Origin of the sequence: Stenotrophomonas sp. SMYL41, assembly GCF_036319965.1 — a bacterium.
Classification (GTDB): Bacteria; Pseudomonadota; Gammaproteobacteria; order Xanthomonadales; family Xanthomonadaceae; genus Stenotrophomonas; species Stenotrophomonas maltophilia_R.
In genome coordinates this window covers 52,505-107,938 of sequence record NZ_JAWIRX010000004.1, presented here as the reverse complement: position 1 = coordinate 107,938, position 55,434 = coordinate 52,505, and the positions used below count along the sequence as shown (strand labels likewise).

56 protein-coding genes and 4 tRNA genes (2 of these 60 only partly in view) are annotated in these 55,434 nt (G+C 66.8%); 42 read left to right on the top strand and 18 right to left on the bottom strand.

Going from position 1 to position 55,434, the window contains the following annotated elements:
• From V3B30_RS06380 to V3B30_RS06355, 6 genes are all read right to left on the bottom strand, one after another.
• On the bottom strand, window positions 1–474 hold the start of the coding sequence (locus V3B30_RS06380) for a DUF4105 domain-containing protein (protein WP_262084467.1). 768 nt of this gene lie to the left of the window's left edge; 474 of the gene's 1,242 nt are visible here — the first part of the coding sequence; its start codon is at window positions 472–474; its stop codon lies beyond the left edge, outside the window.
• Complete coding sequence (locus V3B30_RS06375; protein WP_100471821.1) at window positions 471–1,352, bottom strand: transporter associated domain-containing protein; 882 nt, start codon at window positions 1,350–1,352, stop codon at window positions 471–473. Before V3B30_RS06375 ends, V3B30_RS06380 begins: the two co-directional genes overlap by 4 nt.
• A gap of 64 nt (window positions 1,353–1,416) precedes the next feature.
• Complete coding sequence (locus tag V3B30_RS06370) at window positions 1,417–1,983, bottom strand: hypothetical protein (protein WP_262084466.1); 567 nt, start codon at window positions 1,981–1,983, stop codon at window positions 1,417–1,419.
• A 77-nt stretch (window positions 1,984–2,060) separates the two neighbouring features.
• A complete protein-coding gene (locus V3B30_RS06365; protein ID WP_262084465.1) occupies window positions 2,061–2,636 on the bottom strand; it encodes a hypothetical protein in 576 nt (191 codons plus the stop codon).
• Between the two features lie 77 nt (window positions 2,637–2,713).
• Window positions 2,714–3,199, bottom strand: coding sequence for an rRNA maturation RNase YbeY (gene ybeY / locus V3B30_RS06360; RefSeq protein ID WP_101765223.1), 486 nt, complete (start codon window positions 3,197–3,199; stop codon window positions 2,714–2,716).
• Entirely contained in the window at window positions 3,196–4,182 is a 987-nt protein-coding gene (locus V3B30_RS06355; protein ID WP_100471824.1) for a PhoH family protein, read from the bottom strand. Before V3B30_RS06355 ends, ybeY begins: the two co-directional genes overlap by 4 nt.
• A gap of 525 nt (window positions 4,183–4,707) precedes the next feature.
• Here V3B30_RS06355 and V3B30_RS06350 point away from each other — a divergent pair.
• The 3 genes from V3B30_RS06350 to V3B30_RS06340 are packed head-to-tail and all read left to right on the top strand — an operon-like array spanning window position 4,708 to window position 7,753.
• Window positions 4,708–5,664, top strand: a complete 957-nt coding sequence (locus V3B30_RS06350; protein ID WP_262084464.1) for an HlyD family efflux transporter periplasmic adaptor subunit — start codon at window positions 4,708–4,710, stop codon at window positions 5,662–5,664.
• A gap of 20 nt (window positions 5,665–5,684) precedes the next feature.
• Complete coding sequence (locus V3B30_RS06345) at window positions 5,685–6,608, top strand: ABC transporter ATP-binding protein (RefSeq protein ID WP_262084463.1); 924 nt, start codon at window positions 5,685–5,687, stop codon at window positions 6,606–6,608.
• Entirely contained in the window at window positions 6,605–7,753 is a 1,149-nt protein-coding gene (locus V3B30_RS06340; RefSeq protein WP_329809641.1) for an ABC transporter permease, read from the top strand. The genes V3B30_RS06345 and V3B30_RS06340 overlap by 4 nt, the downstream gene beginning before the upstream one ends.
• Window positions 7,754–7,816: 63 nt before the next feature.
• On the opposite strand, the gene miaB is transcribed toward V3B30_RS06340, so the two are convergent.
• A complete protein-coding gene (gene miaB, locus V3B30_RS06335) occupies window positions 7,817–9,235 on the bottom strand; it encodes a tRNA (N6-isopentenyl adenosine(37)-C2)-methylthiotransferase MiaB (RefSeq protein ID WP_049435924.1) in 1,419 nt (472 codons plus the stop codon).
• A gap of 165 nt (window positions 9,236–9,400) precedes the next feature.
• Complete coding sequence (locus V3B30_RS06330) at window positions 9,401–10,021, bottom strand: glutathione S-transferase (protein WP_049414878.1); 621 nt, start codon at window positions 10,019–10,021, stop codon at window positions 9,401–9,403.
• An 80-nt stretch (window positions 10,022–10,101) separates the two neighbouring features.
• Between V3B30_RS06330 and V3B30_RS06325 the strand changes: the two genes are divergently transcribed.
• The 7 genes from V3B30_RS06325 to V3B30_RS06295 all read left to right on the top strand — a co-directional run bounded on the left by V3B30_RS06325 (window position 10,102) and on the right by V3B30_RS06295 (window position 16,145).
• Window positions 10,102–11,070, top strand: a complete 969-nt coding sequence (locus V3B30_RS06325) for a WYL domain-containing protein (protein WP_100471828.1) — start codon at window positions 10,102–10,104, stop codon at window positions 11,068–11,070.
• Between the two features lie 46 nt (window positions 11,071–11,116).
• The gene (locus tag V3B30_RS06320; protein ID WP_262084461.1) at window positions 11,117–12,022 is read left to right on the top strand and encodes a lytic transglycosylase domain-containing protein; all 906 of its coding nucleotides are present in this window, start codon (window positions 11,117–11,119) and stop codon (window positions 12,020–12,022) included.
• A 194-nt stretch (window positions 12,023–12,216) separates the two neighbouring features.
• Window positions 12,217–12,837: a ubiquinol-cytochrome c reductase iron-sulfur subunit gene (petA, locus tag V3B30_RS06315; RefSeq protein ID WP_004151998.1), complete on the top strand. Its 621-nt coding sequence runs from the start codon at window positions 12,217–12,219 to the stop codon at window positions 12,835–12,837.
• Entirely contained in the window at window positions 12,837–14,096 is a 1,260-nt protein-coding gene (locus tag V3B30_RS06310; protein ID WP_100471830.1) for a cytochrome bc complex cytochrome b subunit, read from the top strand. Before petA ends, V3B30_RS06310 begins: the two co-directional genes overlap by 1 nt.
• Complete coding sequence (locus V3B30_RS06305; RefSeq protein WP_100471831.1) at window positions 14,089–14,838, top strand: cytochrome c1; 750 nt, start codon at window positions 14,089–14,091, stop codon at window positions 14,836–14,838. Before V3B30_RS06310 ends, V3B30_RS06305 begins: the two co-directional genes overlap by 8 nt.
• A gap of 134 nt (window positions 14,839–14,972) precedes the next feature.
• Complete coding sequence (locus tag V3B30_RS06300; protein ID WP_005408842.1) at window positions 14,973–15,608, top strand: glutathione S-transferase N-terminal domain-containing protein; 636 nt, start codon at window positions 14,973–14,975, stop codon at window positions 15,606–15,608.
• 84 nt (window positions 15,609–15,692) lie between these two features.
• Entirely contained in the window at window positions 15,693–16,145 is a 453-nt protein-coding gene (locus V3B30_RS06295; protein WP_100471832.1) for a ClpXP protease specificity-enhancing factor, read from the top strand.
• Window positions 16,146–16,232: 87 nt separating this feature from the next.
• On the opposite strand, the gene V3B30_RS06290 is transcribed toward V3B30_RS06295, so the two are convergent.
• The 4 genes from V3B30_RS06290 to V3B30_RS06275 all read right to left on the bottom strand — a co-directional run bounded on the left by V3B30_RS06290 (window position 16,233) and on the right by V3B30_RS06275 (window position 18,971).
• Complete coding sequence (locus V3B30_RS06290) at window positions 16,233–16,583, bottom strand: DUF3301 domain-containing protein (protein ID WP_005415950.1); 351 nt, start codon at window positions 16,581–16,583, stop codon at window positions 16,233–16,235.
• A gap of 67 nt (window positions 16,584–16,650) precedes the next feature.
• Window positions 16,651–17,652 (bottom strand): DUF2272 domain-containing protein, encoded by a 1,002-nt coding sequence (locus V3B30_RS06285; RefSeq protein WP_262084460.1) that lies wholly within the window; start codon window positions 17,650–17,652, stop codon window positions 16,651–16,653.
• A 201-nt stretch (window positions 17,653–17,853) separates the two neighbouring features.
• Entirely contained in the window at window positions 17,854–18,705 is an 852-nt protein-coding gene (nadC, locus tag V3B30_RS06280; protein ID WP_100471834.1) for a carboxylating nicotinate-nucleotide diphosphorylase, read from the bottom strand.
• Window positions 18,702–18,971: a Trm112 family protein gene (locus V3B30_RS06275; protein ID WP_049432560.1), complete on the bottom strand. Its 270-nt coding sequence runs from the start codon at window positions 18,969–18,971 to the stop codon at window positions 18,702–18,704. Before V3B30_RS06275 ends, nadC begins: the two co-directional genes overlap by 4 nt.
• Window positions 18,972–19,029: 58 nt before the next feature.
• On the opposite strand from V3B30_RS06275, the gene purE reads away from it, so the two are divergent.
• The 3 genes from purE to V3B30_RS06260 all read left to right on the top strand — a co-directional run bounded on the left by purE (window position 19,030) and on the right by V3B30_RS06260 (window position 21,144).
• A complete protein-coding gene (gene purE / locus V3B30_RS06270) occupies window positions 19,030–19,533 on the top strand; it encodes a 5-(carboxyamino)imidazole ribonucleotide mutase (RefSeq protein WP_100471835.1) in 504 nt (167 codons plus the stop codon).
• Window positions 19,530–20,678 carry a 5-(carboxyamino)imidazole ribonucleotide synthase gene (locus tag V3B30_RS06265; RefSeq protein WP_262084459.1) on the top strand — a complete coding sequence of 383 codons (1,149 nt, stop codon included), beginning with the start codon at window positions 19,530–19,532 and terminating at the stop codon, window positions 20,676–20,678. The genes purE and V3B30_RS06265 overlap by 4 nt, the downstream gene beginning before the upstream one ends.
• A 124-nt stretch (window positions 20,679–20,802) precedes the next feature.
• Complete coding sequence (locus tag V3B30_RS06260) at window positions 20,803–21,144, top strand: carboxymuconolactone decarboxylase family protein (protein WP_100471837.1); 342 nt, start codon at window positions 20,803–20,805, stop codon at window positions 21,142–21,144.
• Between the two features lie 76 nt (window positions 21,145–21,220).
• On the opposite strand, the gene V3B30_RS06255 is transcribed toward V3B30_RS06260, so the two are convergent.
• The gene (locus tag V3B30_RS06255) at window positions 21,221–21,799 is read right to left on the bottom strand and encodes a superoxide dismutase (RefSeq protein WP_262084458.1); all 579 of its coding nucleotides are present in this window, start codon (window positions 21,797–21,799) and stop codon (window positions 21,221–21,223) included.
• Window positions 21,800–21,920: 121 nt separating this feature from the next.
• Between V3B30_RS06255 and grxD the strand changes: the two genes are divergently transcribed.
• The 11 genes from grxD to V3B30_RS06200 all read left to right on the top strand — a co-directional run bounded on the left by grxD (window position 21,921) and on the right by V3B30_RS06200 (window position 35,289).
• Window positions 21,921–22,241 carry a Grx4 family monothiol glutaredoxin gene (gene grxD, locus V3B30_RS06250; protein ID WP_005415957.1) on the top strand — a complete coding sequence of 107 codons (321 nt, stop codon included), beginning with the start codon at window positions 21,921–21,923 and terminating at the stop codon, window positions 22,239–22,241.
• Window positions 22,238–23,014 (top strand): SDR family NAD(P)-dependent oxidoreductase, encoded by a 777-nt coding sequence (locus tag V3B30_RS06245; RefSeq protein ID WP_262084457.1) that lies wholly within the window; start codon window positions 22,238–22,240, stop codon window positions 23,012–23,014. Before grxD ends, V3B30_RS06245 begins: the two co-directional genes overlap by 4 nt.
• Window positions 23,015–23,246: 232 nt before the next feature.
• The gene (locus tag V3B30_RS06240) at window positions 23,247–26,450 is read left to right on the top strand and encodes a TonB-dependent receptor (RefSeq protein ID WP_100471839.1); all 3,204 of its coding nucleotides are present in this window, start codon (window positions 23,247–23,249) and stop codon (window positions 26,448–26,450) included.
• Window positions 26,451–26,702: 252 nt separating this feature from the next.
• Complete coding sequence (gene ppnN, locus V3B30_RS06235; RefSeq protein ID WP_100471840.1) at window positions 26,703–28,091, top strand: nucleotide 5'-monophosphate nucleosidase PpnN; 1,389 nt, start codon at window positions 26,703–26,705, stop codon at window positions 28,089–28,091.
• A 161-nt stretch (window positions 28,092–28,252) separates the two neighbouring features.
• A complete protein-coding gene (locus V3B30_RS06230) occupies window positions 28,253–28,768 on the top strand; it encodes a Tfp pilus assembly protein FimT/FimU (RefSeq protein ID WP_100471841.1) in 516 nt (171 codons plus the stop codon).
• On the top strand, window positions 28,765–29,262 hold the full coding sequence (gene pilV / locus V3B30_RS06225; protein ID WP_100471842.1) for a type IV pilus modification protein PilV: 498 nt from the start codon (window positions 28,765–28,767) through the stop codon (window positions 29,260–29,262). The genes V3B30_RS06230 and pilV overlap by 4 nt, the downstream gene beginning before the upstream one ends.
• 8 nt (window positions 29,263–29,270) lie before the next feature.
• The gene (locus tag V3B30_RS06220; RefSeq protein WP_262084456.1) at window positions 29,271–30,428 is read left to right on the top strand and encodes a PilW family protein; all 1,158 of its coding nucleotides are present in this window, start codon (window positions 29,271–29,273) and stop codon (window positions 30,426–30,428) included.
• Window positions 30,429–30,433: 5 nt separating this feature from the next.
• Window positions 30,434–30,955 carry a PilX N-terminal domain-containing pilus assembly protein gene (locus V3B30_RS06215; RefSeq protein WP_100471844.1) on the top strand — a complete coding sequence of 174 codons (522 nt, stop codon included), beginning with the start codon at window positions 30,434–30,436 and terminating at the stop codon, window positions 30,953–30,955.
• A gap of 13 nt (window positions 30,956–30,968) precedes the next feature.
• A complete protein-coding gene (locus tag V3B30_RS06210) occupies window positions 30,969–34,733 on the top strand; it encodes a PilC/PilY family type IV pilus protein (RefSeq protein ID WP_100471845.1) in 3,765 nt (1,254 codons plus the stop codon).
• A gap of 24 nt (window positions 34,734–34,757) precedes the next feature.
• Entirely contained in the window at window positions 34,758–35,165 is a 408-nt protein-coding gene (locus tag V3B30_RS06205; protein ID WP_005415966.1) for a type IV pilin protein, read from the top strand.
• Window positions 35,166–35,212: 47 nt separating this feature from the next.
• A tRNA-Asn gene (locus V3B30_RS06200) sits at window positions 35,213–35,289 on the top strand.
• Between the two features lie 52 nt (window positions 35,290–35,341).
• On the opposite strand, the gene V3B30_RS06195 is transcribed toward V3B30_RS06200, so the two are convergent.
• The gene (locus tag V3B30_RS06195; protein ID WP_238381540.1) at window positions 35,342–35,836 is read right to left on the bottom strand and encodes a GspH/FimT family pseudopilin; all 495 of its coding nucleotides are present in this window, start codon (window positions 35,834–35,836) and stop codon (window positions 35,342–35,344) included.
• Between the two features lie 179 nt (window positions 35,837–36,015).
• Between V3B30_RS06195 and uvrB the strand changes: the two genes are divergently transcribed.
• The 3 genes from uvrB to V3B30_RS06180 all read left to right on the top strand — a co-directional run bounded on the left by uvrB (window position 36,016) and on the right by V3B30_RS06180 (window position 38,394).
• Window positions 36,016–38,040 (top strand): excinuclease ABC subunit UvrB, encoded by a 2,025-nt coding sequence (uvrB, locus tag V3B30_RS06190; RefSeq protein WP_100471847.1) that lies wholly within the window; start codon window positions 36,016–36,018, stop codon window positions 38,038–38,040.
• A 106-nt stretch (window positions 38,041–38,146) separates the two neighbouring features.
• Window positions 38,147–38,221: transfer RNA gene (locus V3B30_RS06185), tRNA-Val, on the top strand.
• A gap of 98 nt (window positions 38,222–38,319) precedes the next feature.
• A tRNA-Val gene (locus V3B30_RS06180) sits at window positions 38,320–38,394 on the top strand.
• A gap of 128 nt (window positions 38,395–38,522) precedes the next feature.
• Here the strand turns inward: V3B30_RS06180 and V3B30_RS06175 are convergent.
• Entirely contained in the window at window positions 38,523–38,825 is a 303-nt protein-coding gene (locus V3B30_RS06175; protein WP_262084455.1) for a hypothetical protein, read from the bottom strand.
• A gap of 182 nt (window positions 38,826–39,007) precedes the next feature.
• On the opposite strand from V3B30_RS06175, the gene V3B30_RS06170 reads away from it, so the two are divergent.
• Window positions 39,008–39,148 carry a hypothetical protein gene (locus tag V3B30_RS06170; protein ID WP_202908117.1) on the top strand — a complete coding sequence of 47 codons (141 nt, stop codon included), beginning with the start codon at window positions 39,008–39,010 and terminating at the stop codon, window positions 39,146–39,148.
• A gap of 101 nt (window positions 39,149–39,249) precedes the next feature.
• Here V3B30_RS06170 and V3B30_RS06165 read toward each other — a convergent pair whose 3' ends face one another.
• Together V3B30_RS06165 and V3B30_RS06160 are read right to left on the bottom strand one after the other, a co-directional pair.
• Window positions 39,250–39,534 (bottom strand): hypothetical protein, encoded by a 285-nt coding sequence (locus V3B30_RS06165; protein ID WP_100471849.1) that lies wholly within the window; start codon window positions 39,532–39,534, stop codon window positions 39,250–39,252.
• Between the two features lie 29 nt (window positions 39,535–39,563).
• Window positions 39,564–40,331, bottom strand: a complete 768-nt coding sequence (locus tag V3B30_RS06160; RefSeq protein ID WP_262084454.1) for a MipA/OmpV family protein — start codon at window positions 40,329–40,331, stop codon at window positions 39,564–39,566.
• A gap of 145 nt (window positions 40,332–40,476) precedes the next feature.
• Between V3B30_RS06160 and V3B30_RS06155 the strand changes: the two genes are divergently transcribed.
• The 13 genes from V3B30_RS06155 (at window position 40,477) to V3B30_RS06095 (ending at window position 54,268) form a co-directional block, all read left to right on the top strand.
• Entirely contained in the window at window positions 40,477–41,148 is a 672-nt protein-coding gene (locus V3B30_RS06155; RefSeq protein ID WP_262084453.1) for a response regulator transcription factor, read from the top strand.
• Window position 41,149: 1 nt separating this feature from the next.
• Window positions 41,150–42,493, top strand: coding sequence for a HAMP domain-containing sensor histidine kinase (locus tag V3B30_RS06150; RefSeq protein ID WP_100471852.1), 1,344 nt, complete (start codon window positions 41,150–41,152; stop codon window positions 42,491–42,493).
• Between the two features lie 59 nt (window positions 42,494–42,552).
• Window positions 42,553–44,952, top strand: a complete 2,400-nt coding sequence (locus V3B30_RS06145; RefSeq protein ID WP_262084452.1) for a DNA internalization-related competence protein ComEC/Rec2 — start codon at window positions 42,553–42,555, stop codon at window positions 44,950–44,952.
• Window positions 44,953–44,955: 3 nt separating this feature from the next.
• Window positions 44,956–45,618, top strand: a complete 663-nt coding sequence (locus V3B30_RS06140) for a MotA/TolQ/ExbB proton channel family protein (protein ID WP_100471854.1) — start codon at window positions 44,956–44,958, stop codon at window positions 45,616–45,618.
• A 3-nt stretch (window positions 45,619–45,621) separates the two neighbouring features.
• On the top strand, window positions 45,622–46,044 hold the full coding sequence (locus V3B30_RS06135; protein ID WP_100471855.1) for a biopolymer transporter ExbD: 423 nt from the start codon (window positions 45,622–45,624) through the stop codon (window positions 46,042–46,044).
• Entirely contained in the window at window positions 46,041–47,789 is a 1,749-nt protein-coding gene (msbA, locus tag V3B30_RS06130) for a lipid A export permease/ATP-binding protein MsbA (protein ID WP_100471856.1), read from the top strand. The genes V3B30_RS06135 and msbA overlap by 4 nt, the downstream gene beginning before the upstream one ends.
• Window positions 47,789–48,808, top strand: a complete 1,020-nt coding sequence (lpxK, locus tag V3B30_RS06125; protein WP_262084451.1) for a tetraacyldisaccharide 4'-kinase — start codon at window positions 47,789–47,791, stop codon at window positions 48,806–48,808. Before msbA ends, lpxK begins: the two co-directional genes overlap by 1 nt.
• Before the next feature lie 75 nt (window positions 48,809–48,883).
• Window positions 48,884–49,657, top strand: a complete 774-nt coding sequence (gene kdsB / locus V3B30_RS06120) for a 3-deoxy-manno-octulosonate cytidylyltransferase (RefSeq protein WP_262084450.1) — start codon at window positions 48,884–48,886, stop codon at window positions 49,655–49,657.
• Window positions 49,654–50,142, top strand: coding sequence for a low molecular weight protein-tyrosine-phosphatase (locus V3B30_RS06115; protein ID WP_262084449.1), 489 nt, complete (start codon window positions 49,654–49,656; stop codon window positions 50,140–50,142). The genes kdsB and V3B30_RS06115 overlap by 4 nt, the downstream gene beginning before the upstream one ends.
• The gene (locus V3B30_RS06110) at window positions 50,139–51,551 is read left to right on the top strand and encodes a hypothetical protein (RefSeq protein WP_100471860.1); all 1,413 of its coding nucleotides are present in this window, start codon (window positions 50,139–50,141) and stop codon (window positions 51,549–51,551) included. Before V3B30_RS06115 ends, V3B30_RS06110 begins: the two co-directional genes overlap by 4 nt.
• Complete coding sequence (gene uvrC / locus V3B30_RS06105; RefSeq protein ID WP_100471861.1) at window positions 51,548–53,392, top strand: excinuclease ABC subunit UvrC; 1,845 nt, start codon at window positions 51,548–51,550, stop codon at window positions 53,390–53,392. The genes V3B30_RS06110 and uvrC overlap by 4 nt, the downstream gene beginning before the upstream one ends.
• Window positions 53,393–53,410: 18 nt before the next feature.
• Window positions 53,411–54,037, top strand: a complete 627-nt coding sequence (pgsA, locus tag V3B30_RS06100) for a CDP-diacylglycerol--glycerol-3-phosphate 3-phosphatidyltransferase (protein ID WP_012510614.1) — start codon at window positions 53,411–53,413, stop codon at window positions 54,035–54,037.
• Between the two features lie 155 nt (window positions 54,038–54,192).
• Window positions 54,193–54,268: transfer RNA gene (locus tag V3B30_RS06095), tRNA-Gly, on the top strand.
• A 149-nt stretch (window positions 54,269–54,417) separates the two neighbouring features.
• Here V3B30_RS06095 and V3B30_RS06090 read toward each other — a convergent pair.
• Window positions 54,418–54,867, bottom strand: coding sequence for a hypothetical protein (locus tag V3B30_RS06090; RefSeq protein ID WP_164089515.1), 450 nt, complete (start codon window positions 54,865–54,867; stop codon window positions 54,418–54,420).
• Window positions 54,868–55,230: 363 nt separating this feature from the next.
• Here V3B30_RS06090 and V3B30_RS06085 point away from each other — a divergent pair, with 363 nt between their 5' ends.
• Window positions 55,231–55,434 carry the 5' portion of an NAD(P)/FAD-dependent oxidoreductase gene (locus V3B30_RS06085; RefSeq protein ID WP_262084448.1) on the top strand. 903 nt of this gene lie beyond the right edge of the window, so only the first 204 of its 1,107 coding nucleotides appear in the window; the start codon lies at window positions 55,231–55,233; the stop codon falls past the right edge of the window.

The following is a 55,434-nucleotide window of genomic DNA, read 5'->3' as shown; positions in this document are numbered from 1 at the left end:
AGTGTAGTAGTCGTAGTGGTAGCGCGCGTTTTCCGGCTTGGCCCGCTCCGCCAGGTCGGCGGCCAGCGCGCGCGCCTGGTCCGGGCGCAGGTCCAGCCACTGCACGCTGGCGCCGCGGCCGGTCTCGTCGTAGTACGACAGGTCCTGCTGCAGCGGCAGCGCCACCAGGTAATACATCATGTCGCCGCGTGCGAAGCGGCTGATGAAATCGTCCTCGGACGGATCGAAGTAGCCGAAATTGTACGAGGTCGCCTCGCCGCTGACCGGATCAAGGACCACGATGGCGTCATGGCCGAAGCGCTCGAAGAACACCGTGCCCGGCTGCATGGTCACCACGCCGATGCGCGGAGCAGGGGCCTCGGCGCTGGCAGCAGGCGCAGCTGCCACCGGCTGCGCGAATGCGGCCAGTGGCAGGGCCATGGCCAGCACGCACAGTGCCAGCCACACCGCCAGGATCAGACCGCGGCGCTTCAAGTGTCGTCCTGCGCGTCCGGCGGCAGCACGGTCACGTGGAAGGCCTGCACCCGGCGCGCATCCGCGCGGGCCACGCGGAACATGAAGCGGTCCAGCGCCAGCTCGTCACCGACTTCCGGTAGGTGGCCCACGGCCTCGGTGACCAGGCCACCGATGGTGTCGTAGTCCTCGTCGGAGAAGGTGGCGCCGAAGCGTTCGTTGAAATCGCCGATCGGGGTCAGCGCGTCGACCACGTACTGGCCGTCGGACTGGATGGCGATCTGCGCCGACGGATCCTCGGCCTCGTCATGCTCGTCGTCGATCTCGCCGACGATCTGTTCCAGCACGTCCTCGATGGTGACCAGGCCGGCGACACCGCCGTACTCGTCGACCACGATGGCCATGTGGTTGCGCGACAGGCGGAACTCCTTCAACAGCACGTTGAGCTTCTTCGCCTCCGGAATCAGCACCGCCGGGCGCAGCAGCTCGCGCACGTTGGCCGGACCGTTGTCGGCGACCACGCCGCGCAGCAGGTCCTTGGCCAGCAGGATGCCAAGGATGTCGTCCTTGTTCTCGCCGTGCACCGGGAAGCGCGAATGGCCGGATTCGACCACCTGCTTCATCAGTTCCAGGAAGGGCGCTTCGACCGGCAGCGAGACCATCTGCGAGCGCGAGATCATCACGTCGCCCACGGTCAGCTCGGCCACCGAAATGGCGCCTTCCATCATCTTCAGGGTATCGGCGGCGATCAGGCCCTCTTCCTGCGCGGTGTGCAGGACAGCGACCAGCTCGTCGCGGGTGTGGGGTTCGCCGGAGAAAGCGGAGGTCAGGCGTTCAAGCCAGCCGCGCTTCTTTTCACTGTGCTCCGCAGGGGAGCTACTACTGTCGTCTTCTGACATCTCTGGAAAAAAGGCACCCGGCAGGCCGGGCGTTGGCCCCAGTCTAGCAGGATGTAGCGGCCTGTCAGTGACCGTCGCTGCCGGGTCCGGTAATCGGCGGCGGCACCAGTTCAGGCCGGGCGGGCGCTTCTTCCTCGGGCAGGTCCAGGCTGTAGGTGCAGCCGGCCAGGGTCTTGCCGGGGTGGGAGGCCACGGTGGAGACGCTGAGGATGATCGACTCGATCTGGGCCTCGCCGCTCTTGGGGTCGGTCACGTCGCGGCTGACCAGCTCGCGGCCGGCCATGAACTTGCCATCCTGGTCGTAGCCGGTCTCCAGCCCCAGCCGCTTGGCCAGCGGGCGCGGGTCGGCCTGGTCGAGGATCGCCATGACGCTGGACCCGGCCACGGCGACCCGCTCGGTGCGGGCGCCGAACACGCTGATCGGCTGGGCCAGCCGGTACTCGCTCATGAACTGGTTGCCCTGCGGCAGGGGCTGCAGGCCCTGGGCGACGGCCTTCAATGGGTCGGCCAGCAGCGGCGCCAGTGCAGCGTGGTCGGCTACGCCCTGGCGGCATTCGATCAGGGCCGGCAGGTCCAGGGCGGCGGCCGGGGCGGACGCGGCGAGCAGCAGGGGCAGGGCAATACGCAGCACGGGCACAGGATCCGCAACGGAAGGCAGGCCGGTGATCGTACCGGTCCCGGTCAGCCATCGCGAGCGCCTCCATGCCGTCAGCGGGATTGCAGGTGCGATCCCGCTGGGTGCCAGCGCAGCCTGACCGGGTAGCCCAGTTGCGCCTGCAGGTGGTCGCGCACGGCAGCTGCTGTTGCGCGTGCGCCTGCGGTATCCCAGAGTTCCAGCTCCAGTTCACCGGTCATGACGTCCAGGCCATAGCCGATCAGCTCGGGCAGCTGTGGCACGAACCAGCAATGCTGGGCATGAAGGCGATGCTGCATCTCGGCCTCCGTCAGCGCAGCGCCGGTGATGTAGCGCACGCCTTGCGGGCCATCCGCCCCTGGATGTGTCTCATCGGCCGCGGGTTCTGGGCCAGTCAATCGAACGACGACGTTCCAACCCGCCGCGTTGTCCACCCAGATTCCGGCGAGGCGTGCCGCGTGGCGCGCTTTCAAACGTTCCATCAATGCGTGCTGCTGCGCCTCGGCGACCGGCTGGCGCGCCGTCTGTTGACTGACGTCAAAGAAGGCCTGCACCTCGGCGACCTTGGCGGCAATGTCGGCGACGCTGTCGCTGGCCGGGAACGGCGACGGTCGTTCCCGCTCGGGGTCGATGCCCGGGGCGGTAGTCACCTGCAAGAGAGCGGCGATGAGTGCGGGCAGCAGCGCGATGGGGTCGTCCTCCGTGAAGAACCCGGTGTGCGTGGGCCTCAGCGCTCCCCGGCGTAGGGATCGGCGATGCCGAGCTCGGCCAGGATCTCGCGCTCCAGCTGTTCCATCGCGTCGGCTTCCTTGTCGTCCTCGTGGTCCCAGCCGAGCAGGTGCAGCACGCCGTGCACGGTCAGGTGCGCGTAGTGCGCGTTGAGCGCCTTGCCCTGTTCATTGGCCTCGCGGGCCACCACCGGTGCGCAGATCACCAGGTCGCCCAGTAGCGGAAACTTCACGCCCTTGGGCAGGCCTTCGGGCACTTCGGCCGGGAAGCTGAGCACGTTGGTGGCGTAGTCCTTGCCGCGGTAATGGCGGTTCAGCGACTGCCCTTCCTTGGCATCGACCACGCGGATGGCCAGGTCGGCCTCGCGGATGCGGCCTTTCAGCGCCGCGGCCACCCATTTGCGGAAACTCACCGCCGCCGGCAGGCCGGTGCGCGGCAGGGCATAACTGACGGCGACGTCCAGTCGCACGGGACCACGGGTCATGGAGTTGCTCCAGGTTGGATCTGATGCAGGTCGCGGCGATCGTAGGCGCTGACGATGCGCGCCACCAGCGGATGACGCACCACGTCGCGGGATTCGAAGAAGGTGAAGCTGACGCCCTCGACCTCGCGCAGCACGTCGATGGCATCGCGCAGGCCGGACTTCACGTGCTTGGGCAGGTCGGTCTGGGTCAGGTCACCGGTGACCACTGCGGTGGAGCCGTAGCCGAGGCGGGTCAGGAACATCTTCATCTGCTCGATGGTGGTGTTCTGTGCTTCGTCCAGGATCACGAAGGCATCGTTGAGCGTGCGGCCACGCATGTAGGCCAGCGGTGCGATCTCGATGACGTTCTTTTCCAGCAGCTTGACCACCTTCTCCACGCCCATCATCTCGTACAGGGCGTCGTACAGCGGTCGCAGGTAGGGATCGACCTTCTGGCTCAGGTCACCGGGCAGGAAGCCCAGCTTCTCGCCGGCTTCCACCGCCGGGCGCACCAGGATCAGGCGCTGCACCCGCGATTCGTTCAGGGCTTCGACCGCGCTGGCCACGGCCAGGAAGGTCTTGCCGGTACCGGCCGGGCCGATGCCGAAGTTGATGTCATGGGTGGCGATCTGGTGCAGGTAGCGGCCCTGGTTGGCACCGCGGCCGCGTACCGTGCCGCGCTTGACCTTGATCGCCACGTCCTGCGCTTCGTAGGAGCGCTCGGCGATCTGCTCGACATTGGCCTGCGCCAGGCGCAGGTGGATGGCGTGGTTGTCGAAGGTGGTCTCGCCGGCTTCGGCGTAGAGCGCCTCGACCAGCTTCTGCGCTTCCACGATGGCCTCGCTGGGGCCGCTGATGCGGAACACGAAGCCACGGTTGGCGATCTCCACGCCGAGCTTCAGCTCGATCTGGCGCAGGTGGCCATCGAAAGGGCCGCACAGGTTGGCCAGCCGCTCGTTGTCTTCCGGCGACAGGGTGAAGTCTCGGTGATCGATGCTTTTCATTGCTCGGGGTGGGGCGGAAGCCTTCCACCGCAGTGTATTCAGGGAGGACAAGGGTAGCGCGCGCACGGGGCGCACGGCCAGCAGGAGGTCGATGCGGGCTTTTCCACACCCGGTGTGGACGGGGGCTGCGGAAACCTGTGGATAGGCCTCTGCGATGCTTGTGCCACAAGCCTCATGAGAGGGTGGTGAAAAAACCGTCACGGCCGCAATGGGGGTGGCACCTGCAGGACGGACGCACCGGGGGAAGGGGCACTTCGCAGCGCTTCGTCGGAAGCTTCGCCGGGCACGTCGGTGTTCTTCGTGATGGCAGCGCAGGTTCCGCTGCCAGGCGTGCAACACGATCCTGCGTCGCCGGTTTTCCACACCGGTTGTGGAATGATGCCGAATCAACCTGTGGACAGGTGGCGCGGAGCCTTGCAGCCCAAGGCCCGCCAGGCCGTGGTGAATAAACCGCCAGGGCTGATCGGAATCATTGAGGGTGCACGCGGTGCATGGCACCGTGGCGCCGTCGCAGGAGGGGATGGCATGGGCATCAGCAACGGGATGCGTGGAATCGGACTGGCAGGCATCGGCCTGCTGGCGGGGTGTGAGCCGTCAACGCCGACTGCGCTGGGCACGCTGGAGTGGGACCGGATCACGGTGCCAGCACCAGCGGCCGAGGTGATCGCTGCGGTGGAGGTGCGCGAGGGCCAGCCGGTCAAGGCCGGCGCTGTATTGATGCAGCTCGACCCGGCGCGCGGCAACGCGCAGTTTGCTGCTGCGCAGGCCGACACGGTGCGTGCGCAGGCGCAACTGGAAGAACTGAAGATTGGCCCGCGCGAGGAACAGATTGCGCAGGCCCAGGCCCAGCTGGCCGCGCTTCGCGCCCAGGCCGTCGAAGCCAGCGCCTACTATCGCCGGGTGCAGCCGCTGGCACGCCAGCAGCTGGTGGCCGCCGCCGAACTGGACCGTGCACGGGCGGCTGCCGGCAATGCCGAGGCCAGCGTGCGTGCCGCCGAGCAGGCCTGGCTGGAACTGGTGCACGGCAGCCGCGCGCAGGACATCGCCCAGGGCCAGGCGGCCGCCGATGCCGCACGGGCGCAGCAGGTGGTGCAGGGGGTGAACCTGCAGAAGCTGCAGCTGCGTGCACCGCGCGATGGCGTGGTCGATGCCTTGCCGTACCGGCAAGGTGACCAGGCGCCGATCGGGGCGCCGCTGGCAGTGATGCTGGTTGGCGAGCGCCCCTATGCGCGCGTTTACCTGCCGCAGCCACTGCGCCTGCAGGTCAAGGTCGGGCAGGCTGCGCAGATACGGCTGGAAGGCGGCAACACCGTGCTGAAGGGGCACGTGCGTTCGATCCGCAGCGAACCTTCATTCACGCCGTACTACGCACTGACCGGTGATGACGTCGAACGGCTGAGCTACCTGGCCGAGATCGAAGTGGACGCGGTCGCCGACATGCGGACGCTTCCGGCCGGGCTGCCGGTGCAGGTGCGCTTCTGAACACTGGCGCGGACATCGCGGTGCATGCGCAGGGCCTGACGCGCCGCTTCGGCGAACTGCTGGCCGTGGACAACGTCGACCTGACCGTGCCGCGCGGGCAGGTGTACGGTTTTCTGGGCCCGAACGGGTCCGGCAAGTCGACCACCATCCGCATGCTGTGCGGCCTGCTGGAACCCAGCGCCGGGCAGATCGAGGTGCTGGGCCTGGCCGTGCCCGAGCAGGCAGAGGCATTGCGCCGACGCATCGGCTACATGACCCAGCGCTTCTCGTTGTATGAAGATCTGTCGGTGCGCGAGAACCTGGAGTTCCTCGCTGCCATCCAGGATCTGCCGCGCGCGCAGGCTCGGCGTCGGATCGACGAACTGCTGCAGCAGTACCGTCTGCTGGACCGGCAGCCGCAGCTGGCCGGAACCCTCAGTGGTGGGCAGAAGCAACGCCTGGCCCTGGCCGGCGCCGTGGTGCATTCGCCCGAACTGCTGTTCCTGGATGAACCGACCAGCGCGGTCGATCCCGAATCGCGCCGCGATTTCTGGGAGGCCCTGTTCGAGCTGGCCGACGCCGGAACCACGGTGCTGGTGTCGACCCACTACATGGACGAGGCCGAGCGCTGCCACCGGCTGGCGATCCTGGATCGTGGCGCGCTGGTGGCCGATGGCACGCCGGCTGAACTGTGCGCACGATTGGAAGGGCGCACGCTGCAGGTCACCGCGTCGCAGCCGCGGCTGGCAAGCCGCGCGCTGGCCGAGCTGCCCGGGGTGCTGAGCGTGGCGCAGATCGGTACCCATCTGCGCGTGCTGTGCAATGAGGGGGCGGCGGATGTCGCAGTGCTGGGCCGTGCGCTGTCCAGCGCTGACCCGCAGGCCCGTATCGAGACAATGGCACCGAACCTGGAAGATGTCTTCGTCGCTGCTACCCGCGGCCGCGGCCGGGAGCCGGCGGCATGAACCTGCGCCGGCTCTGGGCGATCATGCTCAAGGAGCTGCGGCAGCTGCGCCGCGACCGCATCACGCTGGCGATGATCGTCGGCATTCCGGTGATGCAGCTGCTGCTGTTCGGCTACGCGATCAATCTCAACCTGCGCCATCTCGACGCCGGTATCGCCGACCAGGCCAACAGTGCGGCGTCACGTGCGCTGGTGCAGGACATGGTGGCCACCGGCGTGATCACGCCGCGCAGCCAGGCCTACACGCCGGCCCAGCTGATGCAGGCGCTGCGCCGTGGCGAGATCAGTGTCGGCATCGTGGTGCCGGCCGACTTCGAGCGTCGCCGCTTCGACGGTCGCGAGGCGGTGCAGGTGCTGGTCGATGGCAGCGATACCGTGGTGCAGAGCGCGGCGATCCAGCTGGCACAGGTGCCGCTGGATACGCGTCCGGCCAGCAACATGCGTCCGCTGCGCGAAGGCAGCATCGCCAGTGGTCCGGTCAGCGTGACCAGCTTCTACAACCCGCAACGGCGCTCGGCGGTGAACATCGTGCCGGGCCTGATCGGGGTGATCCTGACCATGACCCTGGTGATGTTCACCGCGGTAGCGGTGGTGCGCGAACGCGAGCGCGGCAACATGGAGCTGCTGATCGCCACACCGGTGTCGCGCAGCGAACTGATGGTCGGCAAGGTGCTGCCCTATGCGGCCATCGGTCTGCTGCAGACCACGCTGGTACTGGTGCTGGGCACCTGGCTGTTCCAGGTGCCGATCCGCGGCAGCCTGCTGGACATCTACCTGGCCGCGGTACTGCTGGTGCTGGCCAACCTGGCGCTGGGCCTGCTGATCTCCACCCGCGCGCGCTCGCAGTTCCAGGCCATGCAGATGACGCTGTTCCTGTTCCTGCCGTCGATCCTGCTGTCGGGCTTCATGTTCCCGTTCGCGGGCATGCCGAGGCCGGTGCAGTGGCTGGCCGAGGTGCTGCCGCTGACCCACTTCCTGCGCCTGGTGCGCGGCATCATGCTGCGCGGCGCCTCGCTGTGGGAGCTGTGGCCGGATGCGCTGGCGCTGCTGGCCTTCATCGTGGTGATGATCCCCCGGGCACTCCTGGGTTTCCCCAAACGCCTGGATTCGACACGCCCGACCACCGGCCGGCATCCACCCCGGTAGGTGCCGACCGTTGGTCGGCACATCTCTCTCCCCTGGTGGGTGCCGGCCGCTGGCCGGCACACCTTATTCCGCCACCACGCGCGCGCGCAGCGAATTGGTCAGCGCTTCGGTGATCACCACATCCACGAACTGGCCGATCAACCGAGCCGGCGCCGGGAAGTTCACCGAACGCATGTTCTCGGTCTTGCCGGTCAGCTCGTTCGGGTTCTTGCGCGAAGGGCCTTCCACCAGCACGGTCTGCACGGTGCCGACCATCTTCTCGGAGATGCTGGCGGCGTGCGCATTGATGCGCTCCTGCAGGCGCGACAGTCGCGCGTGCTTCTCGGCGTCGCTGATCGTGTCTTCCAGGTCCGCGGCCGGCGTACCCGGGCGACGCGAATAGATGAAGGAGAAGCTGTGGTCGAAGCCGATGTCTTCGATCAGCTTCATGGTCTTCTCGAAATCGGCATCGGTCTCGCCGGGGAAGCCGACGATGAAGTCCGAGCTGATCGAGATGTCCGGGCGCACCGCGCGCAGCTTGCGGATCTTCGACTTGAATTCCAGCGCGGTGTAGCCGCGCTTCATCGCCGACAGCACGCGGTCACTGCCGGCCTGTACCGGCAGGTGCAGGAAATTGGCCAGCTGCGGCACGTCGCGGAACGCGTCGATCAGCGAATCGCTGAACTCCAGCGGGTGCGAGGTGGTGAAGCGGATGCGGCCGACGCCATCGATCTCGGCGATGGTGCGGATCAGCAGGCCGAGGTCGGCAAACTCGCCGTCGCCATACGGGCCGCGATACGCGTTGACGTTCTGGCCGAGCAGGTTGATCTCGCGCACGCCCTGCGCGGCCAGCTGCGCTACTTCCACCACCACGTCCTCGAACGGGCGGCTGACTTCGGTACCGCGGGTGTAGGGCACCACGCAGAACGAGCAGTATTTGGAACAGCCTTCCATGATCGACACGAAGGCCGATGCACCTTCGGCACGCGGCTCGGGCAGGCGGTCGAACTTCTCGATCTCGGGGAAGCTGATGTCCACCTGCGGCCGCTTCTGCTCGCGACGTGCACGGATCAGCTCCGGCAGGCGATGCAGGGTCTGCGGGCCGAACACCAGGTCGACGAACGGCGCGCGCTTGATGATCGCTTCGCCTTCCTGCGAGGCGACGCAGCCGCCCACGCCGATGATGACCTCGCGGCCCTTGTTCTTCAGGCCCTTCCACACGCCCAACTGGCTGAACACCTTCTCCTGCGCCTTCTCGCGGATGGAGCAGGTGTTGACCAGGATGACGTCGGCGTCGTCCGGGCTGTCGGTCAGTTCCAGGCCATCGCTGGCGGCAAGCACGTCGGCCATCTTGGCCGAGTCGTACTCGTTCATCTGGCAACCGTGGGTCTTGATGTACAGCTTGCCTTTCACCTGGTCGGGCTTGCGCGGACCAGCGGGCAGGGCAACGAGCGGGGTACCGCCCGGCGTGGCGGGCGGAAAGACGTCTGGCGTCCCGGTCATGGCGCTTAATCCATTCGGGTGGCGGGAAAGCGGGCAATTCTACCCGCATCCCGCGCCAGCCGCCCGGTAGCGCCGGGCCGTGCTCGGCGGAACGCCAACGGGGCCGGGCGGTGCGCTCGCGGGGCATGGCCCCGCGCTACCGATATCCCGCGCCACCCGCCGCCATTACGCCGCCGCCAGCTCCGCATCGATCTGCCGCGACCGGTCGAAGGCGGTCATCGCGCTCATCCGGGCGATGTAGTCGGCCGTTGCCGGCGCCGGCTGCACCAGGCCAAAGGCGGTGGTCCAGGCCAGCGCATTGCCCCAGAGAACGTCGGCGGCGCTCATCGTCTCGCCGAGCAGGTAGGGGCCCTGCGCCAGCTGGGCCTCGACCACCTGCAGCACGGTCTCCGCATCGTTGTAAGGCGACATCAGGCGCGGCGGTGGCTCGCGGTGCATCGCCTTGTCGATCATCGCCGGCTCGAAACAGGCACCGTAGAAGGCCATCCAGCGCAGGTAGGGGCCGCGCAGGGCGTCGCCGATCGGCGGCGCCAGCCCGGCTTCCGGGTACAGGTCGGCCAGGTACAGGTAGATCGCCACCTGCTCGGTCACCAGCGCGCCGTTGTGGACGATGGCCGGCACCTTGCCCATCGGGTTGATGGCCAGGTAGGCCGGGGCCAGGTTGGCGCCGGCCTTCAGGTCCAACACCTGCATGCGGTAATCCGCACCCAGCGCCTCGAGCAGGGCCACCGCGCCGCTCGAGCGCGAACGGGCGGCGTGGTACAGGGTGATCTGGCGTGAGGTCATGGCATTGCTCCTTGCGGTGGGTGGTGAACTGGAGGCCATCCTGAGGCAGTATTGCGGACGACTTCTGTCCTCGATCCTTCATGCGCCATACCGCCCATCGACTGCTGCGCCTGATTGCCCTGCTGCAGGCCCGCCGCCAGTGGTCCGGGGCCGAGCTCGCCGAGCGGATGGGCGTGGACCGGCGCAGCATCCGCCGCGACATCGAGCGCCTGCGCGAGCTGGGCTATCCGGTGCAGGCCTCGTCCGGGGTAGGGGGCGGTTACCAGCTGGGGGCAGGGGCACCGGTGCTGCCGATGCTGCTGGACGAGGAGGAGGCAACCACCCTGGCCATCGCCCTGCGCGCGGCCTCGGCCACCGTCGCCGGCATCGACGACACCGCGCGCGGCCTGTTGTCCAAGCTCGACCCGCTGGTGCCCAGCCGTCGCCGCCAGCAGGCCGGCGAGGTGCACGCAGCGACGGCCACTTTGTCCGACCTTCCGTCCACCGACGCACGCCTGCTCGGACGGCTGGCCCAGCACTGCCGGCAGGCGTCACGGCTGGCCTTCGAATACCGCAGTGCGCAGGACGCGGTGACCCAGCGCGAGGTCGAGGCGCAGCACCTGGTCAATTACGGGCGGCGCTGGTACCTGCTGGCCTGGGACCTGGGCCGGCAGGACTGGCGTACCCTGCGCGTGGACCGGATGGGCGCGGTGCGCGAATGCGCCGAGCCGGGCATGCACCGCCGTACGCCCGCACCACCGGACGTCATGGTGCGGCAGGCGGTCAGCCAGGCCCCGTTCGCGCTGCAGGCCATCGTCCGCCTGGCCGGCAGCCACGCCGAGCTGGAAGGCCGCATCCCGCCCTGGTGCGGTGTGCTCGAGGCCGACGGGCCCGCCCATTGCCTGCTGCGCATGGGCGCCGAGAGCCGCGGCATGATGCTGGCGCAGATCCTCAGCCTGGACCGGGTGCCAGTGGCGTTGTGGACCACGCCGCCGGGCCTGCGCGATGAACTGGCACAGCGCCTGGCCGGATTGGGGCAGCTGCTGGCTGTGCCGCCGGTCACAGGCTGAGCCGCGTCGCTTGGCAAGCCCCGGCGAAGCTGGGACACTCGCCGGCATGAAGGGGATACTGGGGACAACGGCGATCATCATCGCTGCGCTGACCGCTGCGCCGGCCAGCGCGGGCACCCTGTTCAAGTGCCAGGGCGCCGACGGCGTCACCAGCTACGTCAGCAAGCGCGTGGCCGGGGCCCGCTGCAGCGCCATCAGCTACAGCCGCGACCTCCGCCCGGCACCGCGCCCGGTGGTGGCCGCGCCGAAGCCGGCGCCGACCACCGTGGCCAGCATCGAGCGCAACCCGGTGGCGGTGGCAGCCAGCGCTGCGGCACCGGCGGTTGTGCCAGCCGCCGTACCCGCGACCCCGGTCGCCTCGCGCAGCGGGCGCATGGTCAGCGGCCAGGTCTATTCCTTCATGAAGGATGGCGTGCGCCACTACACCAGTGCGCGGCCGACCCAGGTGGCCAACCTCGGCCCGGTGCGCACCATCCGCTACAGTTTCATGGAGCGCTGCTACGCCTGCGGCGTCAACCCGCGCGTGGACTTCGGTTCGGTGCGCTTGAACACCACCGCGTTCCAGACCGAGATCACCTCGGCCGCGCGCGAGTTCGGCGTCGACGAAGCCGTGGTGCGCGCCATCATCCACGCCGAGTCGGCCTACAACCCGACCGCGCTCAGCCGCGCTGGCGCGCAGGGCCTGATGCAGCTGATGCCGCCGACCGCGGCCCGTTTCGGGGTCAGTGACTCCTACGATGCCGGGCAGAACATCCGCGGTGGCGTGCAGTATCTTGCGTGGTTGCTGAAGCGCTTCAATGGCGACCTGACCCTGGCTGCCGCCGGCTACAACGCCGGCGAAGGCGCGGTCGACCGCCACGGTGGCGTGCCACCCTACAGCGAGACGCAGTACTACGTGCGCCGGGTCGGGCAGCTGGCCGAGCGTTACCGCACCGCCCTGAGTCACCAGTAGGTGCCGACCGTTGGTCGGCACTCCTTGAACAGGTAGGCGCCGACTGTCAGGCGGCACGCATCTGAAAGAGTTGTTGCAATGCGTTGTGTGGCGCGCGACGGTTCCGCTACACTCGCCCATGATTCAATGCGGCTCTGGCCCCCACCGGATCCGCTGGCAGCCTTAAAGCTACCTAATCAATATCGGAGTGCCGGATGGCCAACGATGGGGTACACGATCCAGTCAACACCGGACGTCGGCGTTTTCTTTCTGCCACCACAGCCGTGGTGGGCGCCGTCGGCGTCGGATTCACCGCAGTTCCTTTCATCAAATCCTGGAACCCCAGTGCCCGCGCCAAGCTTGCCGGCGCACCGGTGGTGGCCGACATCAGCGCGCTGCAGGAAGGCCAACGCCTGATCGTGGAATGGCGTGGCCAGCCGATCTGGATCGTCAAGCGGTCCAAGGCGATCCTCGATGCGCTGCACGGGCTGGATGGCCGCCTCAAGGACCCCGAGTCCGGCGAGAAGGACCAGCAGCCGGACTACGTGCTGAAGCAGAACCCCGAGCTGCGCTCGATCAAGCCGGACATCTCCGTGCTGGTCGGCCTGTGCACGCACCTGGGCTGCTCACCGGAAATGGTCGCCGAGATCCGGCCCGAACCCTATGACCCGCAGTGGAAGGGCGGCTACTTCTGCCCCTGCCACAAGTCGCGCTTCGACATGTCCGGCCGCGTCTTCAAGGACGTGCCGGCGCCGATCAACCTGAAGGTGCCCGCGCACCACTACCAGGACGACAACACCATCATCATCGGTGTCGATCCGCAGGGGGCTGCCTGATGTCCAATATCCTCAGCCGTGCCGCCAGCGGCGTGGCCGACTGGGTCAATGCCCGCGCGCCGGGCCTGATGCCGGTCTACCGCAAGCACGTCACCGAGTACTACGCGCCGAAGAACTTCAACATCTGGTACTACTTCGGTTCGCTGGCGCTGCTGGTGCTGGTCAACCAGATCGTCACCGGCATCTTCCTGACGATGCACTACAAGACCAACGCCGCCGAGGCGTTCGGCTCCATCGAATACATCATGCGCGATGTGGAGTGGGGCTGGCTGATCCGCTACATGCACTCCACCGGTGCCTCGCTGTTCTTCATCGTGGTCTACCTGCACATGTTCCGCGGCCTGTTGTATGGCAGCTACCAGAAACCGCGCGAGCTTGTGTGGATCCTGGGCATGCTGATCTACCTGGTGCTGATGGCCGAAGCCTTCATGGGCTACGTGCTGCCCTGGGGCCAGATGTCGTTCTGGGGCGCCAAGGTGATCATCTCGCTGTTCGGCGCGATACCGGTGATCGGCAACGGCCTGACCGAATGGATCATGGGTGACTACCTGCCCAGTGACGCCACGCTCAACCGCTTCTTCGCGCTGCACGTCATCGCCCTGCCGCTGGTACTGCTGCTGCTGGTGGTGCTGCACCTGGGCGCGCTGCACGAAGTGGGGTCGAACAACCCGGACGGCGTGGAGATCAAGAAGGGGCCGAAGGGCAACCGCTGGTCGCCGAACGCCCCGGCCGACGGCATTCCATTCCACCCGTACTACACGCTCAAGGATGGCGTCGGCGCTGGTTTCCTGCTGATCATCGCCGCCTTCATCATCTTCTTCGCGCCCGGTTTCGGCGGCCTGTTCCTGGAGCACGACAATTTCACCGAGGCCAATCGCCTGGTGACGCCGGAGCACATCAAGCCGGTCTGGTACTACACCCCGTACTACGCGATGTTGCGCGTGGTGCCGAACAAGCTGGGCGGCGTGCTGGTGATGTTCTCGGCCATCGCGATCCTGTTCCTGGTGCCGTGGCTGGACAAGGCCCGGGTGAAGTCGGTGCGCTATCGCGGCTGGATCTCGAAGGTGATGCTGGGCGTGCTGGCGGTGTGCTTCGTGTGGCTGGGCGTGATTGGGTCCGGCCCGGGCACCGACGTGCACGAAACCTACATCGGGCGGGTGCTGACCTTCCTGTACTTCGCGTTCTTCATCACCATGCCGCTATGGACAAGGTTGGACAAGGCCAAGCCGGTACCGGAGAGGGTGACCACGCATGACTGAGCGCTGGATGGTCCGGCTGGCCCTGGCGGCCACCCTGATGCTGGGCAGTTTCCTGGCCTCCGCCGCCGAGGGCGGCACCAAGCTGCTGCAGGCCGGCAACGATCTCGGTGACCGCGCCTCGCTGCAACGCGGCGCGCAGCTTTACATGAACTATTGCTCCAGCTGCCATGCGCTGAAATACCTGCGCTATTCGCGGATGGCGCAGGACCTGGGCCTGACCGAAGAAGAGGTGATGAACAACCTCAACTTCACCGGCTCGGCGATCGGCGATCCGATCCCGGTGGCGATGCCCAAGGAGAACGCCGAGAAGTGGTTCGGCAAGATGCCGCCGGACCTCAGCCTGATCGCGCGGGTTCGAGGCAGCGACTGGGTCTACACCTATCTCAAGTCGTTCTACCTGGACAGCAGCCGGCCGCTGGGCTGGAACAATGCATTGTTTGCCAATGCCTCCATGCCCAACCCGTTGTGGGAGATGCAGGGGCTGCAGCATGCCGTGCATGGCAAGCCCGAGGCCCCCGGCATGGACCCGCCGGTGACCGGCCTGCGCATCGAAACGCCCGGTTCGGTGGATGCCGGCCAGTACGACCAGGCCGTGCGGGACATCACCAACTTCCTCGAATACGCCGGTGAACCGGCCGCGCTCAAGCGCCAGCAGTTGGGCGTGTGGGTGATCCTGTTCCTGGCGCTGCTGACCTTCCTGCTGTACCTGCTGAAGAAGGAATACTGGAAGGACGTTCACTGATTCTGCCGCCGGCCATCGCACGGGCCTATTGGCTTTTGTGATGGTCGGTTGCACACTCGGGGAGGAGTCGACCGCTGGCACGGTGCCGGCGGCGCCGATGCGGCAGGCGGTCTCCTGTCGTGGGAGAGCCTTTGATGGCGGCGAGCGTACGCATGCGCAATACACTGACGCTGTTTTCCTCGAACGACGACGTACTGTGCCACCGTGTACGGTTGGTGCTGGCGGCCAAGGGGGTCACCTTCGACTTCGTTCCGGTCGATCCGCAGAACCCGCCTGAAGACCTGATCGATCTCAATCCGTACCACTCGGTACCGACCCTGGTCGAGCGCGAGCTGGTGCTGTACGCCGCATCGGTGGTCAGCGAGTACCTGGATGAGCGCTATCCGCATCCGCCGCTGATGCCGGTCGATCCGCTCTCGCGTGCACGCATCCGCCTGGCGATGCTGCGCATCGAGCACGACTGGGTGCCGCAGGTACAGGCCATCCAGCTGGGCAACAAGACCCAGGCCGAGGCCGGCCGCAAGCGCCTGAAGGAACTGCTGACCGCCTCGCTGCCGCTGTTCAAGGCCAGCAAGTTCTTCCTCAACCCGGAAATGAGCCTGGCCGACTGCGCGATGGCGCCGATCATCTGGCGCCTGCAATCGCTGGACGTGCCGCTTCCGAAGGACGGCAAGGCGATCGAGGACTATGGCAACCGCATCTTCCGCCACCCGGGTTTCGTCCGCAGCCTGACCGACCAGGAAAAGAAGCTGCGCGATCTCCCGGTCTGACCTGGCCCTGCGCAACCCGTCTGCACACCGACCGGCGTGCAGGCGATCCGCCCCGGCGGGGCGCCGGGCGCGTACACTTCACGCATGACCGAAGACTTCTTCCACATGACCAGCCACCGCCCGTACCTGCTGCGGGCGCTGGTGGAATGGATCAATGACAACCAGCTGACCCCGCACATCCTGGTCGACGCCGGCGTCCCCGGCGTGCAGGTCCCGCCTTCGGCGGTCAAGGACGGCCGGGTCGTGCTCAACATCGCCGAACGTGCCGTCGTGCGGCTGATGATCGACAACGAAATGGTGAGCTTCTCGGCCCGCTTCTCCGGCACCAGCTACCCGGTGCAGGTGCCGATCAGCGCCGTGCTGGCTGTCTATGCCCGCGAGACCGGGCAGGGCATGGCGCTGCCGGATGACATTCCGGGCAATGAGACCGCACCGACCAGCGAGGAACTGCTGCACGAGGAAGGCACGCCGCCGGACGATACGCCGCCGGCCAGCCCGCCGCCGAAGGGCCGCCCGAATCTGCGCGTGGTCAAGTAACCGTTCCGACGCCGCCCCGATGGGCGGCGTTTTTCCTTGCAGGATTTACCGGTGGGTGCCGACCGTTGGTCGGCACACCTTCAGCCCCTACACATCCTCGGCATCTTCCACATCGGGCCGGATCTGGCTGATCCGCGCGGCACCGGGGCCGGTGAACGAGATCAGCTGGTCGCCACGCAGCACCATGCGGCCCACGTGGCGATCGATGCCATCGTAGGAATACTCGAACTTGAAGGTGCGCTCGAAACCGAGCCGTCCATCCTCGCCACGCGACAGTCGCAGGCCGGTGGCGTGCACCGCCTGGTCCAGCCACTGCACATCGGCGGCGCGGCAGGCATTGCGGCCCAGCTCGACCGCGCGCTCGGCGGCCGAGCGTGCGGCATTCCAGAAGAAGTAGATGATTCCGCCGGCAATCAGCAACAGCAGCAGGGTGGGCATGGCGTCAGCCGTCAGAGGTCGATCCGGCAAAGATGGCGGCGAACGCGCGCTGGATCAAGCGCTGCATTCACCGCCGCGGCGGCGGTAGGCCAGGCGCCGGCTGCGCGGGCGCGATGGCCGGTTGCGGCGCAGGAGCGGTCTGCATCGGCGTGGCAGTGGGCGAAGGCATCACCAATGGTGCGGCCGCAGTCAGCTGCAGCAGCGCCGCCCAGTCCTGGCGGTTGAAGCTGCATTCGTCCTCGCGGCCCGGCGTGCAGCTGGGGTCGATGCCGGTGCTGTTGCGTTCGCGCGCCGGCGGCAGCTTGATCAATCCGGTGCGCTCCAGCGGCAGCAGCCGCATCGCCACGGTGTTCATCACGTTGCCACCGACCAGGTACAGGGTCTGGTCGCCGCCAAGATTGGCGGCCACCACCACTTCGCAATGCGATTTCCAGTGGCCCACCGAGCCATTGCCCAGTGCCTGCACCAGCCCGCTGTAGCTGAGCGTGCTGCTGCGGTCGCGCAGGAAGCACAGCAGATCGCCGGGTGCGGGTTTGGCCGTGGCCGGGTCGACCAGGCGGTAGGGCACGCCCGAGGGCCCGCCCTGGTACGCAGCGCGGATATAGTCAATGTGGCGTGGCGAGGTATTGAAGCCGGGCACGCCGGCCCGCACCATCACCCAGGAAATGAACGCCGCCGACCATGGGTTGTCGACGAGGAAGGCGCGGCAATCGCTGTCGGTGTAACGCGTGCCCAGTGGTGCCAGGCAGCTGCTGGCACCCGCGATGCTGCCCATTGCGTTGAGCGTGCCGCTGTCGCGCCAATAGCCGGCCACGCGCTGCCAGGCGATCAGGCCGTTGTCGGCCAGGTGTTCGTTCTCGGCCTCGGTGACGCTGAGGCTCGCCGCGCGGCCATCACGATCGATGAAAGGCCGGAACCAGAGCCGGTGTTCGTTGCAGGCGGTATTGCGGATGGCCACCGCCAACGGGCTCAGGCCGAAGCGGGGCGGCACATCGCAGGCTTCGGCAGCCGCTGCGGACAAGGGGGCTGCCGCGAGCAGCAGGCAGGCAGGCAAGAGCATCCGGCGCATGCACGGTTCCTGTGGGGGATGCCCGCAGCGTCGCAGAGGACGGCGTGGCCGAGCCGTGAAGGCCTCCGAACCGGTAGCGCCGCATGCCCGGCGAGCGAAGCGGTAGCCCGGCTCATCGCGCGCGCAACGCGCGGGTTGCACCTTGGGAGGGCTCCGGAAAGCAGCCAAGCATGGGCTCGGCTCCACAGGGTCTTGCAGGCTTCAGCCCGGCGGCGGGCCGAGCTTCAGCGACAGATCGATGGCCTGCACGTGCTTGGTCAGGCCGCCGATGGAGATGCAGTCCACGCCATCCTCGGCGATCGAGCGCAGGCCGCCCAGGCCGACGCTGCCAGACACTTCCAGCGGAATGCGGCCGGCGGTGATGCGTACCGCCTCGCGGCGCAGGTCGGGGCTGAAGTCGTCCAGCAGGATGCGCTCGCAACCGGCTTCGAGGGCCTGGCGCAGTTGTGTCAGGTCCTCCACTTCCACCACCAGCGGCAGCGCGGGCCACTGCCGGCGTGCGCCTGCCACGGCGGCAGCCAGCGAGCCGGCGGCGCGGATGTGGTTTTCCTTCAGCATCACCGTGTCGTACAGGCCGAAGCGATGGTTGTCGCCGCCGCCGCAGCGCACGGCGTACTTCTGCGCCAGGCGCAGGCCGGGCAGGGTCTTGCGGGTGTCGAGGATGCGCGTGCCGGTACCGGCCACGGCGGCCACATAGCGGGCAGTGGTGGTGGCGGTGCCGGACAGCGTCTGCAGGAAATTGAGCGAGGTGCGCTCGGCGCTGACCAGGCTGCGACTGCGTCCGTGCAGCAGGGCCAGCACGGTGCCTGCGGTGACCGCGTCGCCTTCGGAAACACGCCATTCGATGCGCACGTCCGGGTCGAGCGCGCGGTGGGTGGCATCGAACCAGGGGCGACCGGCGATCACCCCGTCCTGCTTGCACAGCAGGTAGGCGCTGTCGGCCTGGTCGGGCAGCAGGGCGGCGGTAACGTCACCGCTGCCCAGGTCCTCGGCCAGTGCACGCGCGACATCGGCGGCGACAACGGCCGCATCCGGCGTCGGCAGCGTGCTCATGCGGCCGGGAAGTCGGTGATCTGGGCGGTCGGGATGGCTTCCTCGGCCAGCAGCACCGGGATGCCGTCGTCAACGCGGAACACCTGCTTGCGGTCGCGGGTGACCAGCGCTTCGCGCAGCGGCTGCGCCAGCGGGTTGCCATCGGCCTTGTTCACTGCGCCGGCGGAAATGGCCTTGTTGAGGGCTTCCAGGCCCTTGCCATCCAGCAGGGACAGGGGCTGGCGGGTGTCCGGCGACACCAGCAGGTCGAGCAGCTTGCGATCCATGGTTCTTCGTCTTGCGTGGAAGATGGCTAGAATACGTCTTTAAGGCAGGTGACGGCCAATGACCCCCAACCCGATCGCGCCGCTTGTCGGCATCGTCATGGGTTCCCGTTCCGACTGGGAAACCATGCAGCACGCCGCCCAGAAGCTTGAAGCCCTGGGTGTTCCGTTCGAAGTGAAGGTGGTGTCCGCGCATCGGACGCCGGATGTGTTGTTCAGTTACGCCGAGCAGGCGGGCCCGCGTGGTCTGCGCGCCATCATCGCCGGTGCCGGCGGGGCAGCGCACCTGCCGGGCATGATCGCCGCCAAGACCGCCGTGCCGGTGCTGGGCGTGCCGGTGCAGTCCAAGGCCCTCAACGGCATGGATTCGCTGCTGTCGATCGTGCAGATGCCGGCCGGCATCCCGGTCGCCACCTTCGCCATCGGCAATGCCGGCGCCTCCAATGCTGCGCTGTTCGCCGCCGCGATGCTGGGCAGCGACCAGCCGGCGATCGGCCAGGCGCTCGACGCGTTCCGCGCACGCCAGACCGAAGACGTGATGGCCCACGACGATCCGCGCCAATGAGCCTGACCGTCGGCATCCTGGGCGGCGGCCAGCTCGCCCGCATGATGGTCCTGGCCGGTGCGCCGCTGGGGCTGCGTTTCGAGCTGTACGACCCGGCCGCCGATGCCTGCAGCGGCCCGCTGGCACCGCTCACCGTCGGCGCCTTCGATGACCGCCAGGCGCTGGCGGACTTCGCCGCCAAGGTCGATGTGGTCACCTTCGATTTCGAGAACGTGCCTGCAGACAGTGCACAGTTCCTGGCCGACCGCGTGCCGGTCTATCCGCCGCCGGCCGCACTGGCCGTGGCCCAGGACCGGTTGAGCGAGAAGACCCTGTTCCAGAAGCTGGGCATCCCGCTGCCGGCCTTCGCCGACATCCGCAGCCGTGACGAGCTGGCGGCGAAGGCTGCCGAGTTCGGCCTGCCCTGCATCCTCAAGACCCGTCGCCTGGGCTATGACGGCAAGGGCCAGTTCCGCCTGCGCAGCGAAGCCGACATCGACGCCGCGTGGGATGCGCTGGGCACGCAGGTCGAGCGCACCGGCCTGATCCTGGAAGGCTTCGTGGCCTTCCAGCGCGAGGTCAGCGTGGTTGCCGTGCGCGGCCGCGATGGCAGCTTCGAGGCCTGGCCGGTCACCGGCAACTGGCACGTCGACGGCGTGCTGTCGGCCAGCGTGGCACCGGCCGTGCTGGCCGACGCCGAACAGCAGGCCGCGATCGGCTATGCCCGTCGTGTCGCCGAGCATCTGCAGTACGTCGGCGTGTTCGCGCTGGAACTGTTCTGCCGCGATGGCGAACTGCTGGCCAACGAGATGGCGCCGCGCGTGCACAACTCCGGCCACTGGACCATCGAAGGCAGCGAGACCTCGCAGTTCGAGAACCATCTGCGTGCCGTGCTGGGCCTGCCCCTGGGCAGCACCCGCATGCTCGGCCACGCCTGCATGCTGAACTGGCTGGGCAAGATGCCCGACCCGTTGCCGGTGCTTGCCCAGGCCAGTGGCCACTGGCATGACTACGGCAAGGAGCCGCGCGAAGGCCGCAAGGTCGGCCATGCCACATTGCGCGATGACGATGCCGCTGCCCTGGCCGACGCGCTGGACCAGGTGGGTCTGGAGCTGGACCGCCAGGCCCAGGTGGCGCCGGCGGTACACGCGCTGCGCAACCGCTGAGCCGGGCGTGCCGGCCAAGGGCCGGCACAACCCCGTGTGCCTGCAACGGTGTGGCGCGCCGGTGCAGGCATCGGCGCAGCATTCCCGGTGGTAGCGTGGAGCTCCTTTCACAGGAGTCACCCTCATGCTCGACTGGAATACCTACCGCAAGGAGCTGAAGGGCCGCATCGGCGAGATCGGCAAGCTCTCGCCGGATACGGTCAAGGGTTATGCCACGCTGGCCAATGCGGGCGCGCAGACCAACCATCTTGATGCCAAGACCCGCGAGCTGATCGCGCTGGCGGTGGCAGTGACCACCCGCTGCGACGGCTGCATCACCGTGCATGTGGACGCGGCGCTGAAACATGGTGCCAGCCGCGAGGAAATCGCCGAAGCATTGGGCGTGGCGGTGTCGCTCAACGCCGGCGCGGCGCTGGTGTACTCGGCGCGGGTGATGGACGCCGTGGCTGCACACGAGAACGCGTGATGCCACCGTGCCGCCGGGCATGGCCCGGCGTTACCGCGAGGATTGGGTAGCGACGGGCCATGCCCGGCGGATGTCCTCAGCGCAGCTGGCTCTCGGCGAATTCCCAGTTCACCATCTGCCAGAACGCGTCCAGGTAACGCGCGCGGTCATTCTGGTAGTCGGTGTAATAAGCGTGCTCCCAGACGTCGCAGCAAAGCAGTGGCGTGCTTTCACCGGTCAGTGGCGTGCCGGCGTTGCGGGTGGCCTGGATGCCCAGCTGGCCACCCGGGTGCTGCACCAGCCACACCCAGCCCGAGCCGAACAGGCCCAGCGCGGTGCGGTTGAACTCCTCGCGCAGGCGCTGTGCGTCACCGAACTGGCGCTTCACCAGCTCGCCCAGCCGGCCCTGCGGTTCGCCGCCGCCGCGCGGGCGCAGGCACTGCCAGTAGAAACCATGGTTCCAGGCCTGGGCGGCGGCATCGAACAGCGAGCCCTGGGCGTGGCGCACGATCTCTTCCAATGACGCTTCCTCCCACTCGGTGCCGAGGATGCCGGCGTTGACGGCATCCACATAGGCGCGATGGTGGTGGCCGTGATGCAGTTCCACGGTCTGTACGGACAGGTGTGGCTGCAGGGAGCCGGGAAGGTAGGGCAGGGCGGGCAATTCGACGGGCATGGACAGGTTCGTGGCCAAGGGGACGGCGGCAGCCGGTTCCATCCGCTTACAATGGCGGCTACCGTGGGCAGTCTAGCCGACCATCACGGTCGGTTTGTCCGGCGAAGCAAGGAGTGTGGTTGTGGCGGTAATGCAGCAAATCCAGGCCGAGGTCGATCGTTACCCGCTCGTGCTGTTCATGAAGGGCACCCCGCAGTACCCGATGTGCGGCTTTTCCAGCCGCGCCGTGCAGGCGTTGATGGCCGCCGGCGCCGTCACCCTGCGCACCGTCAACGTGCTCGAGGAGCCGGAGATCCGCGCCAACCTGCCGCGCTTCTCCAACCTGCCGACCTTTCCGCAGCTGTTCATCAACGGTGAGTTGATCGGCGGCTGCGACATCGTCATGGAACTGTTTGAATCCGGCGAGCTCAAGCGCATCGTCGAAGAGGCGACCCAGGGATGAGTGCCTGGCCGTCGACGTCACCCACTGACGGGGCGCTCGATGGCCGTCCTTTGCAGGACCGCGTGGTGCTGGTCGCTGGCGCCGGGGGAGGACTGGGCAGTGCTGCGGCGGTCGCCGCCGCAGCGGCCGGGGCCACCGTGGTCCTGCTGGGGCGCAAGCCGCGCCGGCTGGATCGGGTCTATGCCCAGGTCCAGGCGGTCGGCCCGGAACCCTTGCTGTACCCGCTGGACCTGGAAGGCGCCGGCCCGGATGACTATGCCGAGCTGGCCCAGGCCGTCCAGCGCGAGCTGGGGCGGCTGGACGGCCTGCTGGTCTGCGCCGCGCATTTCCCCGGCCTGACCCCGTTCGAACTGGCCGACCCGGCAAGTTTCGCCCGCGCGCTCCATGTCACCCTGACCGCCCCGGCCTGGCTGGCCCAGGCCTGCCTGCCGCTGCTGCGGCAGCGCAAGGACGCCGCCCTGGTGTTCGCGGTCGATGCCCCCGAACGGGTGGGGCAGGCCTACTGGGGTGGGTACGGTGTGGCCCAGCATGGCCTGCGCGGTCTGATCGGCAGCCTGCACGATGAGCTGGGCCGCAGCCCGGTGCGGGTCAGTGGTCTGTACCCGGGTCCGCTGCGCACGGCACTGCGGGCCCGCGCCTATTCCGTCGATCAGGATCCGGCTGCCCGAACGCCGGAAGCCGCGGCGGCGGCGGCGGTGACCCTGCTTTCCGCTGCCGGCAGCGACTGGCGGGGCCGCATCCTGGATGCGAGCGAGTCATCCGGCGACGCGTGAAGGCCGCCGTAGGGTGGAATGAAGATCCCGTCACGATTGCGTTGCGATCCCGTGCCGTTTGTCGCACAACCGTCACATTGATGGCGTAGCGTGTTAATCTAGTGTTAACCGTTATGGCTGCCTTCAGCCAAGCGGTAGGGAACCCCAGATAACTCTCCGAGCAGCCACCCGCAGGGCTGTTTGGATGCGCTTTTTTTCCGCCATCGCCAACTCGCATCGAGGCTACCGAAAAATGACCCACCCACTCCGGATGTCCAAGCTTACCCTTGGTCTCGTGGCTGCACTTGCCGCCGCTCCCGCCTTCGCCCAGAGCACCTCTGCCGGTGTCGGCGGCCAGGTGATGTCCGCCGCAGGCCAGCCTGTCGCCGGCGCTGAAGTCACCATCACCCACACCGAGTCGGGCACTGTTTCGCGTGCCACCACCGATGCGTCGGGCCGCTACAACGCGCGCGGCCTGCGCGTGGGTGGTCCGTACACCATCACCATCACCAAGTCCGGTGAAGGCACCAAGACCGAAGAAGGCGTCTACCTGAACCTGAACCAGGTCAACACCGTCAACGCCAACCTGGGCGGTGACCTGGCTGCGACCAACCTGGACGCGGTGAACGTTGTCGCCACCGCCGGCGGCCTGGACCTGTTCAGCGCCAACAAGATGGGCACCGGTACCAACGTCACCCGCGAAACGATGGACGCGCTGCCGTCGGCCAACCGCAACATCCAGGACTATGTCCGTCTCGACCCGCGCATCTCGCAGGTCAGCAAGGCGGACGGCGCGATCTCGGCGGGCGGCCAGAACACCCGTTACAACGCCATCCGCATCGACGGCATCAGCGCCTCCGATCCGTTCGGCCTGGGCTCCAACAACCTGCCGACCGAGCGTCAGCCGGTGTCGATGGATGCTATCCAGGAAATCAACATTGACCTGGCCAACTACGACACCACCATCGCCGGTGGCACCGGTGCGGTGATCAATGCCGTGACCAAGTCGGGTACCAATGAATTCCACGGCACCGTGTACGGCTCCTACCGCGACAAGGACATGGTCCGTTCGCGCCTGGAAGGTGACCGCCAGGACTTCAACGGCTTCGAGGATGAGAAGACCTATGGCATGACCTTCGGCGGCCCGATCGTCAAGGACAAGCTGTTCTTCTTCACCAACTATGAAAAGTACGAGCGTTCGGCCGCCGGCATCAGCCTGAGCGATACGCCGATCGGCAAGGGTACGATCACCCAGAAGGACATCACTGATGTCCAGAACTACCTGGGTAATCTGGGCTATGACCCGGGCAGCCTGTCGGCGCCGAACAGCAAGACCGAGATCGAAGAGTACGCGGTCAAGCTGGACTGGAACATCAACGAGAACCACCGTGCGGCCCTGCGCTACAACAAGATGGAGCAGAACGTCGTTCGCTTCCCGCAGGTCAGCAGCAGCGCCATCTCGCTGAGCAACTTCTGGTACCAGCAGCCGACCGAATACGAAACCTGGATGGGTGAACTGTTCAGCGACTGGTCCGAGAACTTCTCGACCGAATTCAAGGTTTCGCACAAGGATTACTCGGCCAACCGCGTTCCGCTGGTCGACATGCCGCAGATCCGCATCCGTTCGGGTAATGATTCGCTGTACGTCGGTACCGAGCAGAACACCCATGTCAACATCGTCGAGTCGAAGGAGCTGAGCGCCTTTGGTGCCGGTACCTGGTACATCGGTGACCACACCGTCAAGTTCGGCTTCGATTACTCGAAGAACGAGCTGATGAACTTCTATGGCCGCAACCTCAACGGCGTCTACGAATTCAACAGCGTCAACGACTTCCTGGCAGGCAGGGCTGCGCGCTACCAGCTGCGTGCGCCGCGTGCCGATGGCAGCCGCAGCGACATCCCGGCCGACTTCACCCTGAAGAACACCGGCGTGTTCGTGCAGGACACCTGGGCGATCAACTACAACCTGAGCCTGATGTTCGGCGTCCGCGTCGACATGCCTGACTTCAGCAGCCAGCGCCTGTACAACCCGCGCATCGAGCAGCTGTATGGCTTCAACAACACCAAGCTGGTCGACAAGAACCTGGTGCAGCCGCGTGTTGGCTTCAACTACACCTTCGACAGCGAGCGCCCGACCCAGCTGCGCGGTGGCGTGGGCCTGTTCGGTGGCGCCGCCCCGAATGTGTGGCTTGCGGGTGCCTACCAGAACACCGGCCTGAACTACATCGAGTATGACCAGCGCAATCCGCCGGTCGGCTCCTTCACTCCGGACGGCAACAATCCGTATATCCCGGCAGGTGGCCCGGCGACTGCGCGCCAGAACGTGGACATCATCGCGCCGGGCACCCGCCTGCCGTCGGTGTGGAAGGCCAACCTGGCGTTCGACCATGAACTGCCGTGGTACGGCATCGTGGCGTCGGCCGAACTGCTGGTGACCAAGGTCAAGGACGGCATCTACTTCGACCGCCTGGACATTGGCGCGCCGACCGTTACCGGTCCGGATGGCCGCGCGATCTATTGGAACCCGCAGGGCCGTAACCCGGCCAACACCCGCGGGGACCTGGGCATGACCACCGGCACCAACGGTGCGGTCGACCGTGCCAATCGCCCGAGTGACATGGGTGACGTGCTGGTCATGCGCAACACCGACAAGGGCCGTGGCACCCAGGCCACCTTCTCGCTGGCCAAGCCGCTGACCGAGAACTGGGGCTGGTCGCTGGGTTACACCTATACCCAGTCGAAGGAAGTCAGCCCGCTGTCCAGCTCGCAGAACACCTCGAACTGGAACAACACGCTGATCTTCAACTCCAACGAAGACGTGGCCTACAACTCGCGCTACGCGCTCAAGGACCGCATCACCGGCACCCTGGAGTGGAAGCACAACTTCTTCGGTGACAACGCCACCCGCGTCGGCCTGTTCTACGAAGGTCGCTCGGGCCGTCCGTACAGCTACATCTTCTATAACGATGCGAACGGCGACGGTGCTACCACCAACGATCTGTTCTACGTGCCGAAGGGCCCGGGCGACGTGCTGTTCACTGGCGGCGCGACCATGGAAAAGGCGTTCTTCGACTGGCTGGCGCAGAACCCGGAGCTGGATGCCTACCGTGGCAGCGTGGTTCCGGCCAACCAGCATCGCGCCAAGTGGATCAACTCCTTCGATGTCCGCATCAGCCAGGAGTTCCCGGGCTTCGTGAAGAGCCACAAGGGCGAGATCGCGCTGGACATCATGAATGTCGGCAACCTGCTGAACAAGAAGTGGGGCCTGATCGACGATTACGGCTTCTACTCGACCCGCCGCGTTGCCAACTACGCGGGTATCGATCCGGCCACCGGCAAGTACGTGTACTCGTTCACCGGTGCCGACAGCTCTGCGATCCAGGAAAACAACAACGACAAGGGCAACACCGCCGTGTCGCGCTGGTCGATGCAGCTGACCCTGAAGTACAAGTTCTGATCCGTCAGAGCCTGAAGCAGTGAGTGAAAACGGCCGGGGAAACCCGGCCGTTTTCCGTTCAGGCGAAAGTCCTTGCAGGCCACTCTGCATCGGCGTAGCATCTTTGAACGTGCGCGGTGACAACGCCGCCGATGCGGTCCCGGAAAGGCGAACGCGGGCAGCACACATCCAACGGTCGGGCTTCCCGGCCGTTTTGCTTTTTAAGGGGGCGGCAGTACAGTCGGAAACCTTGAAGGAAGCGAAAAATTGGATATGACCACGAACGAAAAATCGGCCCGTGCACTGCCGGTGCAGGATGCGCGGATCTATCCGCGCGGTGGGCTGGATGTGCTGTCGCGGGCCGAGGTGGCACGCCTGCGCGATGCCTCCGCGGGCGGCATGCATGAGCTGCTGCGCCGCTGCGCGCTGGCCGTGCTGACCAGCGGCAGCGCCTCGGACGATCCGCGCGCCGCGCGCGATCTCTACCCTGATTTCGACATCCAGGTGGCGCAGCAGGACCGCGGCGTGCGCATCGACCTGGTCAACGCACCGGCGATGGCCTTCGTCGACGGCGAGATCATCCGCGGTGTCGCCGAACTGCTGTTCGCCGTTGTGCGTGACCTGGCCTACATGGCCATCGAGATGGGCCCGGCCTACGCGGCCGAGCTGGAATCGTCCGAGGGCATCACCAACGCGGTATTCGGCCTGCTGCGCAACGCGCGCATCCTCAACCCGGGCGACCCGAACCTGGTGGTGTGCTGGGGCGGACACTCGATCTCGCGCGACGAATACCTGTACACCAAGCAGGTCGGCTACGAGCTGGGCCTGCGCGGCCTGGACATCTGCACCGGCTGCGGCCCGGGTGCGATGAAGGGCCCGATGAAGGGGGCCACCATCGCCCATGCCAAGCAGCGCAAGACGGTCACCCGCTACATCGGCCTGACCGAGCCGGGCATCATCGCCGCCGAGTCGCCGAACCCGATCGTCAACCACCTGGTGATCATGCCGGACATCGAGAAGCGCCTCGAGGCCTTCGTCCGCATCGGTCACGGCATCATCGTGTTCGCCGGCGGCGTCGGCACCGCCGAAGAGATCCTGTACCTGCTGGGCATCCTGCTGCGCGAGGAGAACAAGGACCTGCCGTTCCCGCTGATCCTGACCGGCCCGACCGTGGCGGCGCCGTACTTCGAGCAGATCGACCGCTTCATCCGCCTGACCCTGGGTGACGAGGCCGCCGAGCGCTACGAGATCATCATCGGTGACCCGGTGGCGGTGGCCAGGAAAATGGCCAGCGGCATCAAGCGCGTGCGCGAGCATCGCCTGGCGCAGAAGGATTCGTTCTTCTTCAACTGGTCCATCGAGATCCCGTGGGAGTACCAGCAGCCGTTCGTGCCGACCCATGAAGCGATGGCGGCGCTGGACCTGCACCACGGCCGCGCGCCGCACGCGCTGGCGGCCGACCTGCGCCGGGCGTTCTCGGGCATCGTGGCCGGCAACGTGAAGGAAGACGGCATGCGTCGCATCGAGCAGTTCGGGCCGTTCCAGATCCACGGTGACCCGGACATGATGCAGGCGCTGGATGCGCTGCTGCGCGCGTTCGTCGAGCAGCGCCGGATGAAGATCTCCGGTGAATACCAGCCCTGCTACCAGGTGCTGGCCTGAACCCGGGCCGGCGCGATGGGGATCGCGCCGGCGCCGGCAGGGGAGGGTGGGTCGTCAAGGCTTTGACGCCCGTCGCCCCGGATTGACCGTTCATCCTGCCACCGCTTGCCGGTGGCGGGGCGATGGCCCATCGTGGCCACCAACACGCTGGGGAGCGTCCAATGTCTTTGCGCCGGCAAAACGGGTTCACGCTGGTTGAACTGATGGTCACGCTGGCCGTCTTCGTGATCCTGGCGTCGATCGCCTATCCGAGTTTCCGCGGGATGATCCGCTCGAACCGGCTGGCGACCGCCAACAATGAACTGATCGCGCTGGCCAACCTGGCCCGCAGCGAAGGCATCCGCAACAGCAGCGGTGGCGGTGTCTGTGGCAGCGCCGATGGCAAGGCCTGTGATGGCGACTGGTCCAAGGGCGTACTGGCCTGGTCGGACCTCGATGGCGACGGCCAGATGGGCAGTAATGACGTCGCGCTGCGGTTTTCGCAGGGCAACCCGCAGCTCAGCGTGGTGGGTCCGCCGGGCGCGGTCATCGCCTTCGACGGGCGCGGCCGGCGCCGGGCGGTTGCTGACCAGACGCTGGTGCTGTCGCCGGATGCGTGCAAGGCCGGTGAATCGAAAAGCACGCTGACGATCAACCAATCCGGTCAGGTCCGGGTGACCAAGGGAACCTGCTCATGAGCCGCCGCAACCTGGCCCGCCCGCGCTCTTCGCAGGGCGGCTTCAGCCTGATCGAAGTGATGGTGGCGGTGCTGATCCTGGCATTCGGGCTGCTGGGCTTCGCCCTGCTGCAGACCACCAATGTCCGCTTCGTGCAGAGCGCGAACTACCGCACCCAGGCCACCAACCTGGCCAACGACCTGATCGAGCTGATGCGCGCCCAGCGTGCCGACACGCTGGCCGGTGGCGCCTATTCCTCGGCCTCGTTCTCCGCAGGCTCGGTGAAGCCCAGCGGCGCCTGCACCTGGCCGACCGGCGCCGCGGTGACGCCGAAGACGAACGTGGCACGCTGGCAATGCGAGGTTGCGCGGACGCTGGGTGAAAAGGCCAGTGCACAGGTGACCTTCGTGCAGAGCACCGGCCAGGTCACCGTTGCCATCAGCTGGGGTGACCAGCGCTGGGATCCGAAGGATCCCGACAGCCTTACCACCTTCGGCCTGACGACCTTCCTGTGAACGCGCCCATGAGTCCAATTTCGCGAGCCCGAGGCCTGTCGCTGATCGAACTGATGATCGCCATGGTCATCGGCCTGGTCCTGATGCTGGGCGTCACCCAGATCTTCATCGCCTCGCGTGCGGCGTCACGCCTGTCCGAAGGCGCGGCCCGTACCCAGGAGAACGCGCGCTTCGCGCTGGATTTCCTGCAGCATGACCTTCGCATGGCCGGCCACTTTGGCTGCGTCAACGACCAGGCCCACGTGGTCAAGAACACCGGCGATGTCGGCTACCACCTGGGCATCAGCTCGGGCAGTGGCGACCCGCAGGATTTCTCTGTTCCGGTGCAGGGATATGAGGCTGCAGGTACGGCGCCGGGCGCCACGCTGACGCTGGGCCGTGCGTGGAGCGCGGCGCAGTCGATTCCAAAGAGCATCGCCAACCTCAAGCCGGCACCGTTGCCGGGCAGTGACATCCTGGTGCTGCGCGTGATGAGTCCGGAAGGGGCCGTCGTGACCGGCATATCCGTGGCCGCGGGTGCAACCACCCTGACCGTTTCCAATGAAGGCATGGCCCGACTGAAGGCCAACGCCGCAGGCACGCCGACGGTCTTCGGCGTGGCCGACTGCACCCGTGCCGACGTATTCCCCGCCACCATCACCGGTTCGACCGTGAAGGTCGACAAGGTCGACCTGAGCAACTATTCGATCAACAACGCGATGACCATGCTGTATCGCGCCGATGGCATGGCGTACTACATCGCGACCAATCCCAATGGCGAGCCGGCGCTTTACCGGGCGCGCGCCAATGGCGCCGGCGGCTACGCCGATGGCGAGGAGCTGGTGGAAGGCATCGAGAACATGCAGTTCCTGTACGGCCTGGATGCCACCACGAACATCGCCCTGCCCACGCCGCCGACCGGTCGCATCGTCGACCAGCGCGTGGCCAGTGCGGTCAGCACCGGCACCGATGCCGCCGCCGCAGGGCAGTGGCGGCGCGTGGGCATGGTGCAGGTGGGCCTGCTGGCGCGCAGTCCGCAGCGTGCGTCGGCCGAAGCACCGGGCAGTGCGGCCACCTATCCGGCCATCCTGGGGGTGGGCTTTGCCCCGGCCGATCCTTACGACCAGCGCCATCGTGGCGCCTATGAAGCGTCCGTTGCGCTTCGCAACCGCTTGTTCGGGAACTGACGACCATGCGCACTCATCCTTCCTCCCGACGCCGTCCCTTCGTTGCCCGGGCACGACAGCAGGGTGCCGTTCTCTATGTCGCGCTGATCATGCTGGTGCTGCTGGCCCTGCTGGGGGTGATCGGGATGCAGGTGGCCGGCATGCAGGAGCGCATGGCGGCTGGCTACCGTGCGACCAACATGGCATTCCAGAACGCCGAAGGCGCGGCACGCAGCGCCGAGAACGCGGTGGAGAACATCGCCAACCGGAAGGATGCCGGTAGCAATCCGGCCGTGGTGTCCTCCGACATCAGCCAGCAGTGCGATGACGGCTTCGATCCTTCGGCCTGGGTCGCGAAAACCAAGCTGGGCAGCAAGCCGGCGATCTATGTCCGCGAGATCCAGGGCTGCATCCAGGGGGAGGGTGCGCTGGACATGGGCAAGTCGGTGGAGAAGCCAACGCCGGTCTACCAGATCACGACCTATGCCGGTGATACCACCAGTGATGCGACGTCGCGTGCGGCGATCGATACCGTATTCAAGCTGTGAGGCTGGGGAGCCCATGAACACTCGCAACCGCAGGATCCTGGCAGGCGCAGGCCTTGCTGTCTTGGCCGCTGGCGGCTATCTGGCACATACCCTGTTTGCCGCACAGGCACAGGGCGTGCTGGCGCAGGAGCCGATGAACGTGCAGACACGCGCGACGCCGGCCTTCATCATGGCGGTGGACGATTCGGGTTCGATGAACTTCGAACGCATGTTCCCCGGTGGTGATGGCCGCATGCGCTGGAACAGCAGCACCAGCAGCTTCTTCAACAATGATGGGAGCTTCTTCAGCGTGGGCTCGGCGTGTGCCAACAACTCGCTGGACTGCTACCTGTACCTGTACCCGCACGCGGAGTTCAACAAGGAATATTCACCGGGCCGGGCCATCCCGCCGCTGGATATCTATGGCTTCGCCCGTTCGCATGTCTATAACGCCAGCTACTTCAACCCGGCAGTGACCTATCGGCCGTGGACCAATGCCGATGGCACGCTGTGGCCAAATGCGTCGATCACCCAGACCCGCGCCGATCCACGGTCCGACCAGCGCGGCTACAAGGCCGTGTACAACATGACCGTCAACCGTGCCGAGACGTCGGAGAAGTTCCAGTTCGTCAACGGCATGCGGATTCCCGACCTTTCCGGCAGCGGCAATGAGTACTACGTCGACAGCTGGTGGGATGGCGGGTGGAAGACCGCCGCGGTCAGCAACACCGGCAATACCACGTACTCCATCAGCTATTTCCCGGCGACCTTCTACCTGCCGGCCGCGGCGCCCGCACCGGACGGATACAAGACCGACGACGTCAATCGCCCGGTGATCAGCGGTGCCTGTGGTCCGGGCTGCAATCTGCGTCGTTACCAGATCAAGTCAGGCAACTATTCCAGCCCGGCCGCGTACAACGCGGCGATCCAGAATTTCGCCAACTGGTTCCAGTATCACCGCAACCGCGTGCTGGCCATCGTCGGCTCCTCGACCGCTGCACTGGTGAGCGTGGACACGATGCGCGTGGGCTACTTCACCATCAACAAGCTCAACAACGCGACCATGTATGACATGGTCACCAACCGTGCCGACCTCTACAAGCAGATCTATACGCTGACCGGTAATGGCGGCACGCCGAACCGACGTGCGGTGGAGTACCTGGTCGACCAGTTCCGACGTACCGACGCCGATGCGCCGGTTCAGCTGGCCTGCCAGCGCAACGGCGGCATGCTGTTCACCGATGGCTACACCAACTCCGGCAACACGGCGAACAACGGTTTCGGTGATGCCGACTCGGTGAACTCGACCCATCTGCCGTCCATTCCGTTCGCCGATGGCTACAGCAACACCATCGCCGACATCGCGGCAGCGGCTTATGCCGGCGCCCGCACCCCCTTGCGCACCGGGACCAGCTTCCCGGCCGGGCAGGTGCCGGTCAGTGACAAGTGCAGCACCCTGGACAAGAGCAGTCCGGACTGGAAGCGGTTGGACTGCCAGACCGACCTGCACATGAATTTCTACGGGGTGACCCTGGGCGCGCAGGGCAAGATCTATGGCGTCAACCAGGCAGCTACCGACGATCCCTACAAGAACCCGCCGAACTGGGCTGGCAACGGCAATCCGATAGATGTCGACGACGGTACCGTCATCGATGAACTGTGGCACGCGGCCGTCAACAGCCGTGGCGAGTTCATCAATGCGCAGACGCCGGCCGACGTCACCGAGGCCATGCGCCGGGTGTTGTCTTCGATCACCGGAGGTGCATCGCCGTCGGGAACGATCGGCATCAGCGGTGCACGCATCGGCACAGGCTCACTGGCGGTCACGCCGCGCTATGACATCACCAACAGTGGTACCGACTGGTCGAGTAAACTGACCGCGTCCAGCGTCAAGGTCAACGCCGATCAGGTGGCCGAGCTGACCGAGGTCTGGGAAGCCTCCAGCCGCCTGTCCTCGTCCGGCCGTCGCATCATCGCCAACAAGCTGGGTTCGCCGGTGGACTTCAACAGCGCCCGCATCAACCTGCAGGATCTGTGCAGCAAGCCGGACGGCAAGTACGCGTCGATGCTGGTCTGCTCCACCGACAAGCTGACGGCGATCAAGGCCGACCTGGCCAGTGCCATCAACTATCTCAGTGCCGACAGCTCGACCGAGGTCCGCAACGGCGGCAAGTATCGCGACCGGTCCACGCCGCTGGGCGACATCGTCAATTCGGCACCGGTGGTGAGCTCGCCGCTGGACGACTACGGCTACCGCCAGTTGGGCGGTACCTATGCCAAGAGCTACACGGACTACCTGGCCACCAAGGCCAAATCGCAGCGGTACATGGTGTACGTCGGCGCCAACGACGGCATGCTGCATGCCTTCGATGGTGGCATGAAGGCGGATGCCAAGCAGGATGGCACTGGCGGCACGGAGAGCTTCGCCTACATCCCGGCCACCGCGCTGGGCCATATGGCCAACCTGCTGTTCCCCTACAAGTCCGACACGGCTGACCAGACCTTCCGCCATCGCTACTACGTCGATGGTCCGGTAACGGTGGCCGATACCTTCAACGGCACCGCCTGGCAGACCAGCCTGGTGGGTACGACGGGTGCGGGCGGCCGTTCGGTGTTCGCACTGGACGTCACCACGCCGGGCAGCTTCGGCACCGGCAACGTGCTGTGGGAAATCAGCGACATCAACGCGTCGCTGCAGGACGAGGTGCGCAACAACATCGGCTTCGTGCTGGGCAAGCCGGTGATCGTGCCGGTGAAGAGTGGCACCGGCGTGGCCTGGAAGGCGATCTTCGGCAATGGCTACGGCAGCGCAAACGGCAAGGCCGTGTTGTTCGTGGTCGATATGGCCAGCGGCGACATCCGGATGATCGAAGCGGTTGAGGGTACCTCGGGTGCCGGCATCTCCGGGAGCAACGGATTGGGCAATGTGGTCGTGGTCGATCGCTGGACCGGCGCGAGCCAGGATGCGCGCGGCCGCGATGGACTGGCTGACACCGTCTACGCCGCCGATCAGCGCGGCGCCGTGTGGAAGTTCGACCTGACCAGCAGTGCGAACACCACGCTGACCGTACCGATGTTCACCAGCCAGGCGGCCCAGGACTCTTCCAACAAGACCTACCGCCAGCCGATCACCGGTGGCATGACCGCCGCGACCGGGCCCTCGGGTGGCGTGATGCTTTATTTCGGCACCGGCAGCTTCTCGTTCACCAGTGACAAGGATGACAAGGCACAGCAGGCGCTGTACGCCGTGAACGATCTGTCGGGCAAGACGGTGGCCTCGACGGTGACCGCAGCCAACCTGGTTCCCTACACGGCAGCGGCCGCCGCTGCGGGAGCCCAGGAGCGCAAGATCACGGCGGGTACGGCTCCAGCCAATGCACGTGGCTGGATGATCCAGTTGCCTGCCGGTAACGGCGAGCGCGCAGTCGGGAATCCGATCCTGGTCAGTGGCATCGTCTTCATGCCGACATACGTGCCCAACATGCAGTCGGTGGGGTGCTCGACCAGCGGTTCGAACTGGTTGTTCGGGTTGTCGTCGATCAGTGGCCTGCCGATGCTGGAGAACGTGCGCTACGGCTCGCCGACCGGTAGCCAGCCGGGGACCGGAACCGCAGCCATCGCGTTGAAGACCGGAGGAACCGCGCCGGTTCGTGACGTCTCGCTGTCAGTACTGCCGCGTCCGACGGACAAGGCGCCACCCGGAGGGAGTTCCTGCTGGATGGCCGTCGGCGCCGCCGGCAGCCAGTCGCTCTATCTGCCTTACCCGTGCGGTCGCCAGTCCTGGCGCCAGCTCAAGTAACCCCAAGTGCGAGGATCCATGCTCATGCTGCACACTCCCATGCCTCGCCGCGCGGCTGGCTTTACGCTGATCGAGCTGATGATCGTGGTGATCGTCATCGGCATCCTGGCGGCGATCGCCATTCCGTCCTATCAGGAATACGTGCGCCGATCGCATCGCGCCGTGGTGAAGGCGGACCTGGCCGAGTACGCACAGCGTGCCGAGCGCTACCACACCAGCAACAACTCCTACACGGGCTACGCGCTGCCGACCAAGGTGTCGCCCCGTGATGGCGGGACCGCGCGCTACAACCTGGACTACAAGGGGGATGGCACGAGCTTCACCATTACCGCCACCCCGCAGGGCACGCAGGCCAAGGACAGCTGCGGCAAGTTGAGCGTGGACCAGGCCAACCGCAAGACGGCCGACGGTGGAGTTGCCAGCTGCTGGTGAAACAGGTGTTGATCTTCCTGTGATCGACCAGTACAATGCGCCTCCCCGCCCGAATAGCTCAGCCGGTTAGAGCACTTGACTGTTAATCAGGGGGTCGTTGGTTCGAGTCCAACTTCGGGCGCCAGATACTGCAAAAGCCGCGAGAAATCGCGGCTTTTGCTTTTCTGCGCAAGCATTCAGCAGGGTGTATCGCGGTCTACGTGCTCACTTCGGACGCGGCCGCCATTGTTGACGATCAGCGCACCGTGCAGCCGATTGCCCGCGCAGATGCGCAGGCTCAGGTTGGCCCCCGGGCTGCGTCCATCTGCCTGGAAGAACAGTTGGGGGCGCCCGCTGCTGGCCTTGGCAAGGATCGAGATGTCCGGGCGCCCGGTATGGTGGATCAGGATCGCTTCCGGCGACGCCGGTTCCCCGCGCTGGTCGCCGCTGCGGTAGATGATCCAGCCGGCGCTCCAGTCGTCGCCGCAGTGCAGGCCGTCGACGCTGGCGCAGAGGCCGATCAGCTCGCGCCTGCGCAATGCCTCGCTGCGTGCGCCGGACAGGCTGGCGTGCAGGGTCAGTTGCAGTGCATCGGCGCGGTGCCTCAGCAGAAGGGGCCGCAGTGCCGGCCAGGTCGCGGCCAGCAGCACCGCCAGCACGGCGATGACCACCAGCAGTTCGGTCAGGTGCACGCCCCGCGCAGTGCGGGGGCAGTGGGGGCAGGGGGCGTGGGTCGGGTGCATGCATCCAGCCTCCGCGCCCGGCTGGGCAGCCGCCATCGGGATTCTCCGCGGCGGGCTGCCCGGCGACCCCTCAGCCAGCCGTCACCCCTTGCCCCGTATACTCAACCTTCCCGGGAACTGGCAACACCATGAGCGACAGTTTTGAACTTGTCTCGCCGTATTCGCCGGCGGGCGACCAGCCCGATGCCATCGCGAAGCTGACCAGCAACTTCGAGGCCGGCATCGCCAAGCAGACCCTGCTCGGCGTGACTGGCTCGGGCAAGACCTACACCATCGCCAACGTCATCCAGAACGTGCAGAAGCCGACGTTGATCATGGCGCCGAACAAGACGCTGGCGGCGCAGCTGTATGGCGAGTTCAAGGCATTCTTCCCGCACAACGCGGTGGAGTATTTCGTCAGCTACTACGACTACTACCAGCCCGAGGCCTACGTGCCGTCGTCGGACACCTTCATCGAGAAGGACAGTTCGATCAACGAGCACATCGAGCAGATGCGCCTGGCCGCGACCAAGACCTTGCTGTCGCGCCCGGATGCGATCGTGGTGGCGACGGTGTCGGCGATCTATGGCCTGGGTGCACCGGAAGACTACCTGTCACTGCGCCTGATCCTGTCCAAGGGCGAGCGCATCGACCAGCGCGACCTGATCAACCACCTGACCCAGCTGCAGTACACACGCAACGAGTACGAACTGCAGCGCGGTACGTTCCGCGTGCGCGGCGAAGTGATCGACGTGTTCCCGGCCGAGTCGGACAGCGAGGCGCTGCGCCTTGAGCTGTTCGATGGCGAGGTCGAGAAGATCACCCTGTTCGACCCGCTGACCGGCGAGACGCTGCGCAACATGCAACGCTTCACGGTCTACCCGAAGACACACTATGCGACCACGCGCGAGCGCGTGCTGGCGGCGATCGAGACGATCAAGGTGGAGCTGAAGGAGCGGCTGGAGCAGCTGTACGCGCAGAACAAGCTGGTGGAGGCGCAGCGCCTGGCCCAGCGCACCCAGTTCGACCTGGAAATGATGGCTGAGGTCGGCTACTGCAATGGCATCGAGAACTACTCCCGGCACCTGACCGGCAAGAATGCCGGCGAGCCGCCGCCGACCCTATTCGACTACCTGCCGGCCGATGCGCTGCTGGTGATCGACGAATCGCACGTGACCATTCCGCAGATCGGCGCGATGTTCAAGGGCGACCGTTCGCGCAAGGAAACCCTGGTCGAGTTCGGTTTCCGCCTGCCGTCGGCGCTGGACAACCGCCCGCTGCGCTTCGAGGAGTGGGAGGAGCGCTGCCCGCGCAGCATCTATGTGTCGGCAACGCCAGGGCCGTACGAATACCGCGAGGCCGGCGACGAGATCACCGAGCTGGTGGTGCGCCCGACCGGCCTGATCGACCCGGTGGTGGAGATCCGCCCGGTGGGGACCCAGGTCGACGACCTGATGAGCGAGGCCAACGAACGCATCAAGGCCGGCGACCGCGTGCTGGTCACCACGCTGACCAAGCGCATGGCCGAGAACCTCACCGAGTACCTCACCGAGCATGGTATCCGCGTGCGCTACCTGCACTCGGACGTGGACACGGTCGAGCGCGTGGAAATCATCCGCGACCTGCGCTTGGGCAAGTTCGATGTGCTGGTCGGCATCAACCTCCTGCGCGAAGGCCTGGACATGCCGGAAGTGTCGCTGGTGGCGATCCTCGACGCCGACAAGGAGGGCTTCCTGCGCTCGACCGGCTCGTTGATCCAGACCATCGGCCGCGCCGCCCGCAATGTGCGCGGCAAGGCGATCCTGTACGCGGACAAGGTGACCCGTTCGATGCAGGCGGCGATCGACGAGACCGACCGCCGCCGCGCCAAGCAGGTCGAGTACAACGCAGAACATGGCATCGTGCCGCGCTCGGTGGCGCGCCCGATCGTCGACGTCCTCGAGGGCGCGCGTTCGGATGCGGCGGAGAAGGAGGCGAAGAAGGGCAAGGGCAAGGGCCGGCCCGGCGTTGCCGAGGAAGGGAGCGACTATCGTTTGCTCAGCCCGGCCCAGCTGGCGTCCCGTCTCAAGGCGCTGGAACAGCAGATGTACCAGCATGCCAAGGACCTGGAGTTCGAAGATGCCGCACGCGTGCGTGACCAGATCCGGCAGCTGAAGGAAGCCAGTCTGGGCTGAACGCGGCAGTGCAGCATCATCTTCACAAAAGTGTTGCGCTTCCCCGCCGGCATACGTAATATACGCGGCCTGCACCGACGCAATCGCGGAAATGCAGAAGAAAAACGGGCGGTTAGCTCAGCGGTAGAGCACTACCTTGACATGGTAGGGGTCACAGGTTCGAACCCTGTACCGCCCACCACGAAGTTCTCGGAAGAGGGCTGTCGTGAACTGCAAAGCCCGGCCCTGGCGCCGGGTTTTTACGTAACAAGGCCAGCCTTCGGGTGGCAAGAACATGATGGGCGGTTAGCTCAGCGGTAGAGCACTACCTTGACATGGTAGGGGTCACAGGTTCGAACCCTGTACCGCCCACCACCTGCTCCGGCATTGCCGGTGAAGTGGTGGAAACGATGGAAGCCGGCCACTGGGCCGGCTTTTTTCGTTCCGGGGCGGCCTCCCTTCTTCCCGCGAGGCCGCATCCCGATCGGTTCAGTGGCGTGAAATCAGCGGGTGATGCTGACCGAACGTTGGATCCGCCACTGGCCATCGACGCGTTCCCACAGCTGCGCCACACCTGCCCGCACCAGCGCGGCCTGGGGGCGGCCCCTGTGGTCGTCTGGCAGCCGCTGGCAGCCCAATCGAAGTACGCGGTCCTGGCGCAGGTGATAGAGCTGCAGGGGCAGCACGTCATGCGTGTGCTGCGGGGCCTCGGCGCGCAGGATCTGGCTGCGCAGGGCATCGTCGGTGGGTCCGCTGGCGTCGCCGAACAGGCTGGAGAGCAGCAGGATCAGGGCAAGCATCGGCATGGCACGGTGCTCCGGCGGGAAAGTGCATGCAGGCTGGCATGGCCTGCCGGGCACCGCAGCCGGCCTGCGACGAAGGCAGGGATTGCGTCGCCAAAGGCAGGCAGACGCCGATGAAGCCGGGCCGCGCAGGCGTAGACTCGGCGCTACCGCGCAACCGCGCCGACACTGCAAGGAGCTGCCGCATGAGCGATCACGTACCCGAATCCAGGCCCAATCCGTTCCTGGAACGCCTGTTCGGCGGCAACATGCTGGAAGGCACGTTCAAGGCAGTAATCTGGGTCGCAATCCTGTGTGCGCTGCTGGCATGGACCACGCTGCGTTGAGCAACGCCATCGCGCTGGGCTTGCCTGTGTGCAGGCCCTGCCGAGGTAGTGGATGCGGGTGCCACCGCAAGGGGGCGGCGGCGATTTCCATGCGTGTACCGTCAGGCGCTGAAGGTCTGGCGCAGGCTGCGCAGGGTCGCCTGGCGATGTTCCCGGGCGGTCGGTTCGCCCATCTCAAGCTCCTGAAGACGCAGTCCGACCAGGGTCATCGACAACGCATAGCCGCGTGCGGCGTCTGCAACGCGTGACAGGCCCACTGCACGGCGGGCCAGTGCGTTCACGTGTTCAAGGTCGGGCATCAGCCCCAGATAGACGCGCTCGGCGCTGTCCAGGTCGGGTGCACGCAGGATCGCGTGGGCTTCGGTGACGGGGGAGACGGAGGCCATGGGGGGTCCTTGTCCGTAGGGGTGCGCGCTCAGAACGAGCGCATCAGGGAAACGAAGGCCGACGTCTGCGTGCCACGTCGCGCCATCGGGCTGTCCTTCACTGCATCACCGAACCACTGGTTGGACACCATGCCGGTGGCGCGCCATTTCGTGCCCAGTGGCGTGCTGACCGCGATCTGCAGGCTCGGCGACGTGGTACTGCCCGGGCGGTAAGTGGCAAGGCCAGAGCGCAGTGCTTCTTCGTCGCTGATGCCGTAGTAGTAGTCGAGCAGCCGAGCACTGGAATGCACCACCCCTGCCCGCGGAACCCAGGTGAAGCGGCCCGCCTGGATCGGATAGCTGTAATGCAGGCGCGACTCGATACCACCGCCATGGCCGGTGACTTCCCGCATCACGCTGGCCTCGACCATGCCCCAGTCGGCGCTGTACTCAGCGTTGATGCCCGCCATCGCCGACATCTGTCTGCTGTGCAGGCGGCGCAGCTGTGCGTCGTCCACATCGCCGGTCTTGAAGCGCAGCGTGTAGGGCGTGACCGCCGCTGACAGGCGCAGTCCCTGGCCCTTGTAGAGGTACATGCCCAGTGAGCCTGGGCTGGCGAAGAAGCGCTTGCCCTGCCAGGCAACGGCCGGTACCAGCAGCGGTTTGACGTCATAGTGCGCGTATGCACCGGAGGTCGCGCCAGCGCTGATGCCGGCCTGCACGCCAGGGTTCTGCTCGGCTGCGTGGGCGATCAACGGCACGCCGAAAACAGCGGTGAACAGCAGCGGGCGCAGCAGGGGCGGGGACAGCGACGGCATCGATCAGCCACTTTGCAGGAGATGGCTGCGCATGGTGACGGGGCAACATTGTCAGAACATTGCGCCCGCGCGTTCGGCATGCATGGGCGGAAAATCAGGGCGCCAGGCACTATGATCGGCAGCGTTTCCGGTTGACGAGTCCCTGATGCGCATCCTCCTGGTCGAAGACGATCCTGATCTGTCCCGTGCGCTGCAATCGGGCCTGGAGCGGCAGGGCGTGGTCGCCGACGTAGTTGGCAGCCTTGCCGAGGCCGCGCTCGCGTTGCGCGAACCGGTGCACCAGCTGCTGCTGCTCGACCGTCAGCTGCCCGATGGCGATGGCGCCGGATTTGTTGCGATGGCGCGTGCGCTGCGGCCGAGCCTGGCGGTGATCATGCTGACCGCCAAGGGCACGCTGTCGGACAAGGTTGAAGGCCTGGACGTCGGTGCCGATGACTATCTGGTCAAGCCCGTGGCGATCGAGGAGCTGATGGCGCGTATCCGTGCCGTATCGCGCAGGCCTTCGGCGATGGTGACGCCCAGCCTGCGGCTGGGGCGGCTCGAGTTCGATTTCGAATCACTGCAGGCACAGGTGGAGGGCCGGCCACTGGCATTGCCACGACGCCAGGTGCTGGTGCTGCAGGCATTGGCGATGCGGCAGGGGCGCACGGTCACCCGCAGTGCACTGGAGGCGGCGGTGTACGGCTTCGACGATGAGATCCAGTCCAATGCGCTGGATGCGCATATCTCCAAGCTGCGCAAGGCGCTGCAGCAGGCCGGGGCCGGGGTGGAGATCCATGTGATCCGCGGCGTTGGCTACCTGCTGGCGGAGGCCTGAAATGGCCCGTCCGATCCGTTCGATTACCCTTGGCCTGGCCTGGCGCCTGTTCCTGGCGCAGGCCTTCACCGTACTGTTCGCGGTGGTCGCGCTGATCCTGACCTGGGGGGACAAGGACTCCTGGGGCATGGACATGTTCGTTGCCGAGGCGGTGGCCAAGGCGGTTCACAGCGAAGGCGGCCGGCTGGTGCTGGACCAGGCGCGCTGGGACACACTCGATGCCGACGCCGGGGGAAACCTCTGGTTTGCCGCGGTGGACGACAAGGGCATGTGGCTGGAGCGCGGCACCATTCCTGCGATCCACGCGCCGCTGCTTGCGCGACTGCCGACCGTAGGTGCCACCGAACTGGGTTCGCTGGTGCCGCCCTACCTGGACGTGGCACGGGTGATGATCCGCAACGAGGATGGGCGCCGCATCACGGTGATGGTCGGTGGCGCACCCAAGGGCGGGCTGCTGGACGGCGCACTGATGGTGCTGCGCCTGATCGGCCTGTGGTTCTTCCTGCCACTGATCGTCGTCACCCTGCTGGTGATGCCGACCGTGATCCACCGGGCGATGCGGGGCGTGCGCCGTTCCGCGCAGCAGGCCAAGGAACTGGACATCGGCCAACCCGGTGCGCGGCTGGATGCGCAGCTCGTTTCAACGGAAGTGGCGCCGCTGGTGGAAGCATTCAACGATGCCATCGACAAGGTGCAGCAGGGCTATGCAGCGCGCGACAAGTTCCTTGCCGATGCGGCGCACGAGCTGCGCGTACCGATCGCCGTGGTGCAGGCGCGCCTGTCGCAGCTGCCGCAGGGGGAGCTGAAATCGCAATTGCTGACCGACGTGGCGCGGCTGGGCAATGTCGCCGAGCATTTGCTTGACCTGCAGCGGCTTGACCGCAACGTGGGTGCATTGCAGCGGCTGGACCTGGCCGTGCTGGTGCGTGAAGCAGCGGCGGACCTGGCGCCATTGGTGGTCGGCGCTGGTTATGGCTTCGAAGTGGATGCGCCGGAAGCGCCGGTGTGGATCCACGGCGACAGCCTGGCACTGGGGCGGGTGATCGCCAACCTGGTACACAACGCAATCGTGCATGGCGGTGGCCGTGGCACCATCTGCGTGCGGCTGGATACGCGCGGGTTGCTGGAAGTCAGCGACCAGGGCGCGGGCATTCCGGTGGGCGACCGTGAGGCGATCTTCGAGCCGTTCCATCGCCTGCGCGCGGCGGGCAGCGGCAGTGGCCTCGGCCTGCACCTGGTGAAGGAAATCGTGCAGCACCACGGTGGCTCGGTCAGTGTCGGCGAGGCCTCGGGAGGCGGCGCGAGCTTCCGGGTCAATTTCCATCGCGGTAGCGTTCGACGCTGACGCAACTGCGGGGCAAGTCCTGATAGGCAACCTGCTGCCGGCGGCGGCAGGCTGGCTTCATGGCCGATCAGCGTTCCCCGTCTCCCTTGCTGGGCAGCGGCTCCGCTGCGGCGCTGACGCTGGGCGCGCTGGCCTGCGTGCAGCTGCCGCTGCTGCCGCCGCTGTGGGTCTGTACGGTGATGTTCGTGCTCGGCAGCGCAGGGTGGGGGCTGCGCTGGCGTGGGCGTCTGCCCGCGGTCTTCCTGTTCGGTGCCGGCTGGACGGCGATGCACGGGCACTGGGCCTTGCAGCACCAGCTGCCGCCGGACCAGCCGGCACGGAATGTGCTGGTCAGTGGCCGGGTCATCGATCTGCCGGATCGCGGGGTCGCGCGCACCCGCTTCCTGCTGCAGGTCAATGAGAGCAGCGAACTGCCATCACTGCGTGGCAAGCGTCTGCAGGTCACCTGGAACGATGCCTGGCATGCCCGCACTGCCACCGGCGCTGAACCTGGGCGGCATCGGGTCCGGGCCGGTGCGCAGTGGCATCTGGCCCTGCGCGTGCGGGCGCCGCGTTCGCGGATCAATCCCGGTGGTTTCGACGGTGAGCGCCATGCGTTGCTGCGTGGCGTGTCCGGCAGCGGGACCGTGCGGGCGCCGGCCAACGCGCGTGAGCTGCAGGCCGCGCATGGCCTGCCAGCATGGCGTGAACGCACCAGTGCCGCCATCGCCGCGCAGGTGGCCCATCCGGCCGCACGCTTCGTGCAGGCGCTGGCACTGGGCGATACGCGTGGCCTGTCCGATACCGATTGGGATCAGCTGCGGGCACTGGGACTGACCCATCTGGTGGCCATTTCCGGGTTCCATGTCGGAGTGGTGGCGGGGCTGGGGGCGCTGCTGTGCCGGGGGCTGTGGTGGCTGTGCCCGCTGCTGGCATGCCGTTGGCCACGTCCGCAGGCGGCGGCCTGCGCCGCGGCCCTGGCCGCAGCAGGCTATGCAGTGCTGGCCGGCGGCGAGTTGCCGACCGTGCGCACGGCGCTGATGATCGGGTTGATCGCATTGGCGCGCAGCGGGCGGCGCCCGCTCGGTGCGATGCAGGGGCTTGCGTTGGCGGCGCTGGCGCTGTTGCTGCCGGCGCCCCTGTCGGTGCTGTCGGCGGGTTTCTGGCTCAGCTTCGGCGGCGTGTTGTGGCTGGTGTGGTGCCTGCCGCAGGGGCGTCCGCGCGGCATCGTCGCCAGCCTGCGCGGGTTCCTGGCCGCACAGGGTGTAGCCAGCGTTGGCTTGGTGCCGCTGGGCATCGCGCTGTTCGGTGGCACCGCCTGGCTGGGGCCGCTGGTGAACCTGCCGGTCATTCCCTGGTGGACCCTGCTGGTGGTGCCGCTGTCGCTGCTCGGTACCGGCCTGCAGGTGCTGTCCGAGGGGGCCGGGCGCTGGGTGTGGAGCGCTGCGGCGTGGTTGTTCGAGATCAGCTGGCAGGCCCTGCAGCCACTGGCGGTGCATCCGCAGGCGATGTGGTGGCTGGCCGAGGCGCCGGCCTGGGCCGTGCCGGCGGCGCTGTTGGGCGTGTTCTGGTGGCTGCTGCCGCGCGGCGCCGGGGGCGGGCTGGCCGGCTTGCTGTTGTGCCTGCCACTGCTGTGGCCGTTGCGCGAGCGGCCGGCCGAGGGAGCGCTGGAGCTGCTGGTGCACGACGTCGGCCAGGGTACGGCGGTGTTGCTGCGCACCGCGCGGCATGCGCTCTGGTACGACGTGGGGCCGCCGAGCGGGGACGAGGGCAGCGAGCGGGTCCTGGTTCCAGCACTGCGTGCGCTGGGCCAGGCTCCGCCCGACCGGGTGCTGCTCAGCCACGACGACCTCGATCATGCCGGCAACCTGCCCAGCCTGCGCCTTCAGCTGCCGGGGCTGCCGCTGCTGGCGCCGCCGGGCAGTGCGATCACCGGCGCCCAGCGCTGCCAGCGGGGCCTGCGCTGGCACTGGGACGGGGTCGATTTCCAGGTGCTGCACCCGGATGCGGGCAGCCAGCGGGCCGAGAACGAAGACAGCTGCGTGCTGCGCGTGGCCAGCCCCCATGGCGTGGTCCTGTTGCCCGGGGACATCGGCCGTCCGGCCGAACAGGCGCTGTTGCGGGCGTCTCCGGCGGCGCTGAAGGCGGATGTGGTGCTGGTGCCGCACCATGGCAGCAGCGGCAGCTCCAGCGCGCCCTGGGTGGCGGCGGTGTCTCCACGGCTGGCGCTGGTCTCGGCCGGGCACCAGAATCGCTTCGGCCACCCGCGGCAGGACGTGGTCCGGCGCTGGCAGGCGCAGGGGGCCGAGGTGGTGTCCACCGCAGAGTCCGGTGCGATCCGCGTATGGCTTGGCGCACAAGGGCTGCAGCTGCGTGAACAGCGTATCCATGCATCCCGGTGGTGGGATGCCGCTGGGCGGGCGCGGTCGGCTGCTATCCTATCGCCGATCGAACAAGCGGCCGTTGGGCCGGAGGGTTGAAACGTGTGGGAACTCGTCAAGGCCGGTGGCTGGCCGATGGTGCCGCTGCTGCTGTTGGGCGTACTGGCTTTGGCGATCATCCTGGAGCGTTTCTGGTCCCTGCGGCGAACGGAAGTGCTGCCGCCCGGCCTCGGCCAGGAAGTGCGCAACTGGGCCGCACGCGGCAAGCTTGACCCGGCGCACCTGCAGACCCTGCGGGCCAACTCGCCGTTGGGCGCGCTGCTGGCCGCGGCGCTGGAAGCCCGCAACCGTCCACGCGACCAGATCCGCGAGCGCATCGAAGATACCGGCCGGCACCTGGTGCACCGCATGGAGCGTTTCCTCAACGCACTGGGCACCATTGCCTCGGCTGGCCCGCTGCTGGGCCTGCTGGGCACGGTGATCGGCATGATCCAGATGTTCCTGGGCATCCTCGACCATGGCGTGGGTGACGTGAACCAGCTGGCCGGCGGCATCGGCAAGGCGCTGGTGTGCACCGCCACCGGCATGATCGTGGCCATCCCGGCGCTGATGTTCCATCGCTACTTCAAGGGCCGCATCCACGGCTATGTGGTGGAGATGGAACAGGAAGCCAGCGCCCTGCTGGACACGCTCGACGGTCGCCCGGGGGTGATGAACCCGTCGCCGTCGGCGCGCCCGGCCAGCGCCGCCACGGCGAAGGCCTGATCGATGCGTATCGGCAATGACCGATCCCAGGATGAGCCGCATATCGATCTGGTTCCGTTGATCGATGTCATCCTGGTGCTGATCATCTTCTTCGTGGTCACCACCACCTTCGATGCGCGCTCGACGCTGCAGGTGCAGCTGCCGACCGCCAGCCAGCAGCCCAACAACGAGCCGCCGCGTTCGCTCAGCGTGCTGATCAACGCCGAAGGCCGCTATTTCATCAACGACCAGGAAGTGCTGCGCAACGATGTAGAGTCGGTCAAGCAGACCATCGCCGCCGTTGCCGGCAGTGATCGCAGCCAGCCCGTGCTGCTGCGCGCCGACGCGCGTACTCCCTACCAGGCCGTGGTGACTGCGCAGGACGCGCTCGGTCAGCTCGGTTTCCGTCGTATCGCCATTGCAACTGCGCCAGAGGTGCGTCCATGAGTTCCCATCACGCGCCGGTGTGGCCGATCTACAAACGTCTGCTGGGCTATACCCGCACCTACTGGGTGTTCATGGTGGGCGCGGTCATCGCCATGGTGGTCGAAGCCCTTGCCGGCTATCACTTCACCAAGCTGATGGAGCCGCTGGTCAACGAGGGTTTCGTCGATCCGCAGCCGCGCGCGGCCGTGGTGCTGCCGCTGACCATTCTTGGCCTGTTCCTGATGCGCAGCGTGGCCACCTGGGTCAGCGACTACACGCTGGCCAAGACCGGCCGCAGCGTGGTCCGCGACCTGCGTGAGCAGGTGCTGCAGAAGTACCTGCACCTGCCGTCGTCGCACTTCGATACCGAAGCGACACCGGTGATGGTCAGCCGCCTGAACTTCGATACCGAACAGGTCACCCAGGCCAGTGCCGATGCACTGAAGACCGTGGTGGCTGACACCCTTACCATCGTCGCGATGCTGGCGGTGATGCTGCAGATGAGCGTCAAGGTCACCCTGGCGATGCTGGTGGTGGTGCCGTTGATCGGCGTGATCGTGTCCTACGTCGGCAAGCGCTACCGGCGCATCAGCCGCGGCATCCAGGACGGCATGGGCACGATGGCGCAGACCGCCGAGCAGTCGCTGGCTGCGCAGCAGGAAGTGAAGGTGCATGGCACCCAGCAGCACGAGATCTCGCGCTACTCGCGCCTGGCCAACCGGATGCTGGCGCTGAACATGAAGGTCGAGATCACCCGCGCTGCCGCCTCCAGCGTTGTGCAGTTCCTGGCCGCACTGGCACTGGCGGTGATCGTATGGGTGTCGACCCGCGAAGCACTGGCGGGCCGCCTCAATGCCGGCCAGTTCATGGGCCTGATGACCTCGATGATGGCCATCATTCCCTCGCTGCGCCGCCTGACCAGCGTACAGACCTCGATTTCCCGCGGCGTTTCTGCGGCCGAGCGCCTGTTCGGCATCATCGACATGCCGGTGGAGCGTGACGAGGGCCGGCACCGCGTGCAGCGTGTGCGGGGTGAATTGGCGTTCGACCACGTCATGCTGCGCTACCGCGAAGACAGCGGCATCGCCCTGGACGACATCAGCTTCGTTGCCAGGCCGGGCACGGTGACGGCCATCGTCGGCCGTTCCGGCAGCGGCAAGACCAGCCTGATCCGGCTGGTACCGCGTTTCTACGAGCCCAGCGGCGGTGTCATCACCCTCGATGGCGTGGCCCTGGACGACTACCCGCTGGCCGACCTGCGCCGCCAGGTGGCGATGGTCGGCCAGAAGGTGATGCTGTTCGACGACACCATCGCCGCCAACATCGCCTATGGCATGGACGCGACCGACGAGCAGATCCGTGCGGCGGCCGAAGCCGCCAACGCCTGGGAGTTCATCGCACGCATGCCGCAGCAGCTGCAGACCCCGGTGGGCGAGAACGGCGCGCTGCTGTCCGGTGGCCAGCGCCAGCGCCTGGCGATTGCCCGCGCGATCCTGCGCGACGCTCCGATCCTGATCCTCGACGAAGCCACTGCGGCGCTGGACAACGAATCCGAGCGCCTGGTGCAGGATGCGCTGCAGCGCCTGATGCCGGAACGCACCACGCTGGTCATCGCGCACCGCCTGTCGACCATCGAGCATGCCGACCAGGTGCTGGTGATGGACCATGGCCGCATCGTTGAACGCGGTACCCACAAGGAGCTGCTCGAACTGGGCGGCCTGTACCAGCATCTGCACAGCATGCAGTTCCGCGAAAGGCAGGACTGATGGCCGGCAAGGGTACCCAGACCCCGCCGTACTGGTACGACGGCAGCCCGGTTCCGTGGACGATGCGCCTGCTGGCGCCCCTGTACGCCGGTGTCACCGCACTGCGCCGGCGGGCCTACCGGCGTGGCTGGCGCAAGCGCCACTCGCTGCCCGTGCCGGTCATCGTGGTCGGCAACATCACCGCCGGTGGTACCGGCAAGACGCCGCTGACCATCGCCCTGGTCGAGCGGCTTCGCGCGGCTGGCTGGAAGCCGGGCGTGGCCAGCCGCGGTTATGGCCGCGAAGAGGCCGATAAACCGTTGTGGGTGCAGGCCGATACGCCGACTGCCAAGGGCGGTGACGAACCGGTGCTGATTGCCTGGAAGACCGGCGTGCCGGTGCGCGTGGACCGTGACCGCGTCGCCGCCGGCAAGGCGCTGGTCGAGGCCGGCTGCGATGTGATCGTCTGCGACGATGGCCTGCAGCACTACCGGCTGGCCCGCGACATCGAGATTGAAGTGGTCGATGCGCAGCGCCGCTACGGCAATGGCCGGATGATTCCGGCCGGGCCGTTGCGCGAGCCGGTCAGCCGTGCCAGTGAATGCGATTTCCGCGTGGTCAACCTCGGCCAGGCCGATGAGGAAACCGCGACCCAGGCCTGTGGCTTCGGCCAGTGGCCGATGGCGCTGCACATCGACAGTGCACAGCCGCTGGCCGGTGGCCGCGCCCGCCCGCTGGCGTACTTCAAGGGCCAGCGCGTGCATGCAGTGGCCGGCATTGCCCATCCCCAGCGCTTCTTCGACATGTTGCGCGCGCGTGGGATCGGCGTGGTGCCGCACGCATTCGCCGACCACCAGGCCTACCAGCCGCAGGACCTGTCCTTCGGTAGCCAGTTGCCGGTATTGATGACCGAGAAGGACGCGGTGAAATGCCGTGCGTTCGGCAACGACTGGCACTACGCGGTTCCGCTGCGCGCCGAGCTGCCTGCGGCGTTCTGGGTGGCGCTGACCGATCGCCTGGACAAGCTGCGACCGAACTGAGTGGCGCGGCGGCGCTTGCATTCACGCGCCGCTGGCCGCATTCCCGTTGTAACGAGCCTGCCGAGTACCGCCCGCATGACTGAATTCGTCGTCGCCATTCCGGCCCGCTATGCCGCCTCGCGGTTGCCGGGCAAGCCATTGCGCCCGCTGGGCGGCGAGCCGCTGGTGCTGCATGTGGCGCGCCGCGCGCTGCAGGCCGGTGCCCGCGAGGTCTGGGTGGCAACCGACGATCAGCGCATTGCCGATGCGCTGTCCGGGCTGGCCGAGGTGAAGGTGGCAATGACAGCGACCACGCACGCCTCCGGCACTGATCGGCTGGCCGAGTGCGCGCGCACCGCCGGCTGGGCCGATGACACGGTGGTGGTCAACCTGCAGGGCGACGAACCGTTCGCGCCGGCGGCCGGCATCCGCGCGGTGGCCGACGCACTGGCCGGTGGCAATACGCCGATGTCGACCCTCGCCACGACCGTCGAGGACGCGCATACCCTGTTCGACCCGAACGTGGTGAAATTGGTGCGCAACGTGCGCAACGAGGCGATGTACTTCAGCCGCGCGCCGATCGCCTGGCACCGCGACGGTTTCGCACGCAGCCGAGACGCGCTGCCTGAAGGCCATGCCTGGCTGCGCCACATCGGCATCTACGGCTATCGTGCCGGCTTCCTGCAGCAGTTCGCGGCGATGCCGCCGGGCCAGCTGGAGCAGGTCGAATCGCTGGAGCAGCTGCGTGTGCTGGAAGCGGGCTACCCGATCAGCGTAGCGATCTCGCCCGAGCCGTTCCCGCCGGGCATCGACACGCCCGAGGACCTGGAGCGCGCCGAGGGGCTGCTGCAGGCGATGGCGGCGCGATGAGGCTGCTGGTCGTCTGCCTCGGCAACATCTGCCGTTCGCCGATGGCCGAAGGAGCGCTGCGCGCACGCCTGGATGCCTCGCCGCTGGCCGGGCAGGTGCAGGTTGATTCGGCTGGCACCGGCGACTGGCACGTGGGCGAGCCGCCGGACCGCCGCGCGGTCGCCTGCGCGGCCGGACACGGCGTGGACATCGGCGGCCTGCGCGCACGCCAGCTGCAGGCCGTGGATTTCGACCGTTTCGACTGGATCCTGTGCGCCGACGAGGCCAACCTGCGTGATGCCGGTCGCCTGGCGTCGGCGGCCCAGCGTGAACGGCTGGCGTTGTACCTGCCCTGGTCGGGCGGGCAGGGGCGGGTAGCGATCCCTGATCCCTACACCGGCGGCAGCGATCATTTCGAACAGGTCTGGTCGCTGGTCGACGATGCTGCAAAACGTGCGGTGGCACGACTGTTGCATGACGCCGACTCCGGCATAATCGGGTCATGAACGTCCAGCCCGTCCCGGACCTGCCCGAGTTCGCCACCTGGCTCAATGCCACCCCCTGTACCCTGACCGAACTGCGCGGCCGGCCGGTCGCGCTGCTGTTCGTCAATGCGGCCTCCGCCTGGAGTGCGCAACGCCTGGCCGAGTTCGGCCAGTGGCTGTCGCGCCACCCTGGCAAGCTGCAGCCGCTGGTGCTGCAGGTGCCGCGCTTCGATTTCGAGCGCGACGCCGGTGCCGCACTGAAGCTGTTGCGCCGCCAGGGCCTGGCCATGCCCGTGCTGCTCGATGCCGACTGGGATGGCTGGCGCCGCTTCGGCGTTACCGCCTGGCCGACCATGGTGCTGCTGGATGCGCAGGGCCGCGAACAGCAGCGGCTGGTCGGGCAGGGCGCACCCGGTGAACTGGAGCGCGCCTTGAATGCGCTGTGCCAAGGGGGCCCTTCGGCGCCGCCGCGCGGCGGCAGCGAACTGCATCCGGAGCCCCGACAGGCCCTGCGCTTCCCGCTGGGGCTGGCGGTCAGTACCGAGCGCCTGTACATCGCCGACAGTGGCCATCACCGCATCCTCGAATGCAGCCATGGTGGCCGCATCCTGCGCCAGTTCGGCCTCGGCACCGCTGATTTCATGGACGGCAACCTGGCCGAAGCGGCGTTCCACCGCCCGCAGGCGCTGGTGCTGGAACGCGATTCGCTGTACGTCGCCGACACCGGCAACCACGCCGTGCGCCGTATCAACCTGTTGACCGGCATCGTCGACACGCTGTGTGGCAACGGGCGCCCCGGTGCGCCAGTGGAAGGCCCGGTGGCGCAGGCGCGGCAGGTCTCGCTGGACCATCCGGTCGGACTGGCCATCGCCGACAACCAGCTGCACATCGCGATGGCCGGCGACAACCGCATCTGGAGTTACCACCTGGGCCAGCGCAGCCTGCAATGGCGCGCCGGCAGCGGCTCCATCGACGAGCGGGATGGCAGTGGCCATCTGGCCGCCTTTGCACAGCCGACCGCGCTGGCCGTGGTGCAGCAGGTGCTGTACGTCGCCGATGCGTTGGGGTCCTCGATCCGCGCGCTGCAACTGCGCGGCGACCTGGTACAGACGCTGGTCGGGCAGGGGCCCTGGCGCTTCGGCAGTGAAGACGGCCCGCGCGCGCAGGCCAGCCTGCAGTTCCCGCAGGCAATCGCATTGAGCGCGGACGCTCCGCTGTTGTGGATTGCCGATACCGGCAACGGTCGCCTGCGCACGCTGCGTCTGGGCGGCGGTGAATTGACCACCCAGTCGTTGCCGCGCCGCCTGCATGGCCCGGCCGGCCTGGCGGTGGGCGCCGGTGCGGTGTGGATTGCCGAGACCGACGCCCATGCCGTGCTGCGATTCGACCCCGACAGCGGCGTGCTCAGCGAAGTCCCGATCAGCGAATGACCGACGTTCCAGCCCCGGCCTTCGACGGCAAGGCCTTCGCGGCACAGCTCAGCACCGCCCCCGGCGTGTATCGCATGTATGCGGCCGACGACACCCTGTTGTACGTGGGCAAGGCGCGCGCGCTGCGCAACCGTGTCGGAAGCTACTTCAACGGCAGCCCGAAGAATGCGCGGATCATGTCGATGATCTCGCAGATCACGCGCATGGATGTGACCGTGACGCGCTCGGAAGCCGAGGCGTTGCTGCTGGAAAACCAGCTGATCAAATCGTTGTCGCCCCGATACAACGTCTCGTTGCGCGATGACAAGACCTACCCGCATGTGCTGCTGACCCGCGAGGACTGGCCGCGCATCGCGCTGCATCGCGGCCCGCGCGCCATTCCTGGCCGCTACTTCGGGCCGTACCCCGGCGTTACCGCCGTGCGCGAAACGCTGAACCTGATGCACAAGCTGTTCAAGCTGCGCAGCTGCGAGGACAGCGTGTTCCGCAACCGTTCGCGGCCGTGCCTGCAGTACCAGATCGGCCGTTGCAGCGCACCCTGCGTGGAGCTGGTGCCGGCGCCGGACTATGCCGAATCGGTGCGCCGCGCCGCACTGTTCCTTGAAGGCAAGAGCGACGAGCTGACACGTGAGCTGGGCGAGCAGATGCAGGCCGCCAGCGAGGCGCTGGAGTTCGAGCAGGCTGCGCGCCTGCGGGATCTGATCTCCTCGTTGCGCAGCATGCAGACCCGCCAGTACGTGGACGGCCGCGCCGCCGACCTGGACGTGCTGGCGGTGGCCATGCAGGGCTCGCAGGCCTGCGTGCTGCTGCTGGCGTTCCGCGATGGCCGCAACCTCGGCACCCGCCCGTTCTTCCCCCGCACCAATGGCGAGGAGAGCCCGGAAGAAGTGCTGGCCGCCTTCGTCTCCCAGTACTACGTCGAATTCGAGCCGCCGCGCGAGATCCTGTTGGATCGCGAGATTCCCGATGCCGATCTGCTGGTCGCCGCGCTGTCGGCCTCGGCCGAGCGCAAGGTGCAGCTGAAGTGGAATGTGCGCGGCGAGCGCGCTGGCTATGTCGAGCTGGCCAGCCGCAACGCGCAGCTGACCCTGGCCACCGAACTCAACAGCCGCAATGCGCAGCACGCGCGCAGCGATGCGCTTCGCGACATGCTGGGCCTGGCCGAGCCGGTCAAGCGGGTCGAGTGCTTCGACATCAGCCATACGCTGGGCGAGGCCACCGTGGCCTCGTGCGTGGTGTTCGACGCCGCGGGCCCGGTGCGCGCGCAGTACCGCCGCTTCAACATCAGCGGCATCGAGCCGGGCGACGACTACGCCGCCATGCGCCAGGCCATCGACCGCCGTTTCCGCCGCGCGGTGGAAGAGCAGGGCGTGCTGCCGGACGTGCTGCTGATCGATGGCGGCGCGGGCCAGCTGGCGCAGGCGCAGGCCGCGCTGTCCGACCTGGGCGTGGAAGGCGTGCTGCTGGTGGGCGTGGCCAAGGGCGTGGAGCGCCGCGCCGGCCATGAAGCGCTGGTGATGCCCGATGGCCGCGAGCTGCGCCCGGGCGCGGCCAATCCGGCGCTGCAGTTCATCCAGCAGGTGCGCGACGAGGCGCACCGCTTCGCCATCACCGGCCACCGCGGCCGCCGCCAGAAGGCGCGGATGACCAGCAAGCTGGAGGACATTCCAGGAATTGGGCCGCGTCGCCGCGCCAGCCTGCTCAAGCATTTTGGCGGCCTGGTCGGCCTGAAAGCGGCCGGCGAAGCGGAAATCGCCAAGGTGGAAGGCATCAATGACGCCCTCGCGGCACGTATCTACGCTAACCTGCACGGGTTGGCCACGCCTGATGCGGCCGAGTAGAGAGAGAAGCACGCAAGCATGAAGTTGACCCTGCCCACCTGGCTGACGTTGTTGCGGATCGTGATGATCCCGGTGCTGGTGCTGGTGTTCTACCTGCCTTACACCTGGACCAACTTCGCTTCGGCGGCGATCTTCGGCCTGGCCGCGATCACCGACTGGCTCGACGGCTGGATCGCCCGCCGGTACCAGCTGGAGTCGGCCTTCGGTGCCTTCCTAGACCCGGTCGCGGACAAGCTGATGGTGGCGGTGGCGCTGTTCCTGATCGTGCAGGGTCACCCGACGCCGTGGATGGCGTTCTGGGCGGCGGTCATCGTCGGCCGCGAGATCGCGGTATCGGCGCTGCGCGAATGGATGGCCGAGCTGGGCCAGCGCGCCAAGGTGCGCGTGGCGATGATCGGCAAGGTCAAGACCACCGCGCAGATGGTCGCGCTGCTGTGCCTGCTGTATTCGGTGGCCCCGAACGTCCCGGTGGAAGACATCTGGATGGGCTGGCCGGTGTTCCACATCGGCGACTGGACCCTGGCGATTGCCGCCGTGCTGACCCTGTGGTCCGGCCTGCAGTACCTGCACGCCGCCTGGCCGAGCCTGCGCGACGATGAGCGCGCGGCACGCGAGCGTGCGCGGCAGAAGAAGCTGGGCAACTGAGCCCCAAGGTCGGATCCCTTTCCTCAGGAAAGGGCTCTGACCCCATCAATGTATCCATCCACGCATGGCGTGGATACGCGGCGCCGGGCGCGTCGCAGACCCTGAAAAAAAGCGCTTGACGCCATCCTTGGAATAGGTAAAATTTCGCCTCCCAAGCGGGAATAGCTCAGTTGGTAGAGCGCAACCTTGCCAAGGTTGAGGTCGCGAGTTCGAGTCTCGTTTCCCGCTCCAGATTCAAGAAAAGCGCTCCCGAAAGGGAGCGTTTTTCGTTGTGGGCCATCAAGTTGCCCTAAGATGATTTCGACCGGGGTCTGAGAGTTGCTCGATGTGGTGAGCATCACCATCTGCTTGCCAAGCTGGGTGCATTGCAGGAAGAGGGCCTAGAGCGGCAACCCTCCGGAGACAATCGCCAGTTTCCCGTGCTTGTCGAATGTCATATGGATTCGATAGTTGTCGCGTATCCAGCGCATACGGCTGTTTTCTGGGTTCTTCCATTCTGGTTCGCCAAACATTGACAGGATATCGTCCCTGGCTCGGCCGAAAGTGAGGCTGTGGGGCAAGACGCCTTGGTAAATGGAAAAGTCCCCAATCTGCCGTCCGTAGTAGCGAAAGTTGGATAGCACTAGCGCGTTGGTCGGATAGTCGCGGGTAGGGGAGACCAAAGATTCAGAATCCGAGAGCGTCAGCTCGATACCTAGTGACTCGTTCGACAGGTAGGCATCGGTCCATTCGAACTCCATCACGGGAACTTCGACTATGCCAAGTTCCATCAGGAGGTGTTGGATTTCTTCTTCGCCGTAGTAGTAGCCAAGATGGTCAAAGTGATCCATTTGCGTTCTCTAGTGTTTTGGTCCGGGATGGTCGCTCGTCCCTGACTTTCATTGGGAGAAGACGTTGCGTGGAGTGCTCAGTTCCCTGCCGGCCGATTGCCTCGATCAATAGCTTCTGTAGATGCTCAACTGCAGCCTGTCGTTCTATGTGACGGGTATCGGATTGGTTGGTAATGGCCAGGACTGGCTAGGTGATTCACTGGCCGTGAAATATTGACTGTCATCCTGATTCAGTCCATGCAAGATTTCCGAAATGCTGCCTGATCGGGAAGAGGGGGCTTCATCCCCACTTCACCGCCACTCCTTCGCCTCACCACGCGGCAGTTCGAAGCTGCATTTCCGTTCCTTCAGGACGATGCAGCCATGTCCCAAACTCCTTCCGCCTACGACCACGACGTGGTCATCGTCGGCGCCAGCTTCGCCGGTGCCGCCTGCGCATTGGCTGCTGTCCAATATGGTCTGCGCGTCTGCGTGCTTGAACGCAAGGCCGACCCCGGCGAACGCCTGCACACCACCGGCATCGTGGTGAAAGAGGCGATGGAGCAGGCCTGGTTGGGGCGCATGCCC

Coding starts and splice junctions, on each gene's coding strand:
- msbA (WP_100471856.1), top strand. CDS start 46,041: ATGAGTTCCCATCACGCGCCGGTGTGGCCGATCTACAAACGTCTGCTG.
- V3B30_RS06165 (WP_100471849.1), bottom strand. CDS start 39,534: ATGGCCTCCGTCTCCCCCGTCACCGAAGCCCACGCGATCCTGCGTGCA.
- V3B30_RS06340 (WP_329809641.1), top strand. CDS start 6,605: ATGAACCTGCGCCGGCTCTGGGCGATCATGCTCAAGGAGCTGCGGCAG.
- miaB (WP_049435924.1), bottom strand. CDS start 9,235: ATGACCGGGACGCCAGACGTCTTTCCGCCCGCCACGCCGGGCGGTACC.
- V3B30_RS06205 (WP_005415966.1), top strand. CDS start 34,758: ATGCTGCACACTCCCATGCCTCGCCGCGCGGCTGGCTTTACGCTGATC.
- V3B30_RS06290 (WP_005415950.1), bottom strand. CDS start 16,583: ATGCCCACCCTGCTGCTGTTGCTGATTGCCGGCGGAATCATCTACTTC.
- V3B30_RS06265 (WP_262084459.1), top strand. CDS start 19,530: ATGAGCCTGACCGTCGGCATCCTGGGCGGCGGCCAGCTCGCCCGCATG.
- petA (WP_004151998.1), top strand. CDS start 12,217: ATGGCCAACGATGGGGTACACGATCCAGTCAACACCGGACGTCGGCGT.
- V3B30_RS06300 (WP_005408842.1), top strand. CDS start 14,973: ATGGCGGCGAGCGTACGCATGCGCAATACACTGACGCTGTTTTCCTCG.
- V3B30_RS06170 (WP_202908117.1), top strand. CDS start 39,008: ATGAGCGATCACGTACCCGAATCCAGGCCCAATCCGTTCCTGGAACGC.
- ybeY (WP_101765223.1), bottom strand. CDS start 3,199: ATGACCCGTGGTCCCGTGCGACTGGACGTCGCCGTCAGTTATGCCCTG.
- pgsA (WP_012510614.1), top strand. CDS start 53,411: ATGAAGTTGACCCTGCCCACCTGGCTGACGTTGTTGCGGATCGTGATG.
- V3B30_RS06375 (WP_100471821.1), bottom strand. CDS start 1,352: ATGTCAGAAGACGACAGTAGTAGCTCCCCTGCGGAGCACAGTGAAAAG.
- V3B30_RS06115 (WP_262084449.1), top strand. CDS start 49,654: ATGAGGCTGCTGGTCGTCTGCCTCGGCAACATCTGCCGTTCGCCGATG.
- kdsB (WP_262084450.1), top strand. CDS start 48,884: ATGACTGAATTCGTCGTCGCCATTCCGGCCCGCTATGCCGCCTCGCGG.
- V3B30_RS06160 (WP_262084454.1), bottom strand. CDS start 40,331: ATGCCGTCGCTGTCCCCGCCCCTGCTGCGCCCGCTGCTGTTCACCGCT.
- purE (WP_100471835.1), top strand. CDS start 19,030: ATGACCCCCAACCCGATCGCGCCGCTTGTCGGCATCGTCATGGGTTCC.
- V3B30_RS06305 (WP_100471831.1), top strand. CDS start 14,089: ATGACTGAGCGCTGGATGGTCCGGCTGGCCCTGGCGGCCACCCTGATG.
- V3B30_RS06255 (WP_262084458.1), bottom strand. CDS start 21,799: ATGCCCGTCGAATTGCCCGCCCTGCCCTACCTTCCCGGCTCCCTGCAG.
- V3B30_RS06325 (WP_100471828.1), top strand. CDS start 10,102: ATGCGCCATACCGCCCATCGACTGCTGCGCCTGATTGCCCTGCTGCAG.
- V3B30_RS06110 (WP_100471860.1), top strand. CDS start 50,139: ATGAACGTCCAGCCCGTCCCGGACCTGCCCGAGTTCGCCACCTGGCTC.
- V3B30_RS06145 (WP_262084452.1), top strand. CDS start 42,553: ATGGCCGATCAGCGTTCCCCGTCTCCCTTGCTGGGCAGCGGCTCCGCT.
- nadC (WP_100471834.1), bottom strand. CDS start 18,705: ATGAGCACGCTGCCGACGCCGGATGCGGCCGTTGTCGCCGCCGATGTC.
- V3B30_RS06155 (WP_262084453.1), top strand. CDS start 40,477: ATGCGCATCCTCCTGGTCGAAGACGATCCTGATCTGTCCCGTGCGCTG.
- pilV (WP_100471842.1), top strand. CDS start 28,765: ATGAGCCGCCGCAACCTGGCCCGCCCGCGCTCTTCGCAGGGCGGCTTC.
- V3B30_RS06310 (WP_100471830.1), top strand. CDS start 12,837: ATGTCCAATATCCTCAGCCGTGCCGCCAGCGGCGTGGCCGACTGGGTC.
- V3B30_RS06090 (WP_164089515.1), bottom strand. CDS start 54,867: ATGGATCACTTTGACCATCTTGGCTACTACTACGGCGAAGAAGAAATC.
- uvrB (WP_100471847.1), top strand. CDS start 36,016: ATGAGCGACAGTTTTGAACTTGTCTCGCCGTATTCGCCGGCGGGCGAC.
- V3B30_RS06215 (WP_100471844.1), top strand. CDS start 30,434: ATGCGCACTCATCCTTCCTCCCGACGCCGTCCCTTCGTTGCCCGGGCA.
- ppnN (WP_100471840.1), top strand. CDS start 26,703: ATGACCACGAACGAAAAATCGGCCCGTGCACTGCCGGTGCAGGATGCG.
- V3B30_RS06220 (WP_262084456.1), top strand. CDS start 29,271: ATGAGTCCAATTTCGCGAGCCCGAGGCCTGTCGCTGATCGAACTGATG.
- V3B30_RS06330 (WP_049414878.1), bottom strand. CDS start 10,021: ATGACCTCACGCCAGATCACCCTGTACCACGCCGCCCGTTCGCGCTCG.
- V3B30_RS06260 (WP_100471837.1), top strand. CDS start 20,803: ATGCTCGACTGGAATACCTACCGCAAGGAGCTGAAGGGCCGCATCGGC.
- V3B30_RS06350 (WP_262084464.1), top strand. CDS start 4,708: ATGGGCATCAGCAACGGGATGCGTGGAATCGGACTGGCAGGCATCGGC.
- V3B30_RS06230 (WP_100471841.1), top strand. CDS start 28,253: ATGTCTTTGCGCCGGCAAAACGGGTTCACGCTGGTTGAACTGATGGTC.
- V3B30_RS06285 (WP_262084460.1), bottom strand. CDS start 17,652: ATGCGCCGGATGCTCTTGCCTGCCTGCCTGCTGCTCGCGGCAGCCCCC.
- V3B30_RS06210 (WP_100471845.1), top strand. CDS start 30,969: ATGAACACTCGCAACCGCAGGATCCTGGCAGGCGCAGGCCTTGCTGTC.
- V3B30_RS06320 (WP_262084461.1), top strand. CDS start 11,117: ATGAAGGGGATACTGGGGACAACGGCGATCATCATCGCTGCGCTGACC.
- V3B30_RS06240 (WP_100471839.1), top strand. CDS start 23,247: ATGACCCACCCACTCCGGATGTCCAAGCTTACCCTTGGTCTCGTGGCT.
- V3B30_RS06355 (WP_100471824.1), bottom strand. CDS start 4,182: ATGAAAAGCATCGATCACCGAGACTTCACCCTGTCGCCGGAAGACAAC.
- V3B30_RS06295 (WP_100471832.1), top strand. CDS start 15,693: ATGACCGAAGACTTCTTCCACATGACCAGCCACCGCCCGTACCTGCTG.
- V3B30_RS06275 (WP_049432560.1), bottom strand. CDS start 18,971: ATGGATCGCAAGCTGCTCGACCTGCTGGTGTCGCCGGACACCCGCCAG.
- lpxK (WP_262084451.1), top strand. CDS start 47,789: ATGGCCGGCAAGGGTACCCAGACCCCGCCGTACTGGTACGACGGCAGC.
- V3B30_RS06150 (WP_100471852.1), top strand. CDS start 41,150: ATGGCCCGTCCGATCCGTTCGATTACCCTTGGCCTGGCCTGGCGCCTG.
- V3B30_RS06135 (WP_100471855.1), top strand. CDS start 45,622: ATGCGTATCGGCAATGACCGATCCCAGGATGAGCCGCATATCGATCTG.
- V3B30_RS06245 (WP_262084457.1), top strand. CDS start 22,238: ATGAGTGCCTGGCCGTCGACGTCACCCACTGACGGGGCGCTCGATGGC.
- V3B30_RS06175 (WP_262084455.1), bottom strand. CDS start 38,825: ATGCCGATGCTTGCCCTGATCCTGCTGCTCTCCAGCCTGTTCGGCGAC.
- uvrC (WP_100471861.1), top strand. CDS start 51,548: ATGACCGACGTTCCAGCCCCGGCCTTCGACGGCAAGGCCTTCGCGGCA.